37 protein-coding genes, 2 pseudogenes and 2 riboswitches (2 of these 41 running past the window's edge) are annotated in these 57,671 nt (G+C 43.6%); of the genes and pseudogenes, 10 read left to right on the plus strand and 29 right to left on the minus strand.

Translation table 11 applies throughout. The features are described from left to right. The 8 genes from E3K36_04350 to E3K36_04385 all read right to left on the minus strand — a co-directional run. Positions 1-487, minus strand: partial view of a hypothetical protein gene (locus tag E3K36_04350; GenBank protein ID MCF6154481.1) — the 5' portion only. The gene continues 191 nt to the left of window position 1, outside the view; 487 of the gene's 678 nt are visible here — the first part of the coding sequence; its start codon is at positions 485-487; its stop codon lies off the left edge, out of view. A gap of 1,175 nt (positions 488-1,662) precedes the next feature. Beyond that, on the minus strand, positions 1,663-2,145 hold the full coding sequence (locus tag E3K36_04355) for a hypothetical protein (protein MCF6154482.1): 483 nt from the start codon (positions 2,143-2,145) through the stop codon (positions 1,663-1,665). A 360-nt stretch (positions 2,146-2,505) separates the two neighbouring features. Continuing rightward, a complete protein-coding gene (locus tag E3K36_04360; protein MCF6154483.1) occupies positions 2,506-4,743 on the minus strand; it encodes a TonB-dependent receptor in 2,238 nt (745 codons plus the stop codon). A gap of 487 nt (positions 4,744-5,230) precedes the next feature. Beyond that, positions 5,231-7,858, minus strand: a complete 2,628-nt coding sequence (locus tag E3K36_04365) for a hypothetical protein (GenBank protein MCF6154484.1) — start codon at positions 7,856-7,858, stop codon at positions 5,231-5,233. A gap of 3 nt (positions 7,859-7,861) precedes the next feature. After that, positions 7,862-8,995 carry a bacteriocin gene (locus tag E3K36_04370; protein ID MCF6154485.1) on the minus strand — a complete coding sequence of 378 codons (1,134 nt, stop codon included), beginning with the start codon at positions 8,993-8,995 and terminating at the stop codon, positions 7,862-7,864. 307 nt (positions 8,996-9,302) lie between these two features. Next, positions 9,303-9,800 carry a hypothetical protein gene (locus E3K36_04375; protein MCF6154486.1) on the minus strand — a complete coding sequence of 166 codons (498 nt, stop codon included), beginning with the start codon at positions 9,798-9,800 and terminating at the stop codon, positions 9,303-9,305. Positions 9,801-9,806: 6 nt separating this feature from the next. Next, positions 9,807-10,331 carry a redoxin domain-containing protein gene (locus E3K36_04380; protein ID MCF6154487.1) on the minus strand — a complete coding sequence of 175 codons (525 nt, stop codon included), beginning with the start codon at positions 10,329-10,331 and terminating at the stop codon, positions 9,807-9,809. Positions 10,332-10,379: 48 nt separating this feature from the next. Continuing rightward, complete coding sequence (locus tag E3K36_04385; GenBank protein ID MCF6154488.1) at positions 10,380-11,132, minus strand: hypothetical protein; 753 nt, start codon at positions 11,130-11,132, stop codon at positions 10,380-10,382. A 200-nt stretch (positions 11,133-11,332) separates the two neighbouring features. On the opposite strand from E3K36_04385, the gene E3K36_04390 reads away from it, so the two are divergent. Beyond that, positions 11,333-11,545, plus strand: coding sequence for a hypothetical protein (locus E3K36_04390; protein ID MCF6154489.1), 213 nt, complete (start codon positions 11,333-11,335; stop codon positions 11,543-11,545). A 196-nt stretch (positions 11,546-11,741) separates the two neighbouring features. Here E3K36_04390 and E3K36_04395 read toward each other — a convergent pair whose 3' ends face one another. The 9 genes from E3K36_04395 to E3K36_04435 form a co-directional block, all read right to left on the minus strand. Continuing rightward, a complete protein-coding gene (locus E3K36_04395; GenBank protein ID MCF6154490.1) occupies positions 11,742-12,335 on the minus strand; it encodes a hypothetical protein in 594 nt (197 codons plus the stop codon). Positions 12,336-12,339: 4 nt separating this feature from the next. Next, positions 12,340-12,648, minus strand: a complete 309-nt coding sequence (locus E3K36_04400) for a hypothetical protein (protein MCF6154491.1) — start codon at positions 12,646-12,648, stop codon at positions 12,340-12,342. Positions 12,649-12,721: 73 nt separating this feature from the next. Continuing rightward, on the minus strand, positions 12,722-12,994 hold the full coding sequence (locus tag E3K36_04405) for a hypothetical protein (GenBank protein MCF6154492.1): 273 nt from the start codon (positions 12,992-12,994) through the stop codon (positions 12,722-12,724). 53 nt (positions 12,995-13,047) lie between these two features. Further along, positions 13,048-14,025 carry a hypothetical protein gene (locus E3K36_04410; GenBank protein ID MCF6154493.1) on the minus strand — a complete coding sequence of 326 codons (978 nt, stop codon included), beginning with the start codon at positions 14,023-14,025 and terminating at the stop codon, positions 13,048-13,050. A 72-nt stretch (positions 14,026-14,097) separates the two neighbouring features. Beyond that, entirely contained in the window at positions 14,098-15,549 is a 1,452-nt protein-coding gene (locus E3K36_04415; GenBank protein ID MCF6154494.1) for a carboxypeptidase regulatory-like domain-containing protein, read from the minus strand. A 295-nt stretch (positions 15,550-15,844) separates the two neighbouring features. Continuing rightward, complete coding sequence (locus E3K36_04420) at positions 15,845-16,306, minus strand: carboxypeptidase regulatory-like domain-containing protein (GenBank protein MCF6154495.1); 462 nt, start codon at positions 16,304-16,306, stop codon at positions 15,845-15,847. 210 nt (positions 16,307-16,516) lie between these two features. Then, complete coding sequence (locus E3K36_04425) at positions 16,517-18,070, minus strand: DUF2723 domain-containing protein (protein MCF6154496.1); 1,554 nt, start codon at positions 18,068-18,070, stop codon at positions 16,517-16,519. A gap of 266 nt (positions 18,071-18,336) precedes the next feature. Next, positions 18,337-19,764, minus strand: coding sequence for an FAD-dependent oxidoreductase (locus tag E3K36_04430; GenBank protein MCF6154497.1), 1,428 nt, complete (start codon positions 19,762-19,764; stop codon positions 18,337-18,339). 119 nt (positions 19,765-19,883) lie between these two features. Further along, positions 19,884-21,359 (minus strand): hypothetical protein, encoded by a 1,476-nt coding sequence (locus E3K36_04435; protein MCF6154498.1) that lies wholly within the window; start codon positions 21,357-21,359, stop codon positions 19,884-19,886. A 492-nt stretch (positions 21,360-21,851) separates the two neighbouring features. Continuing rightward, a riboswitch (cyclic di-GMP riboswitch) is annotated at positions 21,852-21,953 on the plus strand. Positions 21,954-22,035: 82 nt separating this feature from the next. Here E3K36_04435 and E3K36_04440 point away from each other — a divergent pair. Continuing rightward, the gene (locus E3K36_04440) at positions 22,036-26,115 is read left to right on the plus strand and encodes a hypothetical protein (GenBank protein ID MCF6154499.1); all 4,080 of its coding nucleotides are present in this window, start codon (positions 22,036-22,038) and stop codon (positions 26,113-26,115) included. A gap of 396 nt (positions 26,116-26,511) precedes the next feature. After that, positions 26,512-27,753 carry an ATP-dependent Clp protease ATP-binding subunit ClpX gene (gene clpX, locus E3K36_04445; protein MCF6154500.1) on the plus strand — a complete coding sequence of 414 codons (1,242 nt, stop codon included), beginning with the start codon at positions 26,512-26,514 and terminating at the stop codon, positions 27,751-27,753. Positions 27,754-27,985: 232 nt separating this feature from the next. On the opposite strand, the gene E3K36_04450 is transcribed toward clpX, so the two are convergent. The 7 genes from E3K36_04450 to E3K36_04480 form a co-directional block, all read right to left on the minus strand. Continuing rightward, positions 27,986-29,575, minus strand: coding sequence for a tetratricopeptide repeat protein (locus E3K36_04450; protein ID MCF6154501.1), 1,590 nt, complete (start codon positions 29,573-29,575; stop codon positions 27,986-27,988). Positions 29,576-29,811: 236 nt separating this feature from the next. Further along, the gene (locus tag E3K36_04455) at positions 29,812-33,231 is read right to left on the minus strand and encodes a hypothetical protein (GenBank protein MCF6154502.1); all 3,420 of its coding nucleotides are present in this window, start codon (positions 33,229-33,231) and stop codon (positions 29,812-29,814) included. A gap of 191 nt (positions 33,232-33,422) precedes the next feature. After that, positions 33,423-35,093: a hypothetical protein gene (locus E3K36_04460; GenBank protein ID MCF6154503.1), complete on the minus strand. Its 1,671-nt coding sequence runs from the start codon at positions 35,091-35,093 to the stop codon at positions 33,423-33,425. Positions 35,094-35,286: 193 nt separating this feature from the next. After that, on the minus strand, positions 35,287-40,878 hold the full coding sequence (locus E3K36_04465; protein MCF6154504.1) for a hypothetical protein: 5,592 nt from the start codon (positions 40,876-40,878) through the stop codon (positions 35,287-35,289). 31 nt (positions 40,879-40,909) lie between these two features. Beyond that, positions 40,910-42,619 carry a hypothetical protein gene (locus E3K36_04470; protein MCF6154505.1) on the minus strand — a complete coding sequence of 570 codons (1,710 nt, stop codon included), beginning with the start codon at positions 42,617-42,619 and terminating at the stop codon, positions 40,910-40,912. Between the two features lie 373 nt (positions 42,620-42,992). Next, entirely contained in the window at positions 42,993-45,041 is a 2,049-nt protein-coding gene (locus tag E3K36_04475) for a hypothetical protein (GenBank protein ID MCF6154506.1), read from the minus strand. Continuing rightward, the gene (locus tag E3K36_04480; GenBank protein ID MCF6154507.1) at positions 45,038-49,180 is read right to left on the minus strand and encodes a hypothetical protein; all 4,143 of its coding nucleotides are present in this window, start codon (positions 49,178-49,180) and stop codon (positions 45,038-45,040) included. The genes E3K36_04475 and E3K36_04480 overlap by 4 nt, the downstream gene beginning before the upstream one ends. Positions 49,181-49,271: 91 nt before the next feature. Next, positions 49,272-49,382, minus strand: a riboswitch (cyclic di-GMP riboswitch). Positions 49,383-49,787: 405 nt separating this feature from the next. Between E3K36_04480 and E3K36_04485 the strand changes: the two genes are divergently transcribed. The 6 genes from E3K36_04485 (at position 49,788) to E3K36_04510 (ending at position 53,626) form a co-directional block, all read left to right on the plus strand. Beyond that, complete coding sequence (locus tag E3K36_04485) at positions 49,788-50,528, plus strand: 1-acyl-sn-glycerol-3-phosphate acyltransferase (protein MCF6154508.1); 741 nt, start codon at positions 49,788-49,790, stop codon at positions 50,526-50,528. A 98-nt stretch (positions 50,529-50,626) separates the two neighbouring features. After that, positions 50,627-51,118 carry a PilZ domain-containing protein gene (locus E3K36_04490; protein ID MCF6154509.1) on the plus strand — a complete coding sequence of 164 codons (492 nt, stop codon included), beginning with the start codon at positions 50,627-50,629 and terminating at the stop codon, positions 51,116-51,118. Positions 51,119-51,306: 188 nt separating this feature from the next. After that, positions 51,307-52,593 carry a tetratricopeptide repeat protein gene (locus tag E3K36_04495; protein MCF6154510.1) on the plus strand — a complete coding sequence of 429 codons (1,287 nt, stop codon included), beginning with the start codon at positions 51,307-51,309 and terminating at the stop codon, positions 52,591-52,593. A gap of 18 nt (positions 52,594-52,611) precedes the next feature. Next, on the plus strand, positions 52,612-52,842 hold the full coding sequence (locus E3K36_04500) for a hypothetical protein (protein MCF6154511.1): 231 nt from the start codon (positions 52,612-52,614) through the stop codon (positions 52,840-52,842). Between the two features lie 3 nt (positions 52,843-52,845). After that, positions 52,846-53,256 (plus strand): hypothetical protein, encoded by a 411-nt coding sequence (locus E3K36_04505; protein MCF6154512.1) that lies wholly within the window; start codon positions 52,846-52,848, stop codon positions 53,254-53,256. A gap of 10 nt (positions 53,257-53,266) precedes the next feature. Further along, positions 53,267-53,626, plus strand: a complete 360-nt coding sequence (locus E3K36_04510) for a divalent-cation tolerance protein CutA (GenBank protein MCF6154513.1) — start codon at positions 53,267-53,269, stop codon at positions 53,624-53,626. Between the two features lie 43 nt (positions 53,627-53,669). Here the strand turns inward: E3K36_04510 and E3K36_04515 are convergent, their stop codons facing one another. The 4 genes and pseudogenes from E3K36_04515 to E3K36_04530 all read right to left on the minus strand — a co-directional run bounded on the left by E3K36_04515 (position 53,670) and on the right by E3K36_04530 (position 54,690). Beyond that, complete coding sequence (locus tag E3K36_04515) at positions 53,670-53,897, minus strand: DUF433 domain-containing protein (GenBank protein MCF6154514.1); 228 nt, start codon at positions 53,895-53,897, stop codon at positions 53,670-53,672. A gap of 111 nt (positions 53,898-54,008) precedes the next feature. Further along, positions 54,009-54,221: pseudogene (locus E3K36_04520) on the minus strand (DUF2283 domain-containing protein). A 17-nt stretch (positions 54,222-54,238) separates the two neighbouring features. Next, positions 54,239-54,496 (minus strand): type II toxin-antitoxin system RelE/ParE family toxin, encoded by a 258-nt coding sequence (locus tag E3K36_04525; protein MCF6154515.1) that lies wholly within the window; start codon positions 54,494-54,496, stop codon positions 54,239-54,241. Beyond that, entirely contained in the window at positions 54,493-54,690 is a 198-nt protein-coding gene (locus tag E3K36_04530) for a hypothetical protein (GenBank protein ID MCF6154516.1), read from the minus strand. The genes E3K36_04525 and E3K36_04530 overlap by 4 nt, the downstream gene beginning before the upstream one ends. Positions 54,691-55,004: 314 nt before the next feature. Here E3K36_04530 and E3K36_04535 point away from each other — a divergent pair. Beyond that, a pseudogene (locus E3K36_04535) lies at positions 55,005-56,254 on the plus strand (IS66 family transposase). A 77-nt stretch (positions 56,255-56,331) separates the two neighbouring features. On the opposite strand, the gene E3K36_04540 reads toward E3K36_04535, so the two are convergent. Beyond that, positions 56,332-57,671, minus strand: the 3' portion of a protein-coding gene (locus E3K36_04540) for an ABC transporter ATP-binding protein (protein MCF6154517.1). The gene runs 463 nt beyond the window's last position; the window shows 1,340 of its 1,803 coding nt (coding positions 464-1,803); its start codon lies off the right edge, out of view; the stop codon is at positions 56,332-56,334.

Here is a 57,671-nt window from a genome sequence, read left to right on the forward strand (position 1 = left end):
TGGCTTCATCTGGACTAACGCCATCCGATAAATGCCAGTAGTAATCAAGGGTATAGCCAGACTTCCAAAGGGAACGCATCTGGCTGAAGTTACGGCTATCAATTACCTGTTGTAGAGTCTTATTAAATTCCACCTTAATCGCCTCTCGCAATCCGTGACTGTAGTTGCCTGCATCTGAAAAACAAGAGTAATCGTCAAAAAGAATCCAAGTTACCCGTATAATGGCATCTGCAAATTCCTCCTGGAGACTCTCAACCACCCTCTTGAAGTCATATTCCGATTTCCACTTTCTGACAAGACCGTAACCAACCCCCAAGTGAACGGCTATGTCCTTCTGTTTCGCCCTTGTTAAGCCAACTAAAAGGGCTGTATGATATTTGACTTTCGGGAAGCCAATCTTGTTTCCCCTCGGTGTCCCCAGTCGTTGCGGTTCTATGTGTTTACTCAATTTATCCGATATAAAAGATTTCAGATAAGTGTCTGACATACCAGTTACCTCCTATGAAAAAAGTTTATCACTAACGATAAAAGTACAACGCTACCTATATAAGTAAAAAATTTTGATGGGTCAACACCCACCAGAATACTAATCCCTCTATATATATTAAACGTATGTTTTCCGAATTTTCGGAGTAAAAAATAAAATATATTTAATGATTGGTATAAATATTGCTACGTACATCTATACAAATACTCCCCCACCACAAATTATAATATCATGTATACAATTCGTTTGTATGCAGACAAAATAAAAAAATTTAGTTAATTGTGAAAAATAGACATCTATATGACTATCTATAGATAGACCCCCATCAGGGGGCAACTATTGATATGTTATGTATTGCGCTCTATAAATTATAGATATTAGTTACTATATGCTATATATAGTATGTAATACACAGTATATTAAGTTTGATATGTTATATATTGCGCTTGTGCTATATTTAACATATTATATTAGTTGTTATTATCGTTTGACAGCGTGGCTTATATATGCTTACATGTGTGATTGTTAAGCATTATTGCAAGAGCAGTTATGGTGTGTGAGGACACACATCTATTGTGTATTTAGTTGTGAGCTACTAGCAGGTTATGCGCTAGTAGAATAGGAATCTCTATACTTATAGAACTTTTATCACACTTTTTACAGAGATTTAAACAAAAAAAATAAAATAAGTTGTATGTGCTATATAATACATATGCTTACAACACGCCCAAATTCAAATCTAAACTGTAATCATTACAGATTAGGCTGCCATTATGGCAGTTCTACTAGTTGTAATTATTGCTAAATAACAATCATTACAGATTAGCAAATCAATATATAGCACACTGTGCGCTGTTGGGGGTGGTTTCAAAAAAATTTGTAGCGACCTAGAAACAGGTCTGATTTATCCCCGAAGCCCGGAGGCACATATAGGGGGTGGGGGTCTTGCCCTGCCCCCTGTGAATCGGTGGTAGTGGGGAAGGTTTCCTATACTTCCGGAAAACACTCCCCCCATTCAACATGCAAGAAATACGCTAAGTGATTTGTAATTCCACACTTAAAACCACATTACAACATAATTGATATTATCGGACGTACTATCCTAAGTATCAATTATGCTGACTCTTACAAACTCTCCCCACTTTAGACAGATAACAAACCCTGAATTTTTACACCTAAGAGGATTGATTTTCCTCTGGTTTTTGCTCCGTAAATTCAGCACTTATGACTTCCTCTGTAGAATCTTCCCCACTTCCCAAGTCTCGGTATGCGCTCAGATCGACTAGCTCTTGCATATTGCTTGCGCCGACGTTCAGATTAATGTTGCGATTAATGACTGGTGTTTCTCTCTTTTGTTGTTCTAAGTATATGTCATGAGACTTCTTAAGACAAATTTCTTCCTTTGCCGTTAAGTCTTGTTTGCCTTTGTCCTTGAGTGTTTTCTTTGCAATCTTTAAAGTTAGGTATGCTACCTCTCCACCAAGTTCTAACATCTTGGGGTCAACCAAGTTACGGCTCCTAATTCTTTTTTCCAGCTGATATGCCGATGAACTGTCCGGCTTTGCTTTATACCCTGCTAAATCAAAAGCAGTCTTCACATCTTTACCCGACTCTCGCAACGCCTTATATATCTCTTGTTTTTTATTCAGTTTTCTCATTGGTTACCTCTCCCTCTCTATTGGAAACAACAAAAAATTAGCCGTACTTTTGACCGTACCTAATCGCAAAAACACATCAAAACTCTGCTACTTAAAGCTACGATGATTTACCTCCAATCCCTTGAAAATACTGAGGAAATAGAAGTATAGACAAATACATCAAAATAGGCGAAAAAGCCTCCAGAATTACAAGAAACAATTCATCGGGTGATAAAATGGACGAGACTGTACTATCTTACAAATATTACTATCACGCAATTGTTGAAACTGTAAAGAGGAATATAGCAGAGGTATGTGAGAGTTAAGCGGGGGATATACAGAACGTTCAGTAAAGAATTGAAAGGGGATTTTTCGTGTGTGTTAAAACTGGTAACTTAATCCAACAAAAAATGTCCGTCCAGGTCTAGGGAGATCGTCTGGTATGGAAATAGGGCCGGGATCACTGTAATCCTTGTCAAGAATATTGAATACCGTACCTTGTATCTCCATAGTCTTAAAGAATTCCTTTGCAATAATCGAGAGATTAAGCAGTGCATAAGCCGGCAAGTCGTCCCTGGGGTCATTATCTTCCCGCGAACGAGTCCCACTAATAAAGGTGCTCAGATTGGTATTGATATATTTCGGATAGTGTACGTTCACACCGAAGTTGCCCTTATGTTGTGCAACAAATGGCAGCTCATTTCCACGATTATCTTCTGGATTTTGAAAGGTATAGTTCATAAAGACGTAATTATCCTTAACAATATCAACCCTTGTTTCCATTTCGATACCCTGGACATGAGCATCCCCAAAATTTTCAAAATGTGAAGTGCCCTGGGCGGTTGGCAGTGCACGCAGGACAATAAGGTCCTCGATGTCATTATAGAAATAATTAATACTGCTGGTAACGTGTTTGTTAAACTGGTAACTTAATCCAACTTCGTACGTTCTAATCGTTTCAGGGTCTAAATCCTCGTTTCCCTCAATAGCAGGCTGATTGATGGTAAACATCTCTTGAAAATTAGGTGGACGAAAGGCCTCTCCATAAAGCAGTTTTAGTGATGCATTCTTCATAAATGCCCATGTTAAGCCTGATCGTGGACTGGTAGCGCCTCCAAAATCGCTGTATTGATCATGCCTTGCCCCAAGGGTGAGGTGTAAGGTATCAGTAATGTCCCAGGTATCCTGTAAATAAACTGACCATATCCTTCGTGTGGCTTCTTCCAAAAAGGGATAAGTATCCGAAAAATCCTGGATAGAGCCCAGAGGCTCCAGTGTTCTGGGATGAAAGTTGCTCAAAAAATGGACATTGGTTTGATTGATCAAACGGTATTCCAGTCCCAGGGTAATGATATTTCCATCAAACAATTGATAATCAAAGGGAATCTCTGTACCGACAATCTTCTCAATCACCTTGCCGTTACCAATAAGCCCGTCGGGATAACGAGTATCGGGGAATCCGTCACCATTTCTATCCAGAGTTCCACCCTCCGGTAAGGATTCAATGAAAATATTATCATCAAATTGGTCATAATAGACCCTGGGTCTTATGGTAAATCTTTCATCAAAGGTTTTCTTGTACCCAGCATCAACAAAGACATAGTTGGTTTCCACATCAGACTCGTCATTCAAAGCAGATTGAGGACCAATAAAAGGTTCCTTATTTTTATTAATGTATAACCCCTCAACATAGAAATCATTGTATGCAACTCTTAGGTTCAGGCCAAATTCCTGCCTCCCATCGTGCACCTTTCCCGGGGCTTGGGAGGCTGCCGGGAAATTGAATGGAGGAGGTAAAGAAGAACTGATGTTATCATTTTTTGTTTGTCTATCCCTTTCGACAATACCATCAAAACCATTGGTCTGCCTGTAATAGGCCATCCCGGAGATGCCGACCTTGCCGCATGTCTTACCAAACACAACATTTTCCTCATAAGTATCGAAACTCCCATAACCACTACTCAGCTTTACGCCATCAATATCTTTTGCATCTATAGTAATAATATTTACAACCGCCAAAAACGCATTTTCACCATATACAGCAGAACCCGGACCCCGGATGATTTCTATCTTTTTTATATTTTCTAAGGGGAAATCGTCAAATAAAGTAAAGGCCCCCCCGCTGAAAGGATTATTTACGAGATGTCCATTGAGCATCACCCGTATTTTCTCTGAACCTATTAGTCCCCGTACGTTAGGGACTACAGCCCCAAAGGAATCATCCTTTAAAATTTCAAACCCTGGTACCGTCCTTAAAATTTCCGCAAAGGTGCGATACCCTAAATTCTTAATATCCCCGGCTGTAATCACGGTGACAATGCTGGGAGCCTTGCCGACGGGGCTTTCGTGTCTTGTAGCTATTGCCACTTCCTCCCCAAATCCAAACCAAATGGCTTCGGTTACGAGTTCTTCTGCAACGGCAGCCTCCACATCACGTGTATGTTCCTCTTTTTTACTGGACGTGGTCCCGGTTGGCCGGGTTGTTTCCGCTATCAAAGTTGAGGACGTGTCTGTGTCTTCGGCGAGAATTTCGAATGAAATAAAAGGAATAATGCTTAGGAGCAAAATACCTGGTGACAAGAAAGACGGAAACAAACCATTTGTTGTCCACATGGTCATAAGACATGCTCCCTAAGACAATATTGATGGGTTCGCTCTAACCCATCTTATCACGTGCAGAAACCATTTTTCCGCCTCCGCTCTTGTTTTCCAATAATAAACCTCACGATAAATGATGTCAAACGAAAATCTTTGCCCGATCCGGAATTTTCACTCATGCCATTCCACCCCCTCAATCCCCCGCCAGCGGGGGACAATGGCTTGCACATCCCAGCAGTTTTCATTCCCTTGAGAGTCACAAGCAGGCACTGAAAGCAAGGTTTGTCCATGCACCCCAAATCGCTTAACTTAACCCCTATCCCGAACGAGTCGAAAAGACAAAATCCGAAGCACGAAATTTGTGAGTTAACCCTGTCAGGGTTAGTTTATTCATTATTTTTGCTAAAAAGGTAAAAATTTTTTTATAAGATACTATGGATTCATGGGGTTGTTACTATTTTTAAGTGAGATTTGACTGTGGCTATGCTGTGCCAGGTGATGCAGTGGTTTATTTTTTTACTGCCTCCTCAAGGCTCTTTAAACGCCGTAATTTCACTGCCTCATCCTGCATGCGAGTCATTTTACCCATGCTCTGGGCAGTGCCCCACCACCAGCTGATGTCCTGCTGGGCATGGGCGGTGCCCTTGTATCCCTGCAGGTGGTTCCAGAACCACATCTCCACATACTCCCGTTCTATACCACTTGGATTCCCGTCGTTCTGGGTAAATATGGCATAGGCACCAAGGACGGGACCAATAACCGGCAAATGTCCACTGGTCTTTTTGAAAAGGCTATAAACTTCCGGTCCCAATGTCTCAGGCCCAAGCACCTTGATAATTAAATCACTTAAGGGGAACGGTGGTCTATCTTCAGGGGATGGTTTAACCTGGCCTTTGGCAAAGAGGTCTTCCAAAATGAGCTGTGCTTCATCGATGCGACGCCATGATTCAAACATATATTGATCCAGGGAATCAAGCCACATATCAGAAAATCTGGCGCTATGACACCTTGCACACATTTCTACCCACTGGCGGCGTTTCTCCTTACTTTCCACAGAATAAATTTCAAGTTTCTTGTCCATGGGTGGTATTTTTATGCCGTACGGAAAATCCTTCAGCCCGGATTTAAACTCTACTTCTTTGGGAGGAATGACACCCATACGCCATATGCCTTTGGTTTCTACATTCATCTCCCACCGTCCATCACCCACATACATATGGCAGTACTGGCAGGTCGGGGCAAGGTAATCTTTCCCGGGAATCACATCAGAGAGGCTCTTTTCCCAATCCCACAGTTCTCCGGTCGTATGATATATCACGCCCCATTTGGAGTGTTCGTAACTCTCCCAGTCAGGGTGGTCTGGCCCCATGTGACAGCCTGAACATGCCTCTGGATGGCGTGCCTCAGCGGCCGAAAAGCGATGCCGGCTGTGGCAGTCGTCGCATGATGACATATTCTGGTGGCACTGGTCACACCCCACCAGAGAGTACTCTTCACCACGTCTATACAGTTCAACATACCACGGGACGGATACACTACCCTCCCAGCTGTGGGGATGGCTCGGTTTACCATACTCCCTCCCTTTTGCAAACTCCTGTGCCTGTTTCGGATGACATGCGCCACATGAATTATCTACCGTTGGCATAAAGAGATTGTCATGATCATCACCATGACAATAGGAGCAGTAAACACCATCCTTTGTCCCCGGCTTCCAGTTATTCAGCTCCTTACCAATCAGTTCCTCGATTTCCTGAGTCTCCGCGGCGACCTCCGGGTTCTTTTTGGGATTGGCATGATTGGACGCCTTCCACTCATTCACAATGCCAGGCGAGGACTCCTCGTGGCATTCAACACACTGGTCAGGCCTGTACTTTTCCCGGAGCCTTTTATAATCCTGGCTATCAGGCGGAAGATAATGTCTGGCTGGATTAAAATAGGTGTACAAAGGGATCGGTTTATAAAATTCGCCCCAGGGACCGTCACCCTGGCTTAGTCCGACAAACTCTTCATACAGGCTTTTCAGCAAGGGATCCGGGTACGTCAAAGACTCCAGTAATGTTTCAAGGGTAGGAGGGGGGACTTCAGAAGAAGGCGCTTGAGATGCGATTCCACTCCCCGTCTCAACGGGCGGGATGGGGAACTCAGGAAGTGATTGCGTCCGGGGGATATTCTTAGCCCCCCCTGAAGGGGGAGACATTCCTTTCATTGTTATTTTTGGTTCTCCCTTTTCCACCACGAAAATCCCAAACATACCATTCATCATGTGCTCATGGAAGTGACAGTGAAACGCCCAATTGCCTGGTCCGACATCTTCACCGGCAATAAAATCCAGGACATAAGAAGTAAATGGTACCAGACCGATGTTATCAATAAGCTGCCCGCTGGCCCTATCTACCCAGCGGTGGCCGTGGGTGTGAAAGGTATGCTCCTCCTCTGCAGAATTTATGAGATGAAACCGCACCTTCTCTCCCATCTTTGCCTTCCAGACCAAACCAGGGAAGGCGGAACTGTCCCCTTTCATAAACTCCATATCACCTGATTTGTCATTAAAGGTTTCATATTCCTGCCCATTGACATGAAATGTATGCATGAAGACAACAAACTCTTTGTCTGGCGGGTTAGGGTCACCCCCTTTCGGTTCTACAATGAGTGCACCCCACAATCCCCTGTACAATCCTTCTTCGCCACCCTTCTCAAACGCGTGGGTGTGATAAAACCAGGTACCCGGTGTACCTGTGGTGTCCCACTCAAAAATCCTGGAATTCCCCGGCTCCACGATACTCGTGGGATTTCCTGCAATATGGGCGCCATCATTGGCTACGGTATATTTTACCCCATGGGGATGCACAGAGGCAGGAACGGTTAGCTTATTGGTGAGATGGATTCTGATCTTTGTCCCCTCTCTCACCTTTATGGTGGGACCCGGTACGGTAGGTTTTTCTCCCTTCAGACAATACCCCCAGGCATCAAAGAATATCCCGGGTCTGGGTTCTATCGCTACAGGCCTGGCCTCCATCTCCAGATCGACAATTCCATCCTTTCCGATAAGGCAGGAAATATCAGCGTATCCATATCGAAACCAGAGGGAAAGGAGTGCAAGCACTACTATTAAGTAAGTCCCTAGCTTAACAAACATGACCTACTCCACCGTGCAGATGGCTTGAGGACATTTAATTCTAAGCACCGAACTCCCTACAACCCTGAATCGGTGATTCAAATCCTGGGGACCCCAGTACTCTACCTTAAAATCTGTTCCTACAGCCAGATCCAGATTTTGCCTGCCCATTGCCACTACCAGTGCAACGTCCTTTTTGAACACCGGACTCTGGAACACGCCTCCCTTTACCAACTCCTTTACCCCGTCTATTTCCAATTTTCCTGTACGTTCATAAACCTTATGGAGGAGGGCATAAAGCCTTGGACTTACCACAAGGGCATAAGGAGGGACAAAACCAGCACTTCTCAGTTTCTCCACAGCCGATACGACATCCTGAAAACCATTCCCTATCACCGCCCAGTCGCTGAGCTTCTGGGTGTTTCTCCCATTAGCATTCAACAACCCTGTCATACCCATCTCTTGCATACCATTGAATATAAGATCATCCTCCCTGGCGGCAACTGCCACAGCCGCACCCACTGCAGCACTTATATCAAGCGGCGTCTCGCATTTTTTGCTGGCCTCTATATCCCTCCAGAAGAGCCAAAAGTCTTTGTAAATAAGAGGTATATGGGCAATATCTCTCTTTAGTGAATGTATGGCCTCATCACCCTCACCGAGCATATCAACATTGGCCCAGGAAGGAATACCGTAGGTATCCAAAGGAACACATTGGGCTCCCGTCCCAAGGGGGCCGTAAACCCCGATAAACTTCCTCCCCACAAGATGATTCTCAATTGTCTCATGGACCGCACGTCGCATCTTCTCCCAATCTTCATGCCCAAGATGCACTTCCGAAGTAATTCCCGCAAACCCTTGCCCCTTCATCCCTGAGCGCATATCTCCTTGTGGACACGCACCAGGTGCTTCTCCCCCCTTTCTATAATCAGGCGGAGCCACTGGCGTTGTATGGCACACAAGACAGCCTTGCTTCAAATATTCACAATTCTTATGTTCCTTTCTCAATTCCTCTGAAGTGTGGCATGAAAGGCAATCGTCTTCCTTCGCACACGCTGCAAAAACAGACGAATCCACTTGTGGAAGACAAAACATCGCGAGCAATACAATAACCCCTGCCAAACCATGACATATTTTAAATGTATTTGCCGCCCCCATAATCTTTCCTCCTTTTTAGAATTTTTATCCAGGATATTAGACAAGTTGTTATACTTCCAGATCAGTTTTAATTTTATTAAATCGCAAACTTTATATTATTTAAGGTGTGTAACTGAATGATTTGCCACTAATTGCGACAATTTTTGATAATCAATTCATCGCTTATTTGTATCCGCGTGAAGAATAACTCTTTACAAATCGCTTAAAAAGCAATAGAAATGCCAATGGATAGCACTAAAAATTAATATGAAATGAATGTCCTTTGAATGAATTTAAAGTGTCAAAGTTTTTCTTAAATGAACATGACTTACTCCAGTGTGCATATAGCCTGAGGGCATTTGATCCTGAGCGCCGAGCTTCCTACCACCCTGAACCGGTGGTTCAGATCCCTGGGCCCCCAGTACTCTACCTTGAAATTAGTGTCCACTGCCAAATCCAGGTTTTGCCTGCCCATTGCTACAATAAGGGCAACATCCTTTTTGAACACAGGACTCTGGAACACGCCTCCCTTTACCAACTCTTTTACCCCGTCTATTTCTAATTTTCCTGTACGTTCATATACCTTATGGAGAAGGGCATAGAATTTCGGACTTACCACCAGCGCATAAGGAGGGAAAAAACCTAAACTCCTTAATTTTTCTACGGTGACTACTACATCCTGAAAACCATTCCCTATCACCGCCCAGTCGCTGATCTTCAGGATATTCCTTCCACTAGCATTCAAAAGGCCTGACATCCCCATTTCTGACATACCATTAAAAATAAGGTCATCCTCTCTGGCAGCGGCAGCTATTGCAGCGCTAATTACACTCTATTTTGATTTTAAAGTTGACTCTTTGAGGGGAGGCTTGGTACTTTCCAAACAACTACGCAGATCCTCTTCGATATGCTCAGGATCGGTATAGCCTTCCTCTACATGTTCCAGTTCCCCATTTTTATAATAGTATATAATAGGGATTTTCCTGACATTGTAAACATAACTCATCTCTTCTTTATCCTTAGCCCGGAACATAGGAAAGGTAATCCCTTTTTTTTCAACAAAGTCTTTAACTTCTTTCACTTTATCATCCAGAGATACCCCTATTATTTCTACCCCCTTCTCTTTATATTTTTCATAGAGGGTGCTGAGTTCAGGCAGATGTTCTTTACAGGCCTCGCACCACGTTGCCCAGAATGTTACCGCTACTACCTTATCTTTTTTCGCCCGGATGATCTCCTTTAAATCTGTAGAGGTAACGTCTTTAACATCCACCGCATGAGAAGCACTGGGTAAAAACATGACTACAAACAAACCTAAAAATAGTAATACACTTCTCAAATGAAAAATGCGGGGCATAATACCCTCCTTTCTTCTCACTGCATGAAAAAACTCAAATTTTTGTCCTCACGGACTAAAGGGACAACCTGAACCCTTACCATACTTAAAAATCTTTTCTTCTCCTTTTACGAATCTTTCGCCAATTCCTGAGGATACGCGAAATTCTAAAAGAAGCAGCCACCCCGAGTTTGGGAAAACCATAGAGAGTCCCTGCACACCTTCCGACCATTTAATAAACAGGACTGTTGCCAGGACCCCCGCCTCTTCTGCTGTAGCAGCAATCGCCGTAGTGGCAAGAATTTCCTTCCCGACAGGTCTTCCTTCCCCTGGATTAATCAGATGGATATAAGACTTATCCTGTATGGTGGGATACCTCGAATAATCAGCAACAAATGCAACCCCTTGATTAACCAGATGAAAAGAACCTATTACAGTATCTCCTTTTCCCGGGTGAGGAATGCCAACCTTCCAGGAATTTTTTTCAGAAGGAGGTTCTCGCATGCGTGTGACACTGCCATAGTTTATACAAACACTCGTTATCCCTGATTGCTTAACAAGCTCCAGGGCCTTATCTATTGCATACCCTTTTACTACCAGCCCCAGGTCTACTTTTGTTTGTTTATGAGCAAAAGAAATTAAACTATCATTGTCATTTATCTTTATATTTTTATAAGAGACCGCATGGAGAAGGGTCCTCAGCTTATCCTCCTTTACCTCCTTTAATTTACCCCGGTAAATTCCCCATTGCTCTAATAACGGAGATACCGTTACGTCAAAAGCACCTCCCGTAAGTACTCCATATTGATAACATCGTTTCATTACCTCAAAATACCTCTTTGTCACAGGAAAAAACAGTTTTTCCAGCCTTCCTGTTCAACACCTGCAATTCTTTCCTGAAAAGCCTTTCAATACGCTCCATTTCATTGAACGCCTTATTTGCTATGGAAAAGGTAACACTTTAGTTTTTTGAAAAACTATCAAGGCAAAGCCTTGTGCTGATTTCGCCCCGGAGGGGCAAATTGCTCATAGGCAGGCAATTTATTGCCTGTGTTAAGAGAAAGATAAAAATAAGCCCTGTAGGGGCGAATGAAGATTATGGATACGAAATCGTCTCAATCGTCCCTACGGGACTGTATTTCTATTTGATAAAAATACAGGCAATAAATTGCCTGTCTATTGCCTCACGTCCCTATAGGGACTTAAAAAGCACAACTCATCTTTCAAAAAACTAAACTGTTTCAAAGAGGCATTTTTTTCTTTTAACCAGGAGGCTTATTTACCAGGCTTTTCTTAATGGTTTGCTGAGAGCAATAAGAGTTGTTTAAAACCTAAACGAATCCCCCCAGTCAACTTTATGAGAAGGAGTTTTGGGGGCGGTAAAGGGACCAAGGGAATTCGTTTATTTATTATCGTTTACTAAGACTAACTTCAAATCTCTAAGGCAACGGATTTTTCCCTTAGTCGACTATTACTATGTTCCGGGATAGGCTCTTCAATGCATGCGTAATAATTTTTTAATAACATATATTGGTCAGAGAATCCCCTTGCTGATGTACCCAGCGGATGTTTGAAGTATATGGCAAGTTGTGATTGTATGCCGCATTCACCGCGTCTGAGGGCAAATTCCATTAGCCGCACCAAATCAATAATTAAGGGGGCGGCCAGAATAGAATCCCTTCCCAGCCAGTTTATCTTTGCGCTCATGGGCATCCCCAGCCAACCCGAAAAATCTATACTTTCCCATGCCTCTTTATTGTCGCCTCTGGGAGGATAGTAATGGATATCCACGATATGGGTAAAATGGTTATAGCCCAGGACTGGCTCCAATACCCCTAATTTATCCTCCATCTTTGTTTGTCTGTGTTCCGGCATGGAAAGCACTAATCCGTCGTTGTTTCCGAGGATATTGGTGCTGTACCATCCATTGAGATTCAGGTTCCTGATCTTAAACATCTGACCCAAAACAGTCTTGATAAGGGTTTGGCCGGTATTTCCATCCCTTCCTGCTAACGGCACTTTCATTTCCTCAGCAAGTTGCAAGAGGGCAGGGACTTATTAATTCCAAATCTGAACGTAAATCTTCAATAAGCCACGGCTCTAATACCTTACTGAAACGAGCAGCCTGGTAAGCATCATGACTAGTAACGTCCCATCCACCAAATACCAACTGGTCGAATTGCACAAGATCTAAATGTGAAAATATCCCGGTTTCGGTTAGCATACCATCACAATTGTGTATCAAGCCCTTCTTCAGGGCAAGTGACCCGGCCACCGTGGTATTGGCCGTAGCCCCATTTAATCCTACAAATAAAACACCTACTTTTCCCCTAATCATAAAATGATCTCCTTTAAAAATGAGATACACTATTAAATTCTATTGACTGGTGCTACTATCGATCAGTTTTTCATTAGCAATTTTTTACTGAGGCGATACGTTCTTCCGGCAAAACAGGGATATGCCGTAGCTGTGCTTCCTTTACTATTTGGTTGAGATACGGCAAATAATGGGCATCCTTGCCCAGTATCACAAAGTCAACAAACGGCACAAGCGCTATTACTGATATGTCCAAATCATCGGTACTTTTTGCATAGCAGAGATGGATGTTTGTCACCCCATAAGTTTCCAGTTTTCGTGCCATACCAATAAATCTATCAAGACTGCTGATTATCATCGCAGACATAGTTTGTCTCCTTTCGCCTCTTTCTCTGTGAATTTCATTACCAAATATTCCTATTACTCAGCACCACTGCCACTACCGCTGCCAGAGCCGCTTCCACTTCCACCCAGACATTCACCTGCTCCACTGATATCTGCCTCGTCGGGGTCTTCTCCATCGGGACCTTTCGCACCATTTGCTATCCACCGTTCGATCTTCTGAATCTCGTACTCCGTGAAATACGGCCCGCCAAAGGGCATGCGATGGTCGTCTTCTGGCGCTTCCCCAGTTTTCTGACCACGCAGACGTTTTAAGATCAGGCTGTTAGCAGGTGTTTCCAGATCGATAATTGCCTCGTGTATGATTCCCTCTGCACCGGAGATTATGCCTTCCCAGCTGGACAGATCAAGACATGCCTGTGATTCGGAACGCTCCCTGGAAGTCGCGCCGTTGTTATTATAGTGACAATGACTGCATGGAATGCTGCCATTGACTGATTTTGTTAGCAAAGGGAGCACATCACGGTTAAAATCAGGAACGGGGGTATCGTCCTTTGCCCCCTCTTCAATCCACCTTCGAATGATGGCAATTTCCTTTTTTGAAAAGAAAGGGCCTCCGTATGGCATACGGGATTCATCGCCCTCACCTTCCAGCACAATAAGGAGTTCGCTTTCATCGGGATTTTCGATATCAACAATTTGCACCAGCCCGCCATCGGCGCCAGCCATGATGTCTCTGTACGAGCCCATGCCAAGTTGGTGCCACGCATTTTCCGGTATGCCGTCATTTTCCATAGAAAGACTTGAAAAATGACACTGGATGCAAGGAGTGGATTCCAGCTTACCCTTCTTTTTCGGCTTTACAAATAATGGTAAAACATCCTCCGTAAAACTGATGGATTTCTTCTTTTTTTGAGCTAATTTCATTTCCTCATTTTTCTCTTCCACCGTAAGCTGATTGTTTGCATTACCTGACCGGAGATGGATTGTTGTTGAAAAAAAAGATGCGATGATTCCGAGAGAGATAAGAAAATACTTCATTTTGTTTTTAGTCATGCTGTCTCCCTGCCTCCTTTATTTGTTTGTAAGGAACAGATTTCATAAGAATTTCCGTGGTTGTTTTGGCTTCTAAAGCAACGCATTTTCATAACTATCGAGACTGGTTGATATTGTTTGACTGGCGGTATCTGCATTTGCTTTATTAACCTCGTCACTGGCATCCCTCAATTCATGCAAGGCATCTTCTATCTCCCCGCTGTCATCGATACCAAGGAGCAACTCCAAATCCTCCAAAAATACCTCTGTATAGAGGAGCGCCTCTTCGGCAGTTATCATGGCATCACCGCGATTATTTGCATTGAGGGCAGAGGCGTTAGACTCTAATTCTCCCCTGACACGACCAATAAAGCCTTTACTCAGTTCGCTTACCATAGTATCGGCATTCACATCAGCTAAATCACCGGCAAGCTGGGATTTTATAATTTCGTTACCTTCGGGGTTATCACGTGAGACAAATTCCTCAATGATCCTGTAATAAACCTCCCCCTCTTTTTGGTTCACAAGGGCTTTTTCCGGGTTGCTGTCCCTGTTGTTGAGAACACCTTCGACTTCCCTGAGGACTGCTATATAGAATGCCCTGATGAGGGAGAGTCTGATGACCTGACGCTGTATACCAAGAGTAATTTCGTCTTCGTCATGGTCTTTCCTGTCCAGCGCCTTCTGTCCACGGATAAAGGCAACCAATATCTGGTCTTCCAGATTGGGATTACTTCCCGTTTCGATAGATGTACGGTCCTCGGTAAGCACCTTATTTTCCCTGTCGGCCGTACCTGTAATAGGCTGGTAAGCTGAGTATGCCTCATCCCATAAGAATTTAAGATCCGACTTTTTTGCATCATGAAAATTATCACGGGCAGCGGTAATACGCTCAAGAATCGCTAAGTAAAACACCCGTTGCAGTGTCTTATCAATAACCTGTGCGGCCAAATCGGGCTCATTATTGTTTTTGATGTCTTCAATGGCGGCTAAAATATCACTATCCAGGGTTAACGTATTTTCTGTATCCACCTCTTTTGTCAAATCCTGCAATTCCCCCTCATAAGCAGACGCAATGGCATCTCCATCAACTGGAACCTGTCTTCTCAGCACACCAATTTCGTTGTAGGAAGCAACCGCGGCATCCATTGTCTTGGTGTCGGTGGTCTTTGTGTAGTTTGCAAATTTTAAGGTAACATCCCTTTCTGCCTCTTCACTGTTTTCGCTTATCTTCAAAATTTCAGTTCCTGTTTCATAACCACCGGATTTAACGGTGAGTTTGTGTTTCCCTTTTTTTACATTATCGATTTCATAGCTACCTTCAGAATCTGTTAAAACTATTTTTTTCGATCTCTTTCCATTGGTATTCTTTTTTGATTTGATCGTAATAAGTGCGTCTTCTATGGGATCGCCATTTTCATCTGAAACGATGCCGATGATTGACGCCGCATGAAGAGCAGGTATATTCATATCCGGCAAATAGGTACCACTGAAAAAACCAACAATAATCCCTAATGGCATAAACAACTTGTTTAACGAAAACATTGATTTCAAACCTCTTTCTTTCAACAGAGACTCAGTCTCGTCTATTAAAATAAAAAAAATGCAATAATCGTCAAAGGTTTTATATTTTCACAAATTAGACATCCGGCAATATTTTTGTTCATAATCATAATGCTTTCTCTTTTCCTGGCAAAAATGGACATCATGCAGTGACAAGGCATGCCTTGTCACTGCATGATTGATCTAAAATTTCAGAGAGTAAAAAAAGAAAACCGTGTACCAACAACTGTCACCACATTACGTACATATATCTGTTTGCGGGTTATCTTTTCCCCGTTTATGCACCACTACCGCTTCCAGAACCACTCCCACTTCCAGAGCCGCCTCCACTACCACTTCCTGAGCCACTGCCACTTCCAGAACCACTGCCACTACCCGAGCCACTTCCACTGCCACCACCCGAACCTTGCGTTTTTAATTTTATATCAACAACCTTATTTTGCCCCTCTTTGAGTCTAACCTGCTTCTTCTTTTTTTTATAGCCAGACTTTTTTACTTTCAAAACATATCTACCGGCATTTAAATCAGAAAATTCATATTCACCACCGGCTCCCGTTATCCCGCTATCTTTAAATTTCTTCCTTTTCAATGTTACTTCGGCACCGCTCACCGGCACACCATCTTCATCGGTTACCGTACCGGATATATTTCCTGTAGTTTGTGCATTTGCACATGTATACAAAGATAAAGAACCAATGGTCACTATAATACATAACGACAAAAATATATTTTTTAACATCTTGGCCTCCATAAAAAATCTTTCCGTAATAATTTACAGACGTTTAGTAACTATTTTCTGGCTCGTTTCAATCGACAAGTAAGCAGTTGACAGTAGGTAGTACACCAGTAAGCAGAAAGTGATAAATTTCATCGCCAACTGCCTGCCGCCTACTGCTTACTCTTTCCTGTGTCTTCTTACTGGTAACTGCCCCACTTTGGTAGTTTAAAATCACCTCCACTCAAAACGATACAAAGCCAGCCAATTATAGTCGGCCACTCCATATCGATCCCTCTTGAATTCCACCAGCTTTTTCAGTCTGCCCTTATACTTATCCCGCTCAAAGAGCTTGGACGATATGAGGATATGCCCGGGTTTCTTCTTCAAGCGCTCCAGATCCTTGATGACCCCACTCATCCGCGACACGAAATACACGTGGCTGTTCTTCTTGTCACACCACTCAGGGGCATAATATTGAAACAAACGCCAGTCGTTCAAACAATAAAATTTCGTATCATTCTTATCATAGTTATTTGTTATATAGTTTATCGTAGAGACGGAAGGTGGTTCTTCATTCCTGTTCATTGAAACGATCTTTAATGAATCAATCGTTTGAGAAACAACAAAGGCAAGCACTATTGCAAAAAATAACATGATGCCATATTTCCTGTTTTTTAAGTGGATAGTGAATATATGCCATAAACCCGCAGTCACCACAATAATCAAAAAAGGTATAAGCACCATGATCTGTCGAATGGCGTCTTGCACGAGGGCAATCCATAAAAAGTAAGGGATAAAAAACGCCATGAAGAACTTATTCCTGAGATTCCATTTTTCCTGAATAAAAAAATACACCATGGAAACCACAAGAATAATCGTTGGAACAACCCTGAGAAGGGACGTGTCTGTCCACCAGGTGCCCAAACTGTGAGCGCTGAGATTGTAAAAAATGTCGAAAAAGCGTTCGCCATAATCGTCGGTGGTGATGATGGAGTTTCCTTCCCGGTAAAAATGATAATCGGCGTGGCCTAGGAATTTCTTGTAAAACCTATATGGGGTAAAATGGATAATGAGATAACCCAACCATGCAGCTACGCCAAGTAGCAGACCAGACAATCCCCATACTATTACCTTTCTGCCGCAAACCATTTGTATCAGTTGATATCCCGTATATGCCATTATGGGTAGTAAAGCGAGATAGGTAACCCTGACACCCAGCCCCAACCCTAATAGTACGCCACCCCATGCAAGGTATTTCAGTGAAGCCTGAGATTGAGTATTTTCATGGGTGCGCTCCAATGCCATGTAAAAAAACAGGATAGCCGTAATAACAAAAAATAAACCAAAGGCATCCGATAGTGGTTTTTCTGCCTGCAACCAAACCTGTGGATTAACAATGTAAAAGACCGCAGTAAGAATAGCCACTTCCCGGGAAAACGTACGTCTTGCGAGTTCATACAGCGGAAATACGGCAAGACTGCTAAACAAGATACCAGAAAAGATCAATGATTGTATATCCGATCCAAGAATCTTGTACCAAATCCAGCTTACGAACATGTAAACCGGATAGCCAGGAAAGTGTGGTTGATCATGCAGGATGTCATAACCCTTTGATAAACCAAAAGCGAAATTTACACTGTCCCATTCGTCGATGTACTTGCCAAAATACAATAATCGGGTGATCAGACAGATACCCACTGCCACTGTGGGAATTATGTAACCTTGCCAGGAGATCATTTTTGTCTGATACGGTATATTCAATTTATAATTAATAGTTGTCTGCATAAAATTATGGTAACTGTTCACGTGGTATGTGTAATGATACACAACAACCCCCTGATCCCCCTTTTTTAAGGGGGGACTTTCTCAATTCCCTTAAACTTCATCGTGAGCGCTCAGCCGAACGAAAAGAGAGACTTTTTGAATCCCCCTTAAAAAAGGGGGCAAGGGGGTTGTTTTTCACGCTCATTTTCGAATATTGGCAGAACTGTAACAAATTAATGGAATAATTCGACCCGGATATTCACGTTTCCGTGTGCACTCTCGCCTTTTTAGGCAGTTACAGAAGTTACCTCAATCAATTCCTTTTCTGAACGCATCAATTGCACGTCCGTCTTCTTGCTTACATTATCCAGCATGAGATTCTGGGCTGCTGTTATCCCCATCTCCATGGCCGTGTCCATAAAGATGTACCGGAAGGTACCCTGCCTGCCGCACGTAATCAAGTTTTCGTACTGATCCAGAAAATCAAAGAGTTTCTGCCTGTGCATTGCATAATCAAGGCTATAGACAGGATAGCCATGGGTTACGCTTGTTGTAAAATAGTCAATGACTTTGTCCTGAATATCAATCCCCAGTTCCTTTAAATCTGCAAGACAACGCTTCAGTAAGCTTTCCCCGGGACAATTCCAGATTTCGTCGTTCTCGTTGCAGGGAATTTCCAGCATAACGGACGTCTTTCCTTCCGGTGCGCTAAAGGGGCTCCGTCTCTTTGGCTCCTGGATACGTGTCATGATATATTTCCCTTCTGAGACATACATCCACGTATTATCACTTATATCAGGAAGGTCGACCAGGATATTTAAAAATCTCACAGAACGAAACGTTAGAGGTAAGGTATGACAGATAACATCCTTTGTAAGATACTCCGGGAATGCCTTTATGAGATCTGGCAGAGGGATCGTGGAAATAACTGCATCACAATCAATACTTTTTGTAACGCCCCGCTGCATGTAACACACCCTTTCAACGTTACTATTGTTTACCTGTATACCGGAAACCGTTGCATTCAGGATGATTTTTCCGCCCATTCTTGAGATTTCTTCGCTCATGATATCAAACATCTGCCCTATACCTTTCTTTGGGTAAAAATAACCCTTGGCATAGGTTCGGGGGGTACCTTTCTTCAATTTAAGGAGCCGGAAAAGGACGTCTTTAAGGTTCAGCAACGAAATCCTCTGGGACGCCCAATCATTTGAAATGAGTTTAGGGGATATGCCCCATAGTTTTTCAGTATAAGGACCAAAGAATAAATCATAAAGTGTTCGGCCGAAGCGGTTGACAATCCAATCCTCAAAAGAAATATCTTTTTTCCGGAAAACAACTCTGGAGACGGCAGCAATTAGATACGAGGTAAATGCCTTCAGATTTGTCCAGAGGTCCATCTTCAGAAAGATATCCCTGGCAGACAGGGGATAATCAAAGGTCTTCCCTTTTAACAAAATAACGCTCTTCCGATTAGAAGTTAAGAGCTCCTCGCCCATCATTTTACAAACATTTTCAACAAGTTCCTGGTTTTTTGAGATAAAACGGTGTCCCCCAAGGTCAAAACGATAATCCTTGTATTCATTCGTGATACATAATCCGCCAACCCTGGATTCTTTTTCAATGACGGTGACATCATGTCCATACCTGGACAATTCCCAGGCGGCTGATAAACCACAAGGCCCGCCGCCAAGTACAAGTATCTTTTTCTTCATTTTCCGTACTCCTTTACATTGTCAGGACACAGATCCATCCAGATAAAACAAGTTATATTTATTTCAAAATCCCGATAATCCGTGTTTATCCGTATCCCAAAAAATCCTATATAATTAAACTAAAAATATGTTGCGACAGAAAACAAAAAGGCGTTATTGGCTGTATCAGGCATGTCTTTTTCTTCCATATTTATTTGATAGTCCAACTTGAAGACCGTGTCTTCGGTGTAGCGATAGTTCAGACCTGGCGTGAGCCGGTTTCTTAACCAATGAACCCTTTGAAAATTATCATCCCTGCCGGCTGTTTGTACCTGACCCCACCGTAAAACGCCGGTAAAAGTCGAATTATCGGTAAAAATACCCGGGCTCCACGTTTTCAATATAGAGGGCATAAAGTGATACCTGGCTTCCAGATAGTATCCCCACATATCGTCGGTAATACCGGCATCCTCTGCAAAGCTATCCGTTTCTATAAAGGCATAAGCACCTTCCCCTACAAACTCGAAAGGGCCTCTTTGATAAATAAAATCCAGCGCCGAGATAGTCAGTTGATTGTCATTCTTTTCGTCATACCGGCTGGTATATGCAGAACCACCAAACTCAAGACCTATAAATGGGCTAAAGGCCACGCGACCCACAACACCAGGACTCTTATTATAGTTATCATTGAAATACGCCCCTCCGGAACCCTTTGCACCCCTCAGCCCATTCACTTCGCCGATACGGGAGGTACCATCGACATCCAGGCCGTTAAATACACCGTTGATAACATAAATTTCATAATCAAGCTTACTTAGCTCTGATGGATAAAGGGTACCAAAGAAACCCATTCCTAAGTCTGTAAGGGTAGTCGGGATAATTAACTGGTCTACTAATGGACGGTCAGTAAAATCTTGCAAAGGAGAATCGTGCACTAAATTAAATTTTCCCAAAGGTGTAAGAAGATATCCACCCCTCCAATTGATCCAATCGGTCAACAAAAAATCCATGGTTGCAAATTCAAGGATCACCTCTCCATCTCTGCCCCCCCCCTCGCCGCCGAACTCAAATTCTATTTCTGCGGCAAGTTTTACACGGTCTGAAATATCGGAGTAGATAAAGGGGATAAATCGTTTCTGGGTAAAACCATGTGCGGCATCTTCATCTTCCGGGGCCCTGAATTCAAAGTCCATGTAACCGCCGAGGTAGGTATTTCTCCCAAATCTCCTCAGAAACGGTTTTGTATAGACCCCCCCAAAAGTCGGTGCAAGCTTTTTTTCAGCTAATTCAGCCCCCGGTCTGGCTAAATAAGGCACCTCTTCCTGTTCCTCCCCTACTGCGGTTTCTCTCATAATTGCAGGCTGTGCTGGTGCTTCTTCTACGGCAATTTTTACTTCCTTTTTCTGCACTTCTTCCCTTAAGGATGCAATTTCCTTCTCTTTTTGGGAGTCCTTTTCAATTTGCTGCTTGAGCAGATCCTTTATTTCTTTCAATTCTTGTTCGAGCATTTCAACTTTATTCTTTAATGCCTCAGTTTCGGAAGACTGTCCGAAGGCATTGGCAATGAGAAAAGTTAACGCTAAAGGTACTACGATAAGAAGATGTAAGTAACGCATAATCAGATCACCTCAAGAAAAATTAACTGAGACTCATTCTCAATACATGGGAAAAATTATATAATCTATCTAAAAATTGTCAAGGATATTTTAAAATATTTTTGACTCCGTGCCAGAACCGATATGGATATTTTTTCTTGCTGTTACGGCAATCATTGGATAAGGAAAAGTGTGCCATGTCACAATTCTGTGATGTCACACAAATGTGCCATGTCACACTTTTTCACTTCCTTTGACAAACCAGCCGCACACCATCACCGTATCATAACATCGATTTTATATGATCCTTACTACAAATACACTGCAAAAAATATTTTTTAATGATTTATGGCATATTTTTTGATCATAATCTTCAATTACAAATATTATGCAGGCACTTTCATGGCATATACACATGCTTATTACAATACATTCGTATTTTTTAGTTTGAGTATGTATCAATTTTGTGGATAATGTTCAGTAACTGAGACGAGTAATACAACAGAAAAAGACACTCGATAAAGGCAAACCCTGAGTGATCAGGGGACGCAAAGCAAAGGGTCTTAGCTAAAAAACGGTTTAAGCGGCTAAAAATAAGACAGCCTTACTGCCGAAGATGTTTTGGTAAAAATCTTTGCAGTAAGGCTTTTTTTGTTTTAACAAATTTCCTCTGAGGAAAAACGTGAAGGGAAAGGAGATGGGTCAAATGGAGCGGAATAGGATTTTTGTAGTGCCGGTATGCCTGTTCTTGATTATGGTATGGACAAATACTCTTCTGGCAGAACAAGCAAACAAAGGTAAACTGCAGAAGGCAGATGTTATTCAAAGGACGAAGAAACTCCAGATGCCTTTTATAACTAATGAAGGGCAAACCAATGAAAGGGTAATGTTCTATGCCAGCACCTTTGGGGGGACGGTATTTGTCACAAAAGACGGGGAGATTGTCTATGCCCTGCCTCATCGAAAAAATGCAGGGGAATCTGATGATGTGCATCATTACTCCCCCCGGCCTGATTCTTCAGAACAGACAGACCCTCTGCACAAAAGGAAACAAGGCACTGCTGAAGCTAAACACGAAAAAGGGGGAAAAGGAGTAGTATTGAAAGAGGAAATCATAGGCGGAAGCATTGATACGATAAAAGGGGAAAAGAAAGACATTTCAACAGTGAACGACTTCAGGGGAAATGATCCTTCGAAGTGGAAGACCAATATCCCAACGTATGAGATAGTAACCCTTGGAGAGGTATACAAGGGAATAGAATTAAAACTAAAGGCGTATGGAAATAATGTCGAAAAACTTTTTTATGTGAAGCCCGGTGCTGACCCCGGGGTGATAAGGCTGAAACTGAGCGGGGTACAGGCATTAAGGGTGAATGAGGAGGGGCAGCTTGAGGCAGAGACGGCGTTAGGAACGGTCAAATTCACAAAACCCATAGTCTATCAGGAATCCAAAGTTCCTTCTCCTAGTACAAAAGAAAGCATTTCTTCCGCTCCCCTTGCGGGAAAGGATGAAGGAGGTCCCGGGCACAGGCAATACATTGAATCTACGTATGTTGTAATAGGGAATGAGTATAGTTTTAAACTGGGAGACTATGACAGGACACGGGGGGTTGTAATAGATCCCCTCCTTACATCTACATGTCTTGGTGGTTCTGGGGGATTTGGTTATGATTTTGGTAATACTTTAAAAACAGACATAAACGGTTATATCTATATTGCCGGCAATACATGGTCATCAAATTTTCCTACATCTATCGGTGCTTATGATAATTTCATTAATTATTCTTCTTCAGAAGCCTTTGTATCAAAGTTCAGCGGAGATTTAGCAACCCTCCTTGCTTCTACGTATTTAGGAGGATCTGATTGGGACAGCCTTAGTTCTTTAGCTATTGATGGTAATGGGAATATTTTCGTGGTAGGGGAAACCCGGTCTTTAGATTTTCCAACAACAAACGAAGCTTATGATTCTTCGTATAATGGTGGTGGGTATTATGATGATAAAGGTGAATACTATGAAGAAGGTGATGCCTTTGTATCAAAGCTCGATGGGAATTTAACAAGTCTCCTTGCGTCTACATATTTGGGAGGTTCTGCCAGTGACGGAGCCTTTTCTATAGGTATCAACTCAGATGGCAATATCTATGTAGCCGGTTGGACTTCATCGTCAGATTTTCCAACAACTCCAGGTGCTTATGATACTTCTTTTGGTGGTTATTCTAATGCCTTTTTATCAAAGCTCAATGGTGATTTAACCAGCCTCCTTGCCTCCACATATCTGGGATCTGGTTATGAGGAAGGCAATTCTATAGCGATAGATGCAGGAGGAAATATCTATGTGACGGGTCTGACTTTGTCATCAGACTTCCCAACAACCACCGGTGCTTATGATACTTCTTTTAATAGTAGTGGTAGTACCGATGCTTTTGTATCAAAGTTCAGTGCTGATTTAACAGACCTCCTTGCATCTACATATTTGGGTGGCCTTGGCGATGATTCTGGCAATTCCATAGCCATAGGCCCTGATGGCAATATTTATGTAGCTGGCACAACTAGATCATCAGATTTTCCGACGTCTTCAGGAGTATATGATACAAATTATAACGGTGGAAATTATGATGCATTTGTATCAAAGTTCAGTGCTGATTTAACAGACCTCCCTGCATCTACATATTTGGGTGGCCTTGGCGATGATTCTGGCAATTCCATAGCCATAGGCCCTGATGGCAATATTTATGTAGCTGGCACAACTGGATCATCAGATTTTCCGACGTCTTCAGGAGTATATGATACAAATTATAACGGTGGAAATTATGATGCATTTGTATCAAAGTTCAGCGCTGATTTAACAGACCTCCCTGCATCTACATATTTGGGTGGCCTTGGCGATGATTCTGGCAATTCCATAGCCATAGGCCCTGATGGCAATATTTATGTAGCTGGCTATACTGAGTCATTAGATTTTCCAACGACTCCTAGCGCTTATGATAGTTCATATAATGGTGCTACAGATGTTTTTGTATCAAGATTTAATAGTGATTTATCAAATATTTTATCCTCTACATATTTGGGAGGATCTACGGGTTATGATACAGGCAATTCTATTGCCATAGATAAAAGTGGACACATTTATGTAACTGGCTGGACTACATCATCAGATTTTCCAACAACCACCGGCGCTTATGATGCTTCATATAATGGTGGCGGGTATGACTATGACGTTATTATATCGAGGCTAAATACTGATTTAACAGACCTCCTTGCATCTACATATTTAGGTGGACTTGGCGATGATACTGGTAATTCAATAACCATAGACTCAGATGGAAATATCTATGTGGCTGGTTACACAAATTCATCGGATTTCCCAACAACTCCGGGTGCATACGATACCTCATACAATAATGGTAGCGCTTTTGTATCAAAACTCAGCGGTGATTTAACAGACCTCCTTGCTTCGACATATTTGGGTGGGTCTTCAAGCTATAGTTCAGGTAATTCTATGGTTACGGATTCTAATGGTAATATTTATGTTGCTAATGTTTCTTCTATATTAAAGCTAGATGAAACACTAACAAATCTCCTTGCATCCACAACTTTAAATGGAGGAACTATCGGGGCTATGGCCATAAGTCTAAGCGGAAATATTTATGTAACTGGTATTGCTGGTTCAAATTTCCAAACCACTCCTGGCGCTTATGATACTTCTTTTAATGGTAGTGGTAGTACCGATGCTTTTGTATCCAAGCTTAGTGCTGATTTAAAAGACCTCCTTGCTTCGACATATTTGGGTGGCCTTTCCAGCGATTCTGGAAATTCCATAGCCACAGGCTTCGATGGCAGTATTTATGTAACCGGAGAAACCTTTTCTTCAGATTTTCCAACAACTCCTGGCGCTTATGATGATTCCCTTAACTATTCTGATGCTTTCATATCAAAGCTTAGTGAAGATTTAACAAGTCTCCTTGCATCTACATACTTAGGAGGTGCAGAAGGGTCTTCTTCCGGCAACTCTATAGCAATAGACTCAGCTGGAGGTATATTTGTAACTGGTTGGACTCAATCATCAAACTTTCCAACAACTATTGATGCGTATGACACTTCTTATGGCGGAGGAGGTGTTAATGATGTTTTTGTATCAAAGCTAAACGGAGATTTAAAAAACCTCCTTGCATCCACATATTTAGGTGGATCTGGAGAAGAATTTGGTAATTCTATAGCCATAAACTATAATGGAAATGTATATGTGGTAGGTACGACTTATTCACCAGATTTTCCGATATCCGCAGATGCTTACGATACTTTTAACAATGAGATCTATCATGGTGATATCTTTATTTCGCAGTTTGACAGTAATCTTTCCGCTCAAGTAACGCCAACACCGACTCCAACACCAAGTCCGGTTGTGACACCCACTCCCAATCCTGAAATTATCCCTGCAGAGGTAGATATAAAACCTGGAACAATCAACCTTAAAAGCAAGGGCTGCTTTAAAGCATTTATTAAGCTTCCTTCACCTTATGCTGTTAATAAAATAGTAACAGATACCATTGGATGTGAAGGGGCGGAAGCCATTAATGGAAAGGTTGGCAAGGATCGATTTATTGCGACATTTAAAAGGCAAGACTTAGATTCAGATTCTGATGAAGAACTTACCGTTAGCGGTGAATTAGAAGACGGTACAAAATTCGAAGGAAGCGACATTGTGAAGATGATAAAACAAATCAGGATTTATCATGGTAAAAGCAAGACGTTGATGGGAAGAAGACCAAGAGAATAGTCTGCATATAATTTTGGTAACTCAACTGGCAGCTTGTATCATGTTGCAGGTACTCACAACATGCTTGCGGGAGAGAAGAAGTTGTAGGTAGACGGACAATTGGTCGATACAGAGACACATCCGCGGGAAACACGATCGTGCCGCTTTGAAGATCAGCCAGGCCGGGGAAAATTCTATTACTATAAACTGGAGGACGTAAATGATAACGGGGTGACCAGCCACGAGTGCTGTGTACCGGCATGAATGGCTTCTTAATGGTTAGTTTTTTGGGTTATCTGGAATACGATTGTGCATTTTAAAAATATTTGCATAATATGAGACTGTCTGTTATCATTTTCGATGTTTTAAAATATATTTTTATCAAAAATTAATTGATATTTTTGAGGTACAAATCATATGGCGAAAAAAGCCATGGAAAGTAAAAAAAGCTGTTCCTTTTGCGGAAGAAGCTACAGTGCGGTAAACCGGTTGATTCAAGGGGACGTCGATGTTTTCATTTGCAATGAATGCGTGGAGGCTTGCTACATGCTCCTGAAAAAGGACCAAAAGCACGCCCAGGCCAAACCCATCGGGAAGATACCCACTCCAGCGCAGATAAAAAGCCAGTTAGATGAATATATCATAGGCCAGGAAAAGGCGAAGAAAACCCTTGCAGTTGCAGTTTACAATCATTATAAGCGTTTGATTACAAGATCCAGTAATGATGGGGTTGAGATAGAAAAGAGTAATATATTACTAATTGGACCTACCGGTTCCGGAAAGACCCTCCTGGCGCGTACCCTTGCCAGAATCCTTGACGTTCCCTTTACCATTGCGGATGCGACTACCCTCACTGAGGCGGGCTACGTGGGAGAAGATGTGGAAAATGTGCTCCTGGGCTTGTTAAGAAATGCAGATTTTAACCTCCAGAAGGCGCAGCAGGGAATTATTTACATTGATGAAATTGATAAGATCGCCAGAAAAAATCCTAATCCATCTATCACAAGGGATGTTTCTGGTGAAGGCGTCCAGCAGGCATTATTGAAGATGCTGGAAGGCACCATATCCAATATACCTCCCCAGGGCGGCAGGAAACACCCCGAACAACAGTATATTCAAATGGACACAAAGGATATCCTTTTCATTTGTGGCGGTACCTTTGCGGGAATAGAGGAAATTATCCGGAGGAGAATTGGAAAAACCAATATCGGGTTTGATACACAAAAAGAGAACAAGCCAGATGAATCTTTCGGTGAAATCCTGAGTAGAATAGAGGTCGAAGACATTATTGATTTCGGAATGATTGTGGAATTTGTAGGGCGACTCCCCATACTTGCTCCGTTAATGCCGCTAACACAGGAAGACTTGATCAGGGTCATGACGGAACCAAAGAATGCACTGGTCAAGCAATATCAAAAATTCTTTGAGATGGAAGAGACCAGGTTAGAATTCTCTCCCGATGCATTAGTAGCAATCAGCAAAAAGGCATTTGAAAGGAAAACAGGCGCACGAGCGTTAAGGTCTATATTTGAGAGTTTTATGTTAGATGCCATGTATCATTTGCCTTCCAATAAAGGCGACTCAACATTCCTCGTTACACCTGCCGTTGTAAGTGGTGAAATGCCGTTATTGGCACAAAAATACAGGAAAACTGCGTAATACGATAAATAAGATTTGATTTCTTCAGCAGTTCTTAACAGGAAGGGGTGATTACAAACACACCCCTTCCCATTTTTAACAAATATATCTGCACTGCCATTTCCGAATAGAGACACCGAAACACCCGTAATTCACACTCCTTTCCACCATTCATAAAATCAGAGACGCCGCCGCCCCCCTTTATCCGGGATCAATGTCGGTGCAAGGTATTCCCTATTCCGTTACGGAACCATCATTTGCTCAGCAGCGCAAGCCTCCTGAGTTCTTTTGCGGCATCTTCTTTCCGGCCCAGTTTATCATACAATTGTGCAAGATTTTTGTGGATGATGGGATGAAAGGGATTGATGTGATTAGCCTGCGATAAAATTTCTATGGCGGCGTCGTACTCGCCTTTCCGCTGGTAGAGTTCACCTAAAGAAATATATGTGGTAGTATATTCCGGATAATATTCCAGAGCCACCTTCAGGATTTCCTCTGCCTTTGCATATTGCGTGTCCATGATGTAGGACATTGCTAATTTATTCTGGATTTGCGGAGAAATGTGGCCCGCCTTCCTGAATGCCTTTTCGTATTCTATGATAGCCGCATTGTGCAGTCCCTCGTGGCGCAGGAGGTCACCAAGTATGGCATATTTTTTTGCATCCTTTACCTCTATTTCGGCAACACTTTCCATATCATCTACAATCGCTGATGATTCTTTGAGCTTTGTGGGAAGTATCTGAATGCCGTGAATCCTCCGGAATTTTTTCTGTTTCAGGTCCTGCAACCAATTCCTTTCAAAATCAACGAATGGAATGTCTGTTGCGGAAGATACCGCATCTTCTGTCGATTTCCCGTTTTTTATACCGTCCAGAATGGATACGAGCAAAGGATAACCGCCCTGGTTAAACAGGTAATCGATTACCGTAAAGACTTCAGCAAAGGCGAGGGCTGTGTCTTCTTTCTTTTTTAATTTTGCCAGGGAGGGGTGCATTTGCCCGAATGTAATAAAATAATCCTTTTCTATTGCCTCGGCTACCAGACTCTCTAAAGAAACCGGAAGTTTTGGATGTGAGCTATCAAGCCAGCGTTTTTCTTCAAATTTTGCAATGCCTTCGTGGAGCCAGATGGGTACACGGTTGTAAGTCTTTTTCATGATTACATAGTGAACATACTCGTGAGTCAGGGTATCAAGCCACTGATATCCCCTCGGTAAGAGACGCGGACTTGTAATGATTACACGATTAAATAAGCAGATCGCTACCGTACCAGAGGTTTCAATCTCATCTTTGGTAAGTGTTGAGATGGTACAAAAGCTTTCTGCATCGGGGAATACTTCAACAAGGATAGGTTTTGCGGGAAAATAGTTGAGGTCATTCCCAATCGCGTCATAAGCCTTTTCAAGGGTATCTAAGGCATAATCGGCCAGTATCGCATCCTTCTCTTCCACATAGCGAAAAAGGAAGTGTTCGGTTTTGGCCTCTTTGAATTTACCCGCCGTTTGATAAATCTTATCTACAAAGTCATAAAATTTTTGACCCTCTTGCGCGATGTCCGGTTCTTTTAGTGCCTCTTTTAAAAACGATAAGGATTCTTTATAATTTCCCTCATAGAAGCGTACTTCACCAGCAAAAAAGCGTACATAGGGATTTTCCGGGGCAGTTAAAAGCAATTTGCCGGCGACGGCTGATGCCTCCTCAATTTGCCACGACTGTAAACATTCCTCTCCGTAAGTTATTTCGCCGATGACATCGAAAAATTTTTCTTCCTGGGCACTTGCCTTAAATCCAGGTAAAACGTGGATTGCAAATGCAACTATGAATATAATAAAAGATTTTTTCAAAAGTAATGCACCCTTTAAAAGCCAAAAATTAAATCAAACGTGTCGAAAAAGATACGCGGGACTATGCTTTAGCCTTGAGTACCTGCAAGTGAACGGGTAAACTTTAAATGTCGAAATATTTTTTGCGAGATACTGGCAAGGAAACCTCAAGCGTGTAAGAGACAAAAAGCTTAACCACAAAGTTCACGTTTGCATAAAAATTTTGCTAAAAATGTCAACGTATTTTTATTAAGTACCTAATCCACCAATCTCTGATAGTAGTCCTTGTTCAAATCCTTATATTTCTCAGGCAGCCCTTCTTTTAGAGCGTTCAAAATGTCCTCCCTGAATTTCTTGGGTACCTTGTATGCCTCTTCGGAAGGTATTTCAACTTTTTCTGTGGAAGCGCCAAACTGGCCTTCGTCCATCCGGCCACGGAAAGGTCTTGGCATGGGCATGCCCTGACCCATCATCCCTTTCGCGATACGTTCCTTTGCCATTTCCATGCCTTTTTTGGCTTCAGCGAGGCGGTACAACGATTCCCTCTCATCGATAACAGCGCCCTGTGCATCGTGTTTTTCCAGTTTCTCCCCGGCTCCTTCCATGGATTTTGATGCCATATCAAGCTGGTTATCTGCGTTCTCATCCATAAATGGATTTTGCCGAGAAAGCCGGTCTGCCATCTCTTTGAGCTCATCCGCCTCTTTTTGCAGTTCTTTTTGCTTTTCGGCATATTGTTGTAAATCATCCTGGTCTTCCTGTGTCAAACTGGCAAGCTGCTGTTCTTCAAGTGTCTGGATCATAGACTCGAGGTCATTAATAATCTGCTGGTTTTGACGGGCGGCATCCTCAACTTTTTCTGGTACTTCACGGTCTTTCCTGGATACCTCCTCTTTTTTGGCGAGCCTTTTTTGCTCCAGGGTGTGTTGCATACGGCTATTCCACTGGTTTAAGTTATTTGACAATTCTCTCGCCAGGTTCAATGACTCTTTTACATCCCACCCGTTCAGCATCTCTTCCAGATGGGATAGCGTTTCTTCCGCCTGCGGCAGTTCCCGGGACATATTCAGAAAATCCCTTTGGAGGGGGTCTTTGTTGATTTCCCTGTTCAATGCCGCATTTTTCTTTGCTGTTTCCGCCACTTTATCAAATTCTTCCTGAGGCGGGATCATGCCTTCCTCACCGCCAAAAAATTCGCTAAACCGGCTTGACATCGTCTCTCTTTCTTCCGACATACGTTTTAATTCACGATTTACCTGCAAATATTCCTGTAACAATTCATTTTTCGCCAGGATTTCTTTCGCTTCGGTGACATCTGTTTTGATTGCCTCTAATCGTTCCCCCTGCTTTTCAAAAAATGATTTGAGGGTTTCTTTTGTTGATTCTGAGGTGCGCTTTTGAATATCTCTCTTCAGTTTGTCAGTATTTTCAGTCAATTCTCTCTCTTTATTTTCCAGTTCTGATATTTTATCCAGTAATTGGTTCGTATCCTTAAACATGTCTGAATAGGATGAATCTGCAAGATTTTGTGCAGAGGATTGCATCTGATTCATCATTTCCTGGAGGGAAGCAAGCAGTTTCTGGGCGGCCTGCAGGGCTGCATTCAAATCCCCTTTGCTGAATGCCTCTTTCATGGCATCCAGTTCCTTCATAATATCATCCTGCTCGAGCTTTTTCAGGGCATCTGCATTTAAAAATTCATCCATATGTTCCCCCTGTGCCATCTGCATAAGTTTTTCCACCATTTGCTGGATAGTTTCCTCGATGTGCTTGAGTTCAGAAAGCACCTTTTCATTGAGTTTAGCATCTTCTCCTTCCCGTAATTTATCAAGCAGTTTTTCGATATTGTTTTGGGATTGAATCAGGTTTTTCCCCGCATCGAGGACTTCTTCCAGCTTTTGCTTCTTTATTAAGTCGTTCAGAAAGAGGATAACACTTTCCACCTCAACCACCTCTTCGTCCTGGACTTTTTGTAACTCGTTCAACAACGGAATAGAAACAGTATCTCCCGGTATGGTCAGTACAGACTGCCGAATGGCCATCCGTTTTTTATCTGTCACTTCGCGGAATTTGTTTTTCAGGTTTTCGAGGGAATAATACACGCTATAATTTGCCATAGTGTCATCTTGCATGCCTACCAAAATATCAGTAAAAAGGCCGACAATTCTTTCCACACGCTCCTGGATACCATCCTGTGTCATCACTAAATAGTCTTTCGATGTGCACTTTTCGTCGTCAATCCTCTTTGTGAGGTCGTCAGACAACATATAGAGCGTTTCCTGCAAAAGCGCTTCTTGCAGTTGAACCAATTCCTGATGCTTTTTTTTAGAACTGTATATCTCCAGATAATACGTCCTGGAGCTAGTGATCTTGGGGCCGGATATCGTATCATTATCCTTTACTTCTATGTGGTATGCAATTTTATCATCGGGCCGTAAACCCAATTCGCTCAATGACCATAAATACGCCCCGCTGTACTGAAGCTGTTTTTTGCTAAAGGTGCTAAGGATTCTGGCCTTTCTTTCGCTCTCTTGTTCAAATACAAGGGAAATTTCACCGATACCAAAGTCGTCTTTCGCCGTATACATAAGGTTGACCGAATCCTTTTCATTAACCGTAATATCTTTTGCCGGTACATTGATAAAGATTTCAGGAAATTGGTCAGCCTCCAGTTGAATTGTATGGGGTATCGCATCCTGAAAAATCCCGCCCTGGGAGTCTGTGGTTTCAAAAATGTACGTCCCACTTTCGAGCAGCGAGAAAACGCCCTTTATCGTGTTACCGTTTTCTACAACAAAAGGTATTTTGGTTGAATTGTTAAAAACGATCTCTGCGGATACCAGGGTTCTATCGCTGATTGCACTCATCTGTATTTCACTACCCTTTAATGCCCTGATATCACCGCTGGTATTGTACAGGGTCTTTGGTTGTAATCCTGAGTATAAAGGATACCGGTAACTTATCGTAATATCTCCGATGACAGGGCCGGGGTAAACAACCAGTTCCTTTTCACCAACAGCTTTTCCAGTCATTAAGTAGCTAAAAAGGGCTGGTATATTTTTGTGAAAGTATGAAGGTTTGGCTCCACAAACAATACCAAAAATGAGCACGGAAGCAATCAGGATTGCAGAGCTTAATCGCAGGAATCTTTTATTCACTACCTGACTAATGTCTAACTGTCGAAGTCGATTGGCCGTATCGTCTACCAGCATCGAGATCAATTGTTCTGAATATCCTACGGTCTTTTTGCCTGGTCTGGCAGCAGTCAGTTGTATTGAACTGATGAGGGAGTTATTTAAGGAGGGATATTTTTGCTCAATTAATAATGCAACTTTTTCCCTGTTCAATAAAGATAACAAAGGAACCAGCAACACCCTGAAAAAGACAACGCATAGTATGATAAGACTGCTAATAGAGAAAATACCAAGACCAAACGGAAAACGTGAAAGGCCATAAATACTTGCAGCACCCACCATTAAGAGAAGCAGCGTTATGGATAATAAGAGCGCCATTCCTCCGTAAAACCGGTTTACAATAACATTCTTACAAACCGCCCGTAAAGATAACTTTATTATATCCCGGCTGTTTTGCGACCCGATATTCCTGAAGTTGAGAAGGATAAGAAAATCAATTAAATCCCTCACGGTTTGTATTGATTTAAAAAATAATCCCTTCATGAATTTGATTCCGCTCAAAGATATCGATATTACGTAATCTCTTCTCATAATAAAATTAAGGTTATGTCTTGGGTACCCGTTTGTCAAACAAAATCTTATTTTAAGCTTTCTTGCTGCAATAAGTCATTATTTTCATTCTTCAGCGGGATTCATAGAACCAATTTCAAGATTATCTTTGGAAGATACTACGCCTATTGTTTCCGTACGGTAACCTCACCGTCCTTTACTGTCCAGCCGAGTTTTGCAACTGTCTCCCGATTGAGTTTCCCTGCCTTTGTTAGAATACCGTTGGATATGAGCAGATTCCTCATGGCATTGACCGTCAGCTCATCCGTTTTTTCATATGCCTTCTCAAAATCCCCGGAGGTCTTCATGTCTGCGGTGAAGTGAGTGTTTGGCTGTATGGGCTCATGCCCTTCAAACCCAGCCCTCTTTGCCGTAATGAAATAGTCGAACTCATAGGTGTTTGTCCCTCCCTTGAGCTCCCTCACTTCTATCTTTTCCTTTGTCACTCGAGCCGCCGCCAGACCGAAGGTGTCCGCATACCTCGGGGTGAGCTGGACTGTGATGTCTTCATCCTTTCCCACGACGATCCGAAAGTGTTCAGGTGTCTCGATGGTTGCCATACCGCTAACGAGCATTGCCTTGCCTCTGAGAAAGACCGCATGTTCGGGTCCCTCGAAAAGTGCGTAGACCACTTCTTTGGTTGGATCGGACGGATGGGGCTGCACAAAACTGCCCGACCCTTTCGTGAGATTGCCCGTGACGTTCACACTCCCGTTGAACGTCAGGCTATTTGCTGCAAAGTCGCCGTAGATCAGCGGGCTGGTCGTTGAAGAATTATCGATGTACAGCTTGTTTGAACCAGTCTCGTTGTAGCCTGCACGATAGCCAAGAAAGACATTGTAGCTCCCTGTGGTGTTGCTGTAACCGGCATAATTTCCGATGAAGCTGTTGTAGTACCCTGTGGTGTTGGCACGACCAGCCGAATTTCCGATGAAGGTGTTGTCGTGCCCTGTGCTGTTGGTGTAGCCGGCAAGATTTCCAAAGAAGTTGTTAGCGGACCCTGTGGTATTCTTGTAGCCGGTAACATATCCGAGGAAGCAGTTGTAGTTCCCTGTGGTGTTATAGTAACCGGCATAATTTCCGATGAAGCTATTGTTGTGTCCTGTGGTGTTGCTGTAGCCGGCAACATATCCTACGAAGCTGTTGTTGAATCCTGTGGTGTTTCTGTAGCCGGCAGCGTAGCCGAGAAAGGTGTCGTTGTTGCCTGTGGTATTTTCAAAGCCGGCATAATTACCAAGGAAGCTGTTGAAATTCCCTGTAGTGTTTTTGTCACCTGCATTATAACCGATGAAACTGTTATTGTGTCCTGTGGTATTGTTGTATCCGGCAGCGGCTCCAAAGAAGTTGTTATTATATCCCGTGGTGTTACTCCAACCAGCCCAATTTCCGAGGAAGTTGTTGTTATACCCCGTAGTATTTTGCCCTCCGGCGATAAGCCCGATGAAGGTGTTGTCATGCCCTGTAGTATTGGCGGAACCGGCAGCATTCCCAAAGAAATTGTTGTTAGACCCTGTCGTGTTGCTTACGCCTGCATTCGAACCGAGAAAGCTGTTCCCTGACCCTTCGGTGTTATTTCGTCCGGCGCGATAGCCGATGAAGCTGTTGGCCCTCCCCGTACTGTTGCTAGCCCCGGCATCAAATCCGGCAAAAGTGGCTTCATCGTCATCACCAGCCGTGTTAGTGCCCGCATTTGTCCCGTAAAATGTGTTGCTATTCCCTTCAAATCCTGCGAATGCACTTCCGCCACGGATGAATACTGCAAGGATGAAAAAAGTAATGACGCTTAGTGTCTTCATCGCTTTTCTCCTTTCCCCGGCAAGGATTGTAGTTCCATGCCAGAATAATTGAATGGCTGTTTTAAAGCTTAGCAAGGAATTTCAAACCGGTAGTTTCCCCTTTAGGGGATTAAGGGATGTGTAAGAGGTATGATTACACACCCCCGGACTATCTTTCTAGAGGGGAGCTTTAAAAGTTGCTGCCAAAGGCAGCCTATTTTATTAGCGAAAATTCTATGAATGTTTCTTCCACATCGGTAAATCCAAATCTCTTTAGAATCGGGGTGTTTGGGCCGATGTCACGCTTGAATTCGAAGTCCAGGCGATAGATCCCGTTGTCTAACTCGCTGAATTCGTTATTCCCGCTCTTAATAAAAATGAATGCCCTTGTGCCGTCCTGATTTTTAATAATATTTGAATCAACTTCAGCCAGCCCGGCAGTTGAGAAGATCGGTCGGGTGTGTAATATTTCATTATCTGTATCTTTAATCCTTATGTAGGTTCCCGCGGCCTCGAATATGCCACTTTGGTGACCGGCATAAAGATTGACATGTTCGGTTTTGTCAGGAGAGGTCGGCTGAGGGCCGTTGTAAATTCTGATGCGTGTGCCAGCCAGGTAAAGGCTGTTTTCGGGAAAACGATAATATTCCTGGTACTCCTCCCCTTCACCGGCGGAGGTGGATAGATATTCAACGATGAACCCCGAAAGATCGGTCGTTGCCATGACCAAAATATCAACCCACTGATTATTAGAATAGATACTAATTTCCTCAATGTTAGTTTTGCCTGGAACTGCAACATTTTCGACACCGCCGTCTATGATTTTCACCACGGTATCAGCTTCTTCTATGGTATCGACCCGGTTGGCAAATAAAACAGTTAACTCGGTTCTATCCCAATCCAGAGGTTCGGGACTTTCCAACAGCAAGCCGTAAGACTGATGCTTGTTGTTCATTAATGCGACTTCCATACGCTCCGGCAGTGATCTAGGGTTCAGGTCGAAGATCGACATGAGCTGTTCGAATTTAACAGATTTTTCCTCTGAATTGGTCAATATCTGCCCCAGAGCGGTTGCGTCTATCTCGTAATCAGGGTTTTCGAGAAGGTTAAAATGATTCCAGACGGCGTCCTGAAACGAGTGGATATGATGGATGAAATTCGCGTACCTCGAAGTTAAGAAGGCAAACTCATAAACCGGCATATCTCCGGCCATGACCAGCGCCCGGTATTGAATCTGAGGCTTTAATAACAAGTCACTTGAAGAGGCGAGTATCTCATTGTTTGTCTCGGTAGTAACACCTACCATAGTCACACACCCGCTGTCGTTAAGTATGTCCTCGTAACGCGTTTCTTCTCTGGTCAGTGAAAGTTCGGGGTTATCACCCCACAGGTTAACGAATTCCAGCTCCTCACCAGCGGCATTCAAGACCGGAAGATTATTGTTATCCAATAGCCTGATCTTGATCGGCAGTCCAGCCATCTGGTACATCTGATCGATATAGGAATCGTTGTAAACAACACCAATATCGTATGACCGGTAGATGTAAGGCTGTGCTTCATCCGCCGTAGCTCCTGCCGGGATGGTGTAATCTATGTATGCACTTATGTCCTTTAATGGTCCATCTAAATCATATCGGTTAGTGTCGTCAACTTCCGTTTGTGTTGACGCAGGTGGTCCGGGAGGATTGCCTGTCTTAAAGAACATGTATTCCATGAAGGATGCCCCCGGGTTTTCCCATTCCCCTTCATTTTTTCTTCTACTGCTTTGGGTTTCGATGACGAGGCGGTAGTATTTATTGGGCTCCAAAATTTGGGCAGTATGCTTACCCCAGGTTTCTTCAAGACTGGTTTGCAAATGAGTGCTCAAACCGGAATTATACTCAAATATATCGCGTGCTTCCTTTGTTACGCCACAGACACGGATAATATCAAAACCACCGGCCACAAGAAAAGACCGGAATGCTTCTCCTGTATCCAGACTGAGGATAACGGGTTGCATCTCTTCATCAGGTATCGTTGATGGGATATTGAATTCAATTTGTTTTAGCTCTCTGTTTTCCTTATCATATAAGTAAACTGTTCCCAGAGACTCTTTTGATAAATAAAGATCTGCCCTGACAATATCTTCAGGTGGCGTAACCAATATGGAAGGCATCTTTACGCTATGATGCTCTTCATAACAAATCTCGATGATGCGTATCCCCCGTCCGATCATGCCTATTTTCCGGATAATTGAGGAGGTTGATTCCAATTTATAAACCGCAGCTTCACCTGTATTTCCAAATAGTTTAGCCTCATCAACGATATTGCCATCTCCATCAAAGGCAGTGAAAAGCACCTCAGGTGCATCGCTAACAATACAGGTAATCCAGACTTTATATGGCAAGGCCGGAAAAGCGTTTTCAGGAAAATAGATGTAAGCCGGAATTGTATTGGGATCATCCAATAATGACCAGTTAATATATAGTTCAATGTTTTCGCCTGAGTATTTATTGGTGAATTGGATATATGAGTTATATCCTATCCCTGCTGTGATGATCACATCTTTGATAACTTTAGTATTAATTTGACCGGTCGGTTCCTGCGCTTTGATATTTAAACATTCGATGGTAAAATAACCATCTACATTGCTGAGCGCTTTTGTCGTCCCGATCCAGAGGGCCTGGTAGCCATGGACATTCATCGGGAAGGGTGACGTAAAGATAAATTCATTCTGAACTAATATAAAATAATAAGTGCCTGACTCGCGATCCTCGAAGTCTGTGCAAATAGTCTCTTCTGTGATTTCGGGCAGACAAGGGTAGTTAGGATCATACACGCTCAGGGTGTTGTACCACATATCGGAGTTGTCCAGAACTCTTGAAATTTCAAAAGGTGTTGTTGCATTTAAAAACAGTTTCGTGTTGCCCTGATCAGCTCCCGGTATTATTTGCCAGAAACCGGATAAGCTATAATCACCTACTGCAGGAATATAACTTTTCCAGTCTCCACTTTCCATATCCGTTTCATCCCATGCATCACAATATTCCAATTTAACGCTGACTAGTTCATACTTAAATTCGTAGTCGCCGACTTTTTCATAATTACTTGACAATGGGACAGGATTGGCACCTATATAACCGTTATCGATCACGGGTTTATCAAAATTGAGTACCAGGTATACATCGGGTGGTACCACGGGTACGGTAAGTCTGGATGGGAATGCATCAGAGCCATCTCCAACATAAAGTCCATCCGAATCAACTTGGTATGGACTATATTTCGGTATCTCCCAGTTCTTAGTAACCTTCCGGTGCTCAATGCCGAGCAATGGTGAGAGTGGAACCGGAAAAGGCGGCACTCCCGTTTTTTCCCACTTCAGATTAATTTCAGCCTTCGGCTTGCCGAGAGGCGTCTTGAGTTGCACCTCTAAAGAAGCGGAGATAGATAAGGGTTTGGGGGCCTGAGCGGTGACATTGGCCTCTACCGAAATGCCCAGGCTGACAATGCTCGCGCTGAGTTCTGCATTGCCATACAGGGTTATCGAACCTTTTGCTTGTAAAGGCATCGTGCTCAACCCCAGCTCACCGCTAATCCAGGCCTCGAGGACGACACGTAAGATGCCATATTTCTTATCCAGACCGTAACCGATCCATGCGCCCATCAGGAGACCTTTGTTGTCCACCATCAGGTAGGTCTGGGCTTGGAAAAAATTGAGGATATCAGCACGGATCCTTTTTGATTCCGGTTTGTCCTCACCCAGGTAGAGGTGCCAGCTACTGGGGTCGGCTGCACTAAAATATGCCTCGGCAGCACCGATAACATCCAGCAATTCACCGCTATCTTTGGGAAATTGATATGAGGCTGAGATGTTCATCAGGAATGTCCCGGCCGTAGGGTCGAGAACGGCCAAAACCCGCATGAGATAATTCTCACCCAGGGAGAGCATACCGGCGTGTCCTTCGATCAAAAGAACCGGTCCCGGTATGAGGATGACAAATAAGACCTTCGCTTTCACCGTAAACTTTACATCAGGCAGGGTTCCCACCGTGACACCGGCGCCAAATGCCATGGCGTCCTTTTGTTTGATCCACTTGCCGGTAGGGCTGGCATCAGTTAAGTCGGGGCGATTGGCCACATCCTCATAGTCGATAAGCGCCTGGTAGTCGAGGGTCATATTCTGACCATATAAACCGGCCAAACCATAAAGACCGAGAATAGGAGGCCCTAATGGTATACCGACGGGCAAATCGAGACCGATAGCGATATAAAAATAATTGTAATCCGTTGTTTTGCCAGTGATGAACTGAGCATCCACTACTAGGTTAATGGGGATGAGATTCAGGCTTACTCCGCCGCGGAATTCCTTGATGTATTCGGGTTCTTCTTCGTCGATGAAATAGACCGATCCGTCAAAAGTGAGCACATTTTCGATTTCGAACTGCAGATAGACACCGCCAATCTTAAGCTTAAACTCCCCGTCTTCAGCCCACATGACCTTAAGTCCTTCCACACCCCCACGCAAGGGAAGCGCCTCAATAATCTGAATACCCCCGGAGAAACCGATCCATTTGAACAGCTTGCCCTCCAGCTCATCGCTACCGAATCCTAGCTTTGCAATCTCTAGTTTGAATCCATGGAAGTCCAGAGCTTTCTGGTCGGGTAACTCAATCCACCCCCCTTCCACTCTAACCGTTCCATCCGAGCCGATGGTGAGTCCCTTCAGTTCAAACGAAGGCCAGGCAAGTCCCGCAAGTTCCGGCGTAACTTCGCCGGTCAACTTAAAAAACAATTCTTCGCCTTCCTTGACAAATTCCAGACTGCTGACCTCGATGGAGATGATGCCATCTTTTTCCAGTATGAATAAGCCATCAGGATCGTTTACTCTTATGGTAAAATCACCATCATTGGTCAAGCCTACTTCTACCGCAACAGCTTCATCAAAGAAAGGCAACTGCAGGTAGCCCGCGATGCTTCCTGAAACCAGGGCGTTTTGTTTGAATTCAATACCAATGCTCGTGGTCCTGAATTGAAATCCAAAGATGTCGCCGGACATCTCATCGAAGGGATTTTCCGGATCATCCGGGGTCCAATTACCGGTAACCTTACCGCAAAAGCCGCCGGAGCCGATGAAAAAATCTTCGAGCGTAACGTCATCGGGCAAAATTCCGTTTAACCCTTCGGGGAGGTGGATGGTGGCCTGCTCAAGGTAGACGCCGCGCCAATCGTCCGGAATGGAATCGGGCAGTGTTTCAACTGCTTCCGCAGAAAGGATTAACTTAAGGGCAGTCACCTCAATGATGACACCGGTATCACCTATCATGAACGGCTGAATCGCCAGTGCAGGCGCACCCTCCGCAAATGTGAAAGCAAAATCGCCGTCGGAATTGACGCTCAGATCCGCACCTTCCATGAGGATCTCTACCGGCTGCGGTTCTTCCGTCTCCGGGTCAGGCGGGGCTTCTACGAAGCCGTCTGCGGTGGCTTCCATCCTCTTCAGTAAACCCGTTTGAAAGCGTAGCGCTGCAGAGAGAGATTGGAGTGCAACAGCAAACCAGTCACCCAGGTATTCAATTTCAAAGCCGAATTCCGTGAAATCGCCGTTGTTGAGCACTGCCAGAGAGAGTCCGGGAATAAGCGGTAAATCGGCTTCGATGTCAACGAGGATTTGCAATGTGCCACTTGCGACCAGCGAGGAATGACCACTGGATGTCGCTTCGAAATCCGCCAGACCTATCTGGTCTATCTGAGGGGGGATTGCCAGAATATTAGTCGGCCATCCGGAGAGGATCAGCCGAATCGGTACGAATTGTGTCAAATCACTCATGGTTTATCCTTACCTTTGTCGTTACATCGTGCTAGGGTAACACATCGTCCGCATGGCCATTGAACACCTCTGTTTGGTTGAGAGTGATAAACAGGCCGTTCCGCCCCACATACATCATATTGCTATAGAAGCCCCAGTCACCGCCAGGGCATCCATGTTTAAAATGAATGTGCGAACCACTACATAGAGGTAGCCCCGCCTTACGGTTAGGGAAAAAGATGAACACGTCCGAAAACCAGTGCCCCAACTCGTGAACAAGTGTTTTAGCTAAAGCCGGAACGTTTGTAACATAATTAGGGTGCTTTGTATCTATCATGATTGCAGCAATGTCTGCCTCTTCCCATGCATAGCACACGCCAAGGGTTTCCGCAGTTCCGGCTGTTTCCAGGTTCCAAACAAATACTACGTTTATATTTTTAAATTGGTTCAACAGAAAGAAGTCGATAATGACGGCTTCCAAACTCGTGATGGGATCGCCAAGAAGTCCGCCCACATGGTGGTCGTGCAGAATAACGCCGCTTTCCTCAACCGGATAAATGTATACGTTGGTCTGCCTGCCCAGAATCTCATTTGCGTATGCGACCACCTCTCGCAGCTTCGGTTCGTCCATATCCGTCTGGTAATTGGAGTACGACGTATCAATCAGCTTGTAGAACTTCACGGGAACGGCGTGGAAATCCAGGAATGTGAGATTGAGGTCGCAAATGGTTTCTCCCGTTTCTCCGGCAATAATATTGACTATGGTTTCTCCCGGTGAGTTCGGAGTGGCGCTGAACTGAACGACCTGTTCCGTCGTTGAAGAAGGGACCAGAAAAACATTCACCGCTGCCGACTCGTGCACGATTTGAATCGTCAGACCCAGCGGATTGCTGACCTTCAGCTTCGTAACCCAATGATCAGGCCCTAACGATGGGACGAGGTAAGGTGGGATTGCACTGGTCGGTGCCTTTGGCACAATCAGACGATGCGGGTCTTCATCGGGATCAAGCGCGAGCGGATGATAGATTGTCTCGGTTTCAGTAGGATTACTTGCAAAATACATAAAATCCTCGATGAGTTTGTCCTTTATGTACTCAATGCTTCCGTCAGGATCAACTGACGAGGGTATTACGTCCACGGTTCCCGATTTCACCGAACGCCCTAATAGTCTGGCTATGAGGGGATGCCCACTCAGGCGTGAACGCCTTTGATGATATTTGAAGAACGTTCTCACAGCGTCGTCATGCGCATCCCATTGCCCGCCAACCTTGAAGAACATCGAAACCCGCTGTTCCTGTGTCGTATCCGGGCTATCTCTTGTTGAGGCGATTTGTGCGCCTCCTTTGACGATTATGGGCCAATCCGAATATTCCTTGAACTTTTGAAGATATTCCGAAACCCAGTCACCAGTGCCTTGCCACTCTGTCCCTGTTTTTGTTTTGTATTGTGTTTTGAAGAAGTCCTCTGTAGCCGTTTTTTTGATAAGCTCCTCTAACGCATTATCATCCAGCATCTGCACGCTCAAATATACGCATTCTTCCAGTAGAGGTTTACTACCCGGATGCGATGCCCTCCAGCTAATCTTTACCGCGTTTAATGGCTTCAGAATCAGAATCTCTTCACCCGGGTTCGGCTTGGCCCCGCCCAAAAGGTCTCCAAAAGATTTCTCGTTATGAAAATAGAACAGATGCCCGGTTGTTAGTGCATAGACCGGCTGCGACCCCGAACCGGCGTATGTCAACCAATATTCAATGAACGTCACGACACCGGACAGATCAGTCAAGTCACGCGTTGCATTATCGGGCGCAATCTCAAAGTCCATGTTGCTAAACTCCGCTTCATACCCGGCGATCAAACTTTCAAGACTTACCCCTTCTTGTGTCTCCACAAGGGGCATTGCATCGTCAATAAAGCTCTCACCCGCTTCTGGGGCAGCGTAAGGATCAAACGGCTCCAAGCGCTTGCCACAACCAAACGGTTGTAATATAATTGGGAAACCCATCTTTATCCCCTCGCATTGCGTCGTGTTTTTCAGGCGTTCAACAAATCACCGCAAAAAATTGGCTCAGGTCACTCATTACTTTTTACCTTGTTATTCCATTGTAGCTTCCGACAGATTTAGTCGCATTTCTGGGCTAGGGCAATACCTGATGCGCATTTTCATTAAACACCTTTGCCTGTTCGAATGTGATAAGCAGGCCCCCTGCCGATGCCATCAGGTTGTTATTGAAACTCCAATCACCCCCCGGGCATCCTTCATATAAATCACCGGGGTGGTCGAAATAAATGAAGGAACCGGTGCATTCGGGCAGGCCATTCTCCAGATTTGGTACACGGCTAAAGATGTTTGAAAACCAGTGTCCAAGCTCATGAACAAGGGTTGTACCCCAACCCAAATAGGTTGAGCTCTGTTGCGGTCCCTCCGTGTCTACCAAGATTATCGCAAGGTTGGCATCGTCTGAGTACGTAGTTACTCCGCTATTATTTTCAGTTGCCTCTTGGTTCCAGGCAAATATCGCATGGATGTTGTAAGGTTGATTCATAAAAAAGAAATCGTCCGCAACCCTTCTAACATCAGCTTTACTTATGGGGTCACCGAGGTCTCCGAAGAACACGATCTCATGCAAAATAATGATGCTTCCATCAAAGTTTTGTTCAACCGGATAAACGTACACGTTGGTCTGCCTGCCTAAAATCTCGTTCGCGTAAGCGATTACCTCTCGCAGCTTCTGCTCGTCTATGTTTGCCTGATGAATTACTGTCTGATTATTAGGATCCGTATCGCTCAGCTTGTAGAACTTAACGGGTACGGCATGGAAATCCAGGAAAGTAAGAACGATTTCATGAACTAATGCACCGTCTGCTTTGACCTGAATTTTCCTTTCTGTGTTCCCCGGGAACAGAGTTTCAGATGCTCTCACTTCAACTATCTGCTGAGTCGCAACGATGTTTTCAAACGGGTTGATACTCACCTCTGCCGCGTTGAATCCCTCGATCGTGACCGTTAGCCCAAGTGGATTGTGGATTTTCAGCTTTGTAACCCAATGCTCCGGCCCTAACAATGGGACAAGGTAAGGTGGGACTTCCGTGGGTGGGATTGCAGTGCTTGGTGACTTCGGGATGATCAGGCGATGCGGGTGCTCATCAGGATCAAGTGCGAGCGGATGATAAGATGAACCGGTCGAGATTGTGCCCAGCTTGAAGTCACTAATGAATGATGACTTTGTCCGGCGCAGAGGATCGCTTAATTTGAAAGATAAAAAATTAATCGGTTCAGGTGGAATTACGTCAACAGTTCCCGACCGTACCGATTCACCTATCAGCTTGGCTATAAGAGGATGGCCAACCAAACCGGACCCCCTGCGTCTATAATATTTGAAAAAAGTCTTCACCGCTTCGTCATGTCCCATCCCCGTCCAGAGTTCTTGCTGTCCTTCCAAGGTAAACTTAAAGAATAGGGTAATTCGTTGTGTCGGATCCGTCTGGCTATTGTTTTTTATCGAGCCAATTTGTGCGCCCCCGCGTACGAGAACGGGCACATCCGGAAATTCTTTGAACAACTTAAGATATTCTGCATCCCAGTTATCGCCCTGGAATTCAGACCCCCTTTTTAACTTGTAAATCTTTTTAAAGTATTCTTCAGTACTTGACCTTTGAATAAGCAATTTGAGATTTTCATCCGACACTAGGGACACATTCAAATAAGCACATTCCTCAAGCAACGGTTTACGTCCCGGATGTGAATCTTTCCAGTAGACATCCAGGATTGATTTTAAGGGCTTCAGAATAAACACGTCTTCATCCGGTATAGCCCCACTTAGCAGCCCGGAATCAGATTTCCCGGCGGGAAGATAATACAAATGGCCGCTGGTCAATGCATACACAGACGTCAGCGATGTGTCAGTGTGTGTGAATGAATATTCAGTGAACGTCACTGTGCCCAAGGTGCGGGTTGTGCCCTCAACAAGGTTGATAGCATTCGCTTGTTGTTCAAAGGCATCGAACGCATCTTCCAGAGAACCCTCAATACGCGGAATTAGGATAAGAGGCATCGCGTCCGCAATCCAAGAAAGATCCTTTGCTTCCTGCTTCCCAGCGAGCGGATCAGGCGGTTCGATGTCTTCCAACAGGCCTTTCTCCCCAGAACAAAGCGCTTGTAGCATAATTGGTATTGGTAGACTCATAGTCGTCTCCTTACATTTGGCCGTATTCTTACGGCGTTCGATGGGTCGGACGGTGGATCAATGACGATTGTGGTTTGACTTGTTGAGAGCAATTTCGCATGAGATTTGGACTTTCCAACGTAAGTATAGCTTTCACTGACGCCCGCTAACCTGTCGAGATGGAATCTTCTTCCAGTAATGAATGACCCTCCTGACACCCAGTTGGCGATAACGGCACTGAAGCTGCTCGACGCGCCAATTCTCGCAATGAGTACAGATTTGACACGGGCGTCTTCCATCCAAACGAGCCGAATGGCCGGCTGCGGATTAGACGCCTCTGTCAGGTCCGCACCCCATTCGTATACGGTACCGTTGTCGTCCACGTACACCCAGCCAGAATTCACTTCATCCCACTGCGGCGGCTCGGGTGGTGTCAAGTCATACGCCTGTCCACTCTTTGTCGAGGACATTCTCGATTTCAGCTGCTTGCCGTTGTCATCAAGCCCTACCGCTACCAGGCCGTAATAATACGGTTGCCTTGGAAGGACGGTGTTATCGATAAATTCAAACTCCTTCTGAGGCAAAGGTTCCGTAACTTCTACGGTATAAGTATCTGTATCATTAGCCTTAATGAACTCCATCCGGCGCCAGTCTTTGGCTTTTTTATTATCCTGAGTTCGATATAGCAAATACCCTGCGATCTCAGCCCCCGGATTCTTCGCCCACCTGATAGTGATTTGGTTTTCGCCGCCCGCCACCGCCGTAATGACCGGAGCGGGAGCTGGAGTAGTTTTGGGAACCTCCACAGGAGGTGTGGCTAAGCTCAATACACTCTGCATGCCGTTGGTATCCACTGATCGTAGCGCATAAAAATAGCGGTTATTGCCCCTGCCGTCCAAGGTTTCGTCCACATACAGCAAGACATTAGCAGGATCAGGGGTGTAGGTCGCGCCTCTGACCGGGTCGGGTATTTCAGTAATTCTATCCTCATAAGCCGGATCACTTTCGTCAATCGGAGTACCGTTTAACTCGGTAAAGGCGTTCACATTATCGGGAAGACTGGCTAATATCTGCAATTGTCCCGGCGTAAGTCCTGCATAATTTTGCGCAACGAGCTTGGGATTCGATTCAAAGGAGATCTCTTTTACCACGTCCACATCAGCCGGGTCAAATTCCGGATGATTGGCCTTGAAATCATCGTAAACAGAGGCGCTGCGGGTTTGCCTTATTTTGTTATCTACAACAAAAAGCGTATCGTCCAATACTCTGTAAACGTAATGCTTCACCGAGGTTTTTTCTTTTTGCCAGCGCAAGGCAAAGGACGACTTGCCGTGCACATTGGCCGGTGTGGCTTTCAATGCTTGAATCGGTTCATCCGGTAGTGGTGCAAAAGCAATGGGAGCGGCGGGCGTTCCACGGTAAATCGCCATGATCGTCGATGGGGGAGAAACGCTACCGAGCACATCGCCGATAAAGGAGTTGACGCCAATCTGGGCGTATCGTACCTTATTGATATCGGAAGCTTCAATGGCCGGATTCGGAAAAGCAGGATCTTCGATATACACCGTATAATCAGCCCTCAAATCTTTCGGCTCCTGATGGGTGATACGGTTGTCTGTCCAATGCTCAGGGTTTTTGTAGTCAATAAAAAATTTCTTCTCAGCCGTGACGGCAATACCGAAGCCTTTGTCTTTTAAAGGAATATCGTTCAGTTTCAATACCCAGAGGGAAGGTTGACTTTCCCCATTGTTTTTCAGGATCAAAAAGCTGTGGTTTCCCTGGGTGAGCCAGCACAACCGGAAAGCATCTTCGGGGAGTATGGCTCTTTCTCCATCTCTTGTCATGAAAGGTATCGGTTCAGGCAAAGGGGGAGGATACACATCGAGCGAAATCTGGAATGTATAAACCGGGATATCTTCGGGAGTTTCCTCGAAGATAGCATACTTCTCAAGTTCTTTTTGCGTGAGGTTGAGGCTAGTCTTTGCCACCACCACTTCAATCGGCTCGGTCACAATGATGCCGGTATAGGTATTCAACCACCCCTGCATGAAGTAAACGTTAAACCCTTCCACATCCGGGGCCTGCAACTGTAAATTTTCAGGCCATTTCCAACGGACGACAATCGCATTTTTCCGGTTCGCACGAAGCCAGTCTTTGTCAATATCGTTTATCATTGAATCAGCGAAAGAATCCTCCGAAGGATTGTATGTGCTACAGTCAAGGAATTGGGCTTTAACATCGATAGGATGAGGAGGTTTAGGAGCGGTTAACTCATAGGTCTCAAATTCGGTGAACTCACTTTGCCTGCCAAAGAGGTCAATGGCGGCAATGCGGTAATGGTTCACGGTTTCTCTTGTAATCGCTTCGGTATAATACTGCCGCTCTTTTGGCCACCCGATGGGAATGTTGCGCTCGCTCCTTTCAACGACCAAAGGCGTTACAAAGATCGGTGAGTCCTCTGTCAGTAACTCAACAGCGCCTCCTTCTAGTTTTCGCTCGATGTGATATAACACCGGTGCCAGAGAAATCAGCTCTTTTTCCGGGTCTTCGTTCACGTCCCATCGCAATCCGGCAAGGTAGGGTTTCTCGGTAACGTTTCCATCCTGGTCTGTAACTGTGCCTCCCGGAAGAAATGATGCCGCCAATCCGGTAGGTCGTGTCAACGGTAAGTGTGATTGTTGGGATACTCCGCAAATTATGTATTGTTGCAGGTCTACCGGATAGGGATCGAAATCATAATGGATACGGCAAAGAATAGCATGGGATGTATGTATTTTGATGGAATCAATTTGCTCAGCCCGCAGGCGTAACATGCCCCGTTCCAGCAATAGATCTTCTCTATCCACCCAGGCCGAAAAAAGATGCTTGTATGCCTCAACTGTTATTTTGCTTCCCGGTGTAAAATCCGGGTTTACCAGTACAAGCTGCACCTCTGTAACCGGTTTTAAGAAGTTAATAACGATGGGCAGGTTTTCTGCTGTAACGTCCAGTCCCAACTCAGTTCTGAAAAGCGGATAGGATGATTCCGCGATCTGCGGTGGTTTTGGAGCATAAAGAACAACATGATCGTCAAGCTGCTGTATCGGGAAGAATGATTCATGAAGCTGGTAATCATCGAACGTGATTTCATGATCCAGCCTCCGTTTATTCCACCCAGGCCACTCTGCGGTTACCTTATAATCGTAATAGGTATCATTGTCCGTATCCTTGTCCACAAAGTATAAGTCCAGTATCCTGGCAAAAAATACGTGTAAACTTTGAGCCAGAAGAAAATCGTATTTTGAGCACTCCATCGTTTCATCGGTAGCCGCTTCTTCATTATTGGGGAAAAGGGTCCAACCGACGGGTACAAGAGACCCCTCGTCCACCATGCTCAGCAACATCGCTTTTAATTCCAGGAATTCTGCCGCTGTTATGGGGCTGTCCGCCACGTTTAAATATCCCAGCCTGCACAGTGCCGTAGCCAGGTCTCTTCCGATGATGGGAGGATAGACATCATTCACATAAGGTGTTCCTTCCTGGTTCACGGGTAAGCCGCATCCGCAAAGTTCGTTGATCCGCTTCCATTCTCCCTTGACCGTACAAATCCACCCGGCCAGTGCCGCAAGATTGATCTCCCTTCCCCGGAGGACGATCCCCATTGTGCCTGGAGCATCAAAGGAAATATTTTTGAAGCCTCCCGTGCCCCCGAAAACGGTGTGGGGATAATAATCGCCATCTTTGGTCTGAGCTATAATTTGAAATCTTGACTTACGGCTGACGAGAAACCCCAATTCTATTCTTGCAACCGGCTTGGAAAAGGAAATCCTAAGCTCGCCGTTGATGGGAATCATGTTTATGGGAAGTCCACCTGCGGGAGTAACTTCCTCAACCGTAAGCGCCTCTACTTCATTGCCATTGATTTCTGCAGAGACCAATCGAATTTTGAGGTCTGTATTGTGCTCTATTTCCTGGGTATAGGGTAGATTTAAAGTTTGATTAGGGAGATCTTGAAGTTGGAACTCATACCTGTTTCCAATATCGCTCTTGCGCCGGTAAAGCTTAAAACAAGCCGGGAAACCGAGCTTATCATGAAAAGCCCATCTCAAATGGATGCCTTCTTCAATCCCGTCTGAACCGTTCGTGCCGTGACCGATCATTTTTAGATATTCAACTTTCATGGGATACCACGATTCTCAGTTATAAGTCACAATCGTTCTCACTTCCTAAAAACAAAAAAGCCTTACTGGAGAGATATTCATCAAGAACATCTTCGGCAGTAAGGCTGTCTTTTACCAGAGGTGTCTTTCAACTACTACCCTGTGAGTTTCAAGACCCTTTACTTTGCGTCCCCTGATTGCTCAGGGTTTGCCCTTATCGCGGTGCTTTTTTATTTTTGATTGTCCATAAATTTCGGATTCATCTTAAACAGGAGATATCCGTTATGTCAAGAATAAAAAGACCAGATAATTAAAAAGTCCAATTTCTCAGTGATCTGATGTTTTGGTCCAACCCATAGAAATGATCATGAGTCTGGTTGTTAATTGTCCTGCACTTTCGTGAATAGCCAATATTATTCTAAGGCTTATAAAACTCCTTCAAACGTAATCTTCTTGTTGAAAAAGATAAATTTAAAGCTACAATAGGTAGTGAAATCTGACCTCAAGCACATTTTCTCATTTTGAGAAGAGTCTTGTAAGTCTTTAATTTTCCTTTCCTGTATGAATAAGCGGCGCGCGTGCCTTTGGGATCAGGTTCTTAGAGAAACGCAGAGTAAAAACTAGCATTATGCAGAAATTGTATCAGATACTGTTTACATTATATTCGTGGGTGTTATTTGTTTCACTCTGGATGCTTTCTACGTTGACTGCGGTAATTCTGAGCATTGATACAAAAGAAAAGGAGAATGTATTTAATACGATAGAAAGGTTCTTTAGCCGAATTGCATTTAAACTTCTCGGTATGAAGGTAGAAATTCAGGGTTTAGAGAATATACCCAGGAAAGAGCCGGTTATTTTCATCTCAAATCACCAAAGTATGATGGACATTAAACTCTCTCTCGCCTTTATCCCCGTAAACTTTAGCTTTATCTCAAAGGATACGGTCTTCTATGTCCCTGTTCTGGGGGCGTATATGACCGCATCGGGACATATCCCCATCCAAAGGACGGAAGACAGAAAGGCATATGCTACCCTTTTAACGGCCGTTAATAAATTAACGGCAAAAAAGTCGCTTGTAGTATTTCCCGAAGGGACAAGAAGTGAGGATGGGACGTTGGGTGCATTCAAAAGGGGTATTTCACTGATAGTTTTGAAATCTGGAAGAAGGGTCGTGCCAATGGCCATTTGTGGCAGTAATCAATTCATGCCAAAACGCGGGTGGTTATCCCACCCGGAAAAGAGATCTGTGAGAATATCCTTCGGCAAACCTCTTTCTTTTGACAGTTCAAGGACAGATCGGGAATACACGATTTATGTAATAGACAAATTACAGCAAGAGGTGTCAAAGTTGATGGGCTATAAACAATAAAAAAGAGTTGTTTTTTTTATTCTAATGTATAATAATGTCTAAAAATCGAAGCGGAAGCCTGAACAAGATTACTCTCAGGAAATAAGAAATTACCGGATATGTCTTCTAAAAAAAAGGTAATGAAAATATTTGAGCAGCTATCTCTACCTGAACTCCATGAGGCCAGGATTTGTATTGAAGACCTGATTACAAAACGGGAAGGAAGTGCCACTAAATCAAAAAAAGAAACAAACAAAGCAGAAGACAAATTGTCAGGCCTGCAGAGACGCGAACGATTTTACAATATCTTTCCCTGTAAAATTAAAAAGATCAATGAATTAAGAAAGTCGGCCTTTTTAGGGACAGTTGTTGACATTTCTCAAGGTGGGTTACGGCTGAAAACAAAGAAAAAAATAGCCACGGGTAATATACTGGTCATTTTCCCTGAGAAAAAAGAAGAAGCAGGAATTCTGGCACTTTCCCCTGACTATGACCGCATTGGGAACAAGATTTTTGTAGAAGTAATTCGTGTGAAAGAGTTAATGGGAATGTCTGAAATAGGTTGCAAATTTTTGCCTCGCGACAGCCTGCTCTTCAATATCATTGTATAATTTAACAAAACATACCGCAATTTTAATTATGTGCACTGAAAAACCATAAATTTTCCATGGGACTGAGGTTTTTTTGTTATTGACTTTGACATTGATTCAATATACATTAATACAAGGACTTAAGGACGTATCGATTGATTTATAACGCCTCGTTGTTAAAAAGGCAATACATATTTAATGAAAAATTAATGAAAAAAACACTGACAGGTATTTGTCTCATCCTGAGTATTCTTGGCTGCACCTCTTCGAATAAAAGATATAACCAGGCCGATCAATATCAATTAGCAATGCAGTTTAATAATCTCGGTGCAAAATACGTAAACAAAGATATGACCGATGAGGCGATCATGCAATTTAAGAGGGCGCTCTTAATGAAACCTGATTTTGCAGAAGCTCATAACAACCTTGGTGTTGCTTATTGCAGGCAACAGATGTTTGATGATGCAATAGCTGAATTTAAACTGGCAATTAAGATTAATCCTGATTATTCCAAGGCACACGATAACCTCGGATTTGCATACAGAAACAAAAACATGTTTAATGAGGCTATTGCAGAGCATAATCTGGCGCTGAAAATAAACCCTCAGGATTTAGAGGCAAAGAAGAACTTAGACTTAGCCAAAGAAGGGAAAAAGATATATGAAAAAACCAGGGAATATCAAATAGCGAACAAGGATATAGCCCCTGGAAGCATCACCGGATACAACCAGTATTCAAGAGGTTTTTTCGATGAAGCTATCATGTCATTTAAAAAGGTCCTGGAAGAAGACCCCACTGACATGATGGCATCTTGCTATCTGGGTCATACCTATGCTATGAAGGGGATGCTTGATGATGCCATCCGTTTGTACAAAGAAATTCTTGCCAGAGATGCTTCGAACGTTCTCATACGATTGAGTCTTGGCGAGGCATATCTTGGGAAAGGACTTTGTGACGAGGCAATTCTGGAATATGAAACCATACTAAAGACCAATCCCAATAACACCCGTGCCTTTTATAAACTTGGTGAGGCTTATACAGAGAAAGGGTTATTGAAAAAAGCCGCTGTCTTTTATAATAAGGCAATTGTATCTAATCCAAATTTCTTAGCGGCATATGATAAGCTGGGGACCGTTTATTTTCAGGAAGGTTTATATGACGAAGCAATTTCTTCATGGAAAAAATTATTGGAAATAAATCCCGCTTCGGCAAAAGCCCACTACAATTTGGGAGTGGCTTATGCAGGCAAGAACATGTTAGAAGATGCTATAACCGAATTTAAGAAGACGATAAATACCAATCCCGCGAATGCAGACGCCCGTTATAATTTAGCATACGCTTATGAGGAAAAGGGAATGATAGATGAAGCGGTTGCAGAATATAAGAAGGCATTGGATATAAATTCAAGTGAGCCGGGTAAAAATAACAGGGAAACAGTGAATACACAGGAAGAATCTGAGAAGGTGATTGTTACATTTGATAAACATGACTCATGATATTGAAAGACAACAACTATGAAGCAAAAACTAAAGACGGTCATAATACTAGCGATGGCAGTATTTATTTCGTTAATTGCTATCTACGCCTTTAAACGTGTTTCCACTACAATTGAACAGGCACGCGGGGCTGAATTATTATGGAAATGTTTCGCAATATGGATCAAGAGCATTATATTAACGCAGACGGTATTGGTATTGGGAGGATTATTTTTGTTTATGCTGAGAAAACCTAAAGGTACCGTATAATTAATGACGCGCTTCCTTGTATTTTTGATAGCTGCCTATGTCATCTATTATCTCTTTAAAAATAGTTTAAAAAGCAAGGCACCAGGGAACACTACCCAACATCCTCCAGATAAAAAAACAGATGTCGCTGCTTCACGGGTAAAAGAAATTGCCTACGTTTTTTATTCAGCGACCAAAGATGGCGATACCTGTGATGTATGCATGTCCTTAGATGGGAGGCATATGCTCCCCAATCACAAAATGCTCCATACCATAAAACCACCCCATGCGGACTGCAAAAGCACTCGGGGATGCCGTTGCACCCTTGTCTATGTAACACGTGATGAAGAGGGGAGCAATGAAATTGAATCTCTTTTAAAAAAGCGTGGCGGTATGTGCGACAGGAAAACTCTTGATACAGAACGTATGGGGTAAAGCAGATAGCATGACTAAAGCGCTTGTAATTTTTGTGACGGCCAGTTCAATTGATGAAGCAAGAAAAATAGGTCAAACTTTGGTAAAAGAGGGTAAGGTCGCATGTTGTAATATTGTCCAGTCGGTTGAGTCTATTTTTAAGTGGCAGGGTAAATTACAGGTTGAACGCGAAGTGTTGATGATATGTAAAACGAGAGAAGAACTGTTCGATACAGTGGAAAAACGTGTCAAACAATTACACAGTTACCAGGTACCCGAGATTATTGCCGTACCAATCACGCAAGGTTCAAAGGATTACCTGGATTGGGTAACAAAGGAGACCGAACTCTGCAGTAAACACATCGAATATTTGCCCTCCAATGGACCTTAAATAATCAATAATGGGCTCAATAGGTTTTCATTGACGAAAATCTTCACGCTGTAACCCCTGCTTCCTCATCAGAAAGAAGAGAAGCATATGATAAACATGCCCTGATGTCTTCCTCGATAATATTTGGATATGCTTTTTTGATGCCATCAAAATTCTCTCCCGCTGCAAGAAGATCGAGTATAATATGCACAGGGATTCTGGCTCCCTTAATACATGGTTTGCCACTGCATATCTTCGGATCAGATACTATTCTTTCAATATTTGTATTCATACCTCTAACCGCCCTTTATGTTTTTACAATATCAATGCCAATATTTTTCTTTGATGCTGTTTTGCGGCAAGGGTTTAGTCAACGAAGGCAAAAGGAGGTTTAGATAGTTTCTTAGCTTGTATGAAGTGCAAGGTCTTCAAGGGTTACTTTTTTGAAAACATTATTAGTACCAAACCTTTTTACAGCATCAAGGATTTCAATACCTGCAATTTTCCCTTCTAAATCATAATCAATAGCAATTCCTTCAGCACATGCTTTGTTGTTACGGTTGTCTCGATAAAACGTATATATAATGCATCCCCTCTGATCATAAGTTATTCTCATCTCGTTCCTCAACTCTTTTAGTGCCTTTTGTAAATTTCTTTTCTATGACCGACACGAAGAACAACAATATCCTTACCTTCAATATCAAAAATAACTCTATAATCACCAATTTTAAAACGGTATGTTCCTATTTTCGGATCTGTCAGTTTATCAGCGTGTTCTAAAGGATTATCCTGTAATTTCAAGATGGCTTTGCTTAACTGACGCTTTATGGAAGGGTCAAGTTTTTTAATATCCTTTTCTGCCCGGCGGGTGTAAACAAGGTTATAGCTCATTTTCCAAAAATCTCTTTGTGTGATTTTATCCTGCCTGCTTTATACTCGGCTCTTGCCTCCTTGATACTCTGAAGATATTCGGGAGAGGTCATGGCGAGTAAATCTTCAATAAACGACTCTCTTTCATGTTTCTTCATCTTCTTTACAGCTTCGATAATATCGTAAGATGATATGGGTACTTTTACTTCTATCATTTTTTCACCTCCTTAAATGTCATTTTAACATGTAATCTTTCTCTCAACAATCGCAATCTCCTCAGACGTGAGGTCGTAGAATTTGTAAACCATTTGATCAACCCATCAGATAGTAAACATTCGCGGGGTCAAAGTGTTTTTCTAAATCATGGACTTCGGGTTTCAAAGTTTTTCAAGAATCCGGATCTTTCGTAATGGCCCTGTCCTCACGGAAGTGGGGAAAAGGGTGTATTTTTGAACATTTTCATTCAGATATAATTTGTCAATTTGAAAGATTTGATACCTTACCTTTCAATTACCTTTCAACGAGTCAGACTACCCCTTCCGGCATGACACCACCTTATCTCAAGCCCACAAGCAAAAGGAAAAGGCAGCCTTGTGGCAGGAAGCACGGACATAAGGGGATTTCCCGGAAACGGCCCGAAACCATAACTGCCTATCAGACACATACCCTGGAGAGTTACCCTGACTGTCAGCAGCTGCTGCAAAAGCAGGTAAGAACGTATAAGCGATACATCGAGGATATTCCACGCCTTGACCCTGTCGTGACGGAACATACGGTTCATGGTTACTGGTGTTCTTGTTGCAAAAAGATAGTTCAACCCATGGTCACAGATGCCTTGCCAAACGCCAGACTCGGATTGCGCCTCGTTGTCTTTACCGCCTGGCTTCATTACTTAGTCGGTATGAGTGTAAACAATATCGTAAAGATGGTTTCCGTATTTTTCAACCTTCACATAAGCGCCGGTGGTTTAACCCAGGCATGGAAGTCTCTTGCCACACTCCTGGAATCACGGTATAACGATATTGGACGAGAAGTCTCTGCCAGCGCCGTCTTGCACGCAGATGAAACCGGGTGGAGGTTGAATGGGAAAACCCATTGGTTATGGTGTTTTACCACCAAAACCCTCTGCTACTACCTCATAACACGGAATCGGGGGGCGCCTGTCATAAAAAAGTCTTAGGCACGTTGTTCAAGGGTATCCTGATCTGTGACTTCTGGGGCGCTTATAACAAGATAAGCGCGCTGGCAAAGCAGCGGTGTTTCTATCATCTTTTCACAGAACTCGTGAAAGTAGGCACCTACAACCGTTCTACCTCATGGAAAGTTTTCAGGAAAAAACTTTCCCGGCTGCTCAGGGATGCCATCCGACTATCCGAGAAAAAGAACCAAGTGAGCCAGGCATGCTTTCTTAGACTCAAAAAAAGGTTGTATCGCAGGCTTAAACAGTTTCTGGCAACACCCTGTCAGGATAAAGACTCACAAAGATTGACCAAGCGTTTGAATCGCCATAAACAGGAACTCTTCACGTTCCTGGAACATGAGGGTGTGAGTCCCTATAATAACCACGCTGAGCAACAGATGCGAAAGCCAGTATTGACCCGAAAGGTTTCACAACAGAATCGTTCTAAACACGGGGCAAAAACTCAGGCAATCCTCATGACTTTGCTTCGCTCTGCGGAATTACAGGGGACTAATCCAGTGGAAAGCCTTCTGGCAAGTGCAGAAAATGCTCTTACGGCTAAAACGCCTTCTGGGTTAACTCATAAAATCGCTAGTTAATTTTTCAAAGAACTAAAGTGTTACAAAACTTTTAACATATCCAGTATATCCTTTTCTACCGATTCAATTTTGAATAATTACCCATGCCCTATCAACGCCTCCTTCATATACACCTTGTAAAGCTGGCTGTAAAGACCGCCCTGGCGCAGGAGTTCTTCGTGACTGCCCTCTTCCACCTTCTCTCCCTTGTTTAATACGATGATCTTGTCGCAGTGGAGGATGGTGGATAGCCGATGGGCAATGAAGATGGACGTCATGCCCCGTGTGACCTTTTGAATGGCATTCTGGATCAATACTTCAGAGAGGGGGTCCATGCTAGATGTTGCCTCGTCAAGGATTATCACCCGTGGATCATAAATGATAATCCTGGAGAGAGAGATAAATTGGCGTTCGCCTACCGAGAGATTTGCACCACGCTCGGCAATTTCCATATCGAGTCCCCTGGGCATGCGGTCGATAAAGGGCATTAACCCCAATTCTCCGATGGTCCCTAATACCTGTGAATCGGATACAGGATTAAACAGGGTAATGTTGTCCCGCAATGTGCCTGCAAACAAAAAGACATCCTGACTGACTAATCCAATGACGTATCGCAGCCCCACTTTTTCTATTTTCCCTATATCGATCTGATCAAGCAGTATAGTACCTTTCTGGATTTCATAGAGCCGTGTTAATACACTTGCGATCGACGTCTTCCCGCTGCCAGTTACCCCTACCAGTGCGACAGACTGTCCTGTTTCTATGTGAAAAGAAATATCTTTCAATACATAATCGCTGCCGTTGTATGCAAACCAGACATTCTGGAATTCTATCTCCCCTTTAAAATCTCTCTTGGGAACTTCTTTTGAGGGATGGGAAATGAAATAATCTACCTCAGATGGTCCTCTCATGAGACCAAATACACGTTCGGACGACGCCATTGCACCTTGAAAGATATTATACTTTTCAACGATATCTCTGATGGGGTCAAATAAGTCATGAATGTACGCCAGGAATGCCACTAAGACCCCAAGGGTAAGGAACCCGTGCATGTACCTCACGGCGCCATACCAGAGTACCAGACCAACTGCCAGTGCACTCACCATATTAATCGCCGGCTGGAATACCGCAAAATAACGGATATATTTGACCTGTTCTTTCAAATAATCATCGTTGATCTCGTCAAATTTGTCATAATTCTTTTTTTCACGATTAAAGAGCTGAATGACTTTCATCCCCGTAATGTTTTCATTGAGATAGGCATTGATACGTGCCAGCTTACGCCGTATCTCCCGAAATGAGTTCTTCATGCGGCTACCAAACCAGAGGGCAATTATCACAATAATTGGAAAGACGGAGAGGGTAATAACCGCAAGTTTCAAGTTTAGCATAAACATAGCTACGAATATGCCAATGATAATAAAGATGTCACCGATTA

It is taken from the genome of Candidatus Brocadia sp. (genome assembly GCA_021646415.1).
Classification (GTDB): domain Bacteria; phylum Planctomycetota; class Brocadiia; order Brocadiales; family Brocadiaceae; genus Brocadia.

Excerpts from the sequence above, each read along its gene's own strand:
- E3K36_04355 (MCF6154482.1), bottom strand. The coding sequence starts at position 2,145 with ATGAGAAAACTGAATAAAAAACAAGAGATATATAAGGCGTTGCGAGAG.
- E3K36_04360 (MCF6154483.1), bottom strand. The coding sequence starts at position 4,743 with ATGACCATGTGGACAACAAATGGTTTGTTTCCGTCTTTCTTGTCACCA.
- E3K36_04365 (MCF6154484.1), bottom strand. The coding sequence starts at position 7,858 with ATGTTTGTTAAGCTAGGGACTTACTTAATAGTAGTGCTTGCACTCCTT.
- E3K36_04370 (MCF6154485.1), bottom strand. The coding sequence starts at position 8,995 with ATGGGGGCGGCAAATACATTTAAAATATGTCATGGTTTGGCAGGGGTT.
- E3K36_04380 (MCF6154487.1), bottom strand. The coding sequence starts at position 10,331 with ATGCCCCGCATTTTTCATTTGAGAAGTGTATTACTATTTTTAGGTTTG.
- E3K36_04385 (MCF6154488.1), bottom strand. The coding sequence starts at position 11,132 with ATGAAACGATGTTATCAATATGGAGTACTTACGGGAGGTGCTTTTGAC.
- E3K36_04395 (MCF6154490.1), bottom strand. The coding sequence starts at position 12,335 with ATGAAAGTGCCGTTAGCAGGAAGGGATGGAAATACCGGCCAAACCCTT.
- E3K36_04400 (MCF6154491.1), bottom strand. The coding sequence starts at position 12,648 with ATGATTAGGGGAAAAGTAGGTGTTTTATTTGTAGGATTAAATGGGGCT.
- E3K36_04405 (MCF6154492.1), bottom strand. The coding sequence starts at position 12,994 with ATGTCTGCGATGATAATCAGCAGTCTTGATAGATTTATTGGTATGGCA.
- E3K36_04410 (MCF6154493.1), bottom strand. The coding sequence starts at position 14,025 with ATGACTAAAAACAAAATGAAGTATTTTCTTATCTCTCTCGGAATCATC.
- E3K36_04415 (MCF6154494.1), bottom strand. The coding sequence starts at position 15,549 with ATGTTTTCGTTAAACAAGTTGTTTATGCCATTAGGGATTATTGTTGGT.
- E3K36_04420 (MCF6154495.1), bottom strand. The coding sequence starts at position 16,306 with ATGTTAAAAAATATATTTTTGTCGTTATGTATTATAGTGACCATTGGT.
- E3K36_04425 (MCF6154496.1), bottom strand. The coding sequence starts at position 18,070 with ATGCAGACAACTATTAATTATAAATTGAATATACCGTATCAGACAAAA.
- E3K36_04430 (MCF6154497.1), bottom strand. The coding sequence starts at position 19,764 with ATGAAGAAAAAGATACTTGTACTTGGCGGCGGGCCTTGTGGTTTATCA.
- E3K36_04435 (MCF6154498.1), bottom strand. The coding sequence starts at position 21,359 with ATGCGTTACTTACATCTTCTTATCGTAGTACCTTTAGCGTTAACTTTT.
- E3K36_04440 (MCF6154499.1), top strand. The coding sequence starts at position 22,036 with ATGGGTCAAATGGAGCGGAATAGGATTTTTGTAGTGCCGGTATGCCTG.
- clpX (MCF6154500.1), top strand. The coding sequence starts at position 26,512 with ATGGCGAAAAAAGCCATGGAAAGTAAAAAAAGCTGTTCCTTTTGCGGA.
- E3K36_04455 (MCF6154502.1), bottom strand. The coding sequence starts at position 33,231 with ATGAAGGGATTATTTTTTAAATCAATACAAACCGTGAGGGATTTAATT.
- E3K36_04460 (MCF6154503.1), bottom strand. The coding sequence starts at position 35,093 with ATGAAGACACTAAGCGTCATTACTTTTTTCATCCTTGCAGTATTCATC.
- E3K36_04465 (MCF6154504.1), bottom strand. The coding sequence starts at position 40,878 with ATGAGTGATTTGACACAATTCGTACCGATTCGGCTGATCCTCTCCGGA.
- E3K36_04475 (MCF6154506.1), bottom strand. The coding sequence starts at position 45,041 with ATGAGTCTACCAATACCAATTATGCTACAAGCGCTTTGTTCTGGGGAG.
- E3K36_04480 (MCF6154507.1), bottom strand. The coding sequence starts at position 49,180 with ATGAAAGTTGAATATCTAAAAATGATCGGTCACGGCACGAACGGTTCA.
- E3K36_04485 (MCF6154508.1), top strand. The coding sequence starts at position 49,788 with ATGCAGAAATTGTATCAGATACTGTTTACATTATATTCGTGGGTGTTA.
- E3K36_04490 (MCF6154509.1), top strand. The coding sequence starts at position 50,627 with ATGTCTTCTAAAAAAAAGGTAATGAAAATATTTGAGCAGCTATCTCTA.
- E3K36_04495 (MCF6154510.1), top strand. The coding sequence starts at position 51,307 with ATGAAAAAAACACTGACAGGTATTTGTCTCATCCTGAGTATTCTTGGC.
- E3K36_04500 (MCF6154511.1), top strand. The coding sequence starts at position 52,612 with ATGAAGCAAAAACTAAAGACGGTCATAATACTAGCGATGGCAGTATTT.
- E3K36_04505 (MCF6154512.1), top strand. The coding sequence starts at position 52,846 with ATGACGCGCTTCCTTGTATTTTTGATAGCTGCCTATGTCATCTATTAT.
- E3K36_04510 (MCF6154513.1), top strand. The coding sequence starts at position 53,267 with ATGACTAAAGCGCTTGTAATTTTTGTGACGGCCAGTTCAATTGATGAA.
- E3K36_04515 (MCF6154514.1), bottom strand. The coding sequence starts at position 53,897 with ATGAATACAAATATTGAAAGAATAGTATCTGATCCGAAGATATGCAGT.
- E3K36_04525 (MCF6154515.1), bottom strand. The coding sequence starts at position 54,496 with ATGAGCTATAACCTTGTTTACACCCGCCGGGCAGAAAAGGATATTAAA.
- E3K36_04530 (MCF6154516.1), bottom strand. The coding sequence starts at position 54,690 with ATGATAGAAGTAAAAGTACCCATATCATCTTACGATATTATCGAAGCT.